This is a genomic window from Trabulsiella odontotermitis (assembly GCF_030053895.1).
Classification (GTDB): domain Bacteria; phylum Pseudomonadota; class Gammaproteobacteria; order Enterobacterales; family Enterobacteriaceae; genus Trabulsiella; species Trabulsiella odontotermitis_C.
The window spans coordinates 4,589,033-4,646,703 of sequence record NZ_CP125781.1; the positions used below are offsets into that span (position 1 = coordinate 4,589,033).

Annotated in this window: 51 protein-coding genes, 1 tRNA gene and 3 rRNA genes (2 of these 55 running past the window's edge); 32 read left to right on the forward strand and 23 right to left on the reverse strand. The window is 53.2% G+C overall.

What is annotated here, in order from left to right; translation table 11 throughout:
* The 3 genes from glnL to QMG90_RS21795 form a co-directional block, all read left to right on the forward strand.
* A protein-coding gene (glnL, locus tag QMG90_RS21785) for a nitrogen regulation protein NR(II) (RefSeq protein ID WP_283281894.1) crosses the window boundary here: on the forward strand, window positions 1-869 show its 3' portion. It extends 181 nt beyond the left edge of the window; the window shows 869 of its 1,050 coding nt (coding positions 182-1,050); the start codon falls outside the window, past its left edge; its stop codon occupies window positions 867-869.
* A 12-nt stretch (window positions 870-881) separates the two neighbouring features.
* Window positions 882-2,291 carry a nitrogen regulation protein NR(I) gene (gene glnG / locus QMG90_RS21790; RefSeq protein WP_283281897.1) on the forward strand — a complete coding sequence of 470 codons (1,410 nt, stop codon included), beginning with the start codon at window positions 882-884 and terminating at the stop codon, window positions 2,289-2,291.
* 109 nt (window positions 2,292-2,400) lie between these two features.
* Window positions 2,401-2,511 carry a YshB family small membrane protein gene (locus QMG90_RS21795; RefSeq protein WP_152958647.1) on the forward strand — a complete coding sequence of 37 codons (111 nt, stop codon included), beginning with the start codon at window positions 2,401-2,403 and terminating at the stop codon, window positions 2,509-2,511.
* Between the two features lie 28 nt (window positions 2,512-2,539).
* On the opposite strand, the gene hemN is transcribed toward QMG90_RS21795, so the two are convergent.
* Window positions 2,540-3,913 (reverse strand): oxygen-independent coproporphyrinogen III oxidase, encoded by a 1,374-nt coding sequence (hemN, locus tag QMG90_RS21800; protein WP_283281899.1) that lies wholly within the window; start codon window positions 3,911-3,913, stop codon window positions 2,540-2,542.
* 188 nt (window positions 3,914-4,101) lie between these two features.
* Complete coding sequence (gene yihI / locus QMG90_RS21805) at window positions 4,102-4,620, reverse strand: Der GTPase-activating protein YihI (RefSeq protein ID WP_283281901.1); 519 nt, start codon at window positions 4,618-4,620, stop codon at window positions 4,102-4,104.
* 581 nt (window positions 4,621-5,201) lie between these two features.
* On the opposite strand from yihI, the gene yihA reads away from it, so the two are divergent.
* On the forward strand, window positions 5,202-5,828 hold the full coding sequence (gene yihA / locus QMG90_RS21810) for a ribosome biogenesis GTP-binding protein YihA/YsxC (protein WP_283281903.1): 627 nt from the start codon (window positions 5,202-5,204) through the stop codon (window positions 5,826-5,828).
* An 82-nt stretch (window positions 5,829-5,910) separates the two neighbouring features.
* Here the strand turns inward: yihA and spfP are convergent, their stop codons facing one another.
* Window positions 5,911-5,958 carry a small protein SpfP gene (gene spfP, locus QMG90_RS22610; protein WP_071892919.1) on the reverse strand — a complete coding sequence of 16 codons (48 nt, stop codon included), beginning with the start codon at window positions 5,956-5,958 and terminating at the stop codon, window positions 5,911-5,913.
* Between the two features lie 165 nt (window positions 5,959-6,123).
* A complete protein-coding gene (polA, locus tag QMG90_RS21815; protein ID WP_283281905.1) occupies window positions 6,124-8,910 on the reverse strand; it encodes a DNA polymerase I in 2,787 nt (928 codons plus the stop codon).
* A gap of 395 nt (window positions 8,911-9,305) precedes the next feature.
* Between polA and yihG the strand changes: the two genes are divergently transcribed.
* Window positions 9,306-10,214 (forward strand): 1-acylglycerol-3-phosphate O-acyltransferase, YihG family, encoded by a 909-nt coding sequence (yihG, locus tag QMG90_RS21820; protein ID WP_283281907.1) that lies wholly within the window; start codon window positions 9,306-9,308, stop codon window positions 10,212-10,214.
* Between the two features lie 12 nt (window positions 10,215-10,226).
* Here yihG and dsbA read toward each other — a convergent pair whose 3' ends face one another.
* The 3 genes from dsbA to QMG90_RS21835 all read right to left on the reverse strand — a co-directional run bounded on the left by dsbA (window position 10,227) and on the right by QMG90_RS21835 (window position 12,208).
* Window positions 10,227-10,850 carry a thiol:disulfide interchange protein DsbA gene (dsbA, locus tag QMG90_RS21825; protein ID WP_283281909.1) on the reverse strand — a complete coding sequence of 208 codons (624 nt, stop codon included), beginning with the start codon at window positions 10,848-10,850 and terminating at the stop codon, window positions 10,227-10,229.
* 27 nt (window positions 10,851-10,877) lie between these two features.
* Window positions 10,878-11,864, reverse strand: a complete 987-nt coding sequence (locus QMG90_RS21830) for a serine/threonine protein kinase (RefSeq protein ID WP_283281911.1) — start codon at window positions 11,862-11,864, stop codon at window positions 10,878-10,880.
* A 74-nt stretch (window positions 11,865-11,938) separates the two neighbouring features.
* A complete protein-coding gene (locus QMG90_RS21835) occupies window positions 11,939-12,208 on the reverse strand; it encodes a YihD family protein (RefSeq protein WP_038161419.1) in 270 nt (89 codons plus the stop codon).
* A gap of 78 nt (window positions 12,209-12,286) precedes the next feature.
* Here QMG90_RS21835 and mobA point away from each other — a divergent pair, with 78 nt between their 5' ends.
* The gene (gene mobA, locus QMG90_RS21840) at window positions 12,287-12,865 is read left to right on the forward strand and encodes a molybdenum cofactor guanylyltransferase MobA (protein WP_283284023.1); all 579 of its coding nucleotides are present in this window, start codon (window positions 12,287-12,289) and stop codon (window positions 12,863-12,865) included.
* Window positions 12,862-13,371 (forward strand): molybdopterin-guanine dinucleotide biosynthesis protein MobB, encoded by a 510-nt coding sequence (gene mobB / locus QMG90_RS21845; RefSeq protein ID WP_283281934.1) that lies wholly within the window; start codon window positions 12,862-12,864, stop codon window positions 13,369-13,371. Before mobA ends, mobB begins: the two co-directional genes overlap by 4 nt.
* A 65-nt stretch (window positions 13,372-13,436) precedes the next feature.
* Here mobB and rrf read toward each other — a convergent pair.
* The 4 genes from rrf to QMG90_RS21865 all read right to left on the reverse strand — a co-directional run bounded on the left by rrf (window position 13,437) and on the right by QMG90_RS21865 (window position 18,677).
* A 5S ribosomal RNA gene (gene rrf / locus QMG90_RS21850) occupies window positions 13,437-13,552 on the reverse strand.
* 189 nt (window positions 13,553-13,741) lie between these two features.
* Window positions 13,742-16,654, reverse strand: a 23S ribosomal RNA gene (locus QMG90_RS21855).
* Window positions 16,655-16,975: 321 nt separating this feature from the next.
* A tRNA-Glu gene (locus tag QMG90_RS21860) sits at window positions 16,976-17,051 on the reverse strand.
* 84 nt (window positions 17,052-17,135) lie between these two features.
* A 16S ribosomal RNA gene (locus QMG90_RS21865) occupies window positions 17,136-18,677 on the reverse strand.
* The 16S, 23S and 5S rRNA genes sit together here with 1 tRNA gene alongside, the layout of an rRNA operon.
* A gap of 459 nt (window positions 18,678-19,136) precedes the next feature.
* Between QMG90_RS21865 and QMG90_RS21870 the strand changes: the two genes are divergently transcribed.
* The gene (locus QMG90_RS21870; protein WP_283281936.1) at window positions 19,137-19,841 is read left to right on the forward strand and encodes a FadR/GntR family transcriptional regulator; all 705 of its coding nucleotides are present in this window, start codon (window positions 19,137-19,139) and stop codon (window positions 19,839-19,841) included.
* A 10-nt stretch (window positions 19,842-19,851) separates the two neighbouring features.
* Complete coding sequence (gene mdtD / locus QMG90_RS21875; RefSeq protein WP_283281937.1) at window positions 19,852-21,249, forward strand: multidrug transporter subunit MdtD; 1,398 nt, start codon at window positions 19,852-19,854, stop codon at window positions 21,247-21,249.
* Here mdtD and rbsR read toward each other — a convergent pair.
* The 7 genes from rbsR to kup form a co-directional block, all read right to left on the reverse strand.
* Window positions 21,246-22,238, reverse strand: a complete 993-nt coding sequence (gene rbsR, locus QMG90_RS21880) for a ribose operon transcriptional repressor RbsR (protein ID WP_283281939.1) — start codon at window positions 22,236-22,238, stop codon at window positions 21,246-21,248. The two genes, mdtD and rbsR, sit on opposite strands and share 4 nt — an antisense overlap.
* A 3-nt stretch (window positions 22,239-22,241) precedes the next feature.
* Window positions 22,242-23,171: a ribokinase gene (rbsK, locus tag QMG90_RS21885; protein ID WP_283281940.1), complete on the reverse strand. Its 930-nt coding sequence runs from the start codon at window positions 23,169-23,171 to the stop codon at window positions 22,242-22,244.
* 106 nt (window positions 23,172-23,277) lie between these two features.
* Complete coding sequence (gene rbsB / locus QMG90_RS21890; RefSeq protein ID WP_283281941.1) at window positions 23,278-24,168, reverse strand: ribose ABC transporter substrate-binding protein RbsB; 891 nt, start codon at window positions 24,166-24,168, stop codon at window positions 23,278-23,280.
* A gap of 25 nt (window positions 24,169-24,193) precedes the next feature.
* Window positions 24,194-25,159, reverse strand: coding sequence for a ribose ABC transporter permease (rbsC, locus tag QMG90_RS21895; protein WP_283281942.1), 966 nt, complete (start codon window positions 25,157-25,159; stop codon window positions 24,194-24,196).
* A gap of 5 nt (window positions 25,160-25,164) precedes the next feature.
* The gene (rbsA, locus tag QMG90_RS21900) at window positions 25,165-26,670 is read right to left on the reverse strand and encodes a ribose ABC transporter ATP-binding protein RbsA (protein WP_283284024.1); all 1,506 of its coding nucleotides are present in this window, start codon (window positions 26,668-26,670) and stop codon (window positions 25,165-25,167) included.
* Window positions 26,671-26,677: 7 nt separating this feature from the next.
* A complete protein-coding gene (gene rbsD, locus QMG90_RS21905; protein ID WP_283281943.1) occupies window positions 26,678-27,097 on the reverse strand; it encodes a D-ribose pyranase in 420 nt (139 codons plus the stop codon).
* Between the two features lie 186 nt (window positions 27,098-27,283).
* The gene (gene kup, locus QMG90_RS21910; protein WP_283281944.1) at window positions 27,284-29,155 is read right to left on the reverse strand and encodes a low affinity potassium transporter Kup; all 1,872 of its coding nucleotides are present in this window, start codon (window positions 29,153-29,155) and stop codon (window positions 27,284-27,286) included.
* A 222-nt stretch (window positions 29,156-29,377) separates the two neighbouring features.
* On the opposite strand from kup, the gene ravA reads away from it, so the two are divergent.
* Window positions 29,378-30,877 (forward strand): ATPase RavA, encoded by a 1,500-nt coding sequence (gene ravA, locus QMG90_RS21915; protein ID WP_283281945.1) that lies wholly within the window; start codon window positions 29,378-29,380, stop codon window positions 30,875-30,877.
* Complete coding sequence (viaA, locus tag QMG90_RS21920) at window positions 30,871-32,322, forward strand: ATPase RavA stimulator ViaA (protein ID WP_283281946.1); 1,452 nt, start codon at window positions 30,871-30,873, stop codon at window positions 32,320-32,322. The genes ravA and viaA overlap by 7 nt, the downstream gene beginning before the upstream one ends.
* 9 nt (window positions 32,323-32,331) lie before the next feature.
* Here viaA and asnA read toward each other — a convergent pair whose 3' ends face one another.
* Complete coding sequence (asnA, locus tag QMG90_RS21925; RefSeq protein WP_283281948.1) at window positions 32,332-33,324, reverse strand: aspartate--ammonia ligase; 993 nt, start codon at window positions 33,322-33,324, stop codon at window positions 32,332-32,334.
* A 151-nt stretch (window positions 33,325-33,475) separates the two neighbouring features.
* On the opposite strand from asnA, the gene asnC reads away from it, so the two are divergent.
* The 20 genes from asnC to phoU all read left to right on the forward strand — a co-directional run bounded on the left by asnC (window position 33,476) and on the right by phoU (window position 53,440).
* On the forward strand, window positions 33,476-33,934 hold the full coding sequence (gene asnC, locus QMG90_RS21930) for a transcriptional regulator AsnC (RefSeq protein ID WP_283281949.1): 459 nt from the start codon (window positions 33,476-33,478) through the stop codon (window positions 33,932-33,934).
* Window positions 33,935-34,024: 90 nt separating this feature from the next.
* Window positions 34,025-34,468 (forward strand): FMN-binding protein MioC, encoded by a 444-nt coding sequence (mioC, locus tag QMG90_RS21935; RefSeq protein WP_283281950.1) that lies wholly within the window; start codon window positions 34,025-34,027, stop codon window positions 34,466-34,468.
* Between the two features lie 380 nt (window positions 34,469-34,848).
* Window positions 34,849-36,738, forward strand: coding sequence for a tRNA uridine-5-carboxymethylaminomethyl(34) synthesis enzyme MnmG (mnmG, locus tag QMG90_RS21940; protein WP_283281951.1), 1,890 nt, complete (start codon window positions 34,849-34,851; stop codon window positions 36,736-36,738).
* Window positions 36,739-36,806: 68 nt separating this feature from the next.
* Complete coding sequence (rsmG, locus tag QMG90_RS21945; RefSeq protein ID WP_283281952.1) at window positions 36,807-37,430, forward strand: 16S rRNA (guanine(527)-N(7))-methyltransferase RsmG; 624 nt, start codon at window positions 36,807-36,809, stop codon at window positions 37,428-37,430.
* A 614-nt stretch (window positions 37,431-38,044) separates the two neighbouring features.
* Entirely contained in the window at window positions 38,045-38,425 is a 381-nt protein-coding gene (atpI, locus tag QMG90_RS21950) for a F0F1 ATP synthase subunit I (protein ID WP_283281953.1), read from the forward strand.
* A gap of 8 nt (window positions 38,426-38,433) precedes the next feature.
* The gene (gene atpB, locus QMG90_RS21955) at window positions 38,434-39,249 is read left to right on the forward strand and encodes a F0F1 ATP synthase subunit A (RefSeq protein WP_038161329.1); all 816 of its coding nucleotides are present in this window, start codon (window positions 38,434-38,436) and stop codon (window positions 39,247-39,249) included.
* A 48-nt stretch (window positions 39,250-39,297) separates the two neighbouring features.
* Window positions 39,298-39,537, forward strand: a complete 240-nt coding sequence (gene atpE / locus QMG90_RS21960) for a F0F1 ATP synthase subunit C (RefSeq protein ID WP_000429386.1) — start codon at window positions 39,298-39,300, stop codon at window positions 39,535-39,537.
* A 57-nt stretch (window positions 39,538-39,594) separates the two neighbouring features.
* A complete protein-coding gene (gene atpF, locus QMG90_RS21965; RefSeq protein ID WP_038161321.1) occupies window positions 39,595-40,065 on the forward strand; it encodes a F0F1 ATP synthase subunit B in 471 nt (156 codons plus the stop codon).
* A 14-nt stretch (window positions 40,066-40,079) separates the two neighbouring features.
* On the forward strand, window positions 40,080-40,613 hold the full coding sequence (gene atpH, locus QMG90_RS21970; RefSeq protein WP_283281954.1) for a F0F1 ATP synthase subunit delta: 534 nt from the start codon (window positions 40,080-40,082) through the stop codon (window positions 40,611-40,613).
* Window positions 40,614-40,625: 12 nt separating this feature from the next.
* Complete coding sequence (atpA, locus tag QMG90_RS21975; protein WP_038161316.1) at window positions 40,626-42,167, forward strand: F0F1 ATP synthase subunit alpha; 1,542 nt, start codon at window positions 40,626-40,628, stop codon at window positions 42,165-42,167.
* Between the two features lie 50 nt (window positions 42,168-42,217).
* A complete protein-coding gene (atpG, locus tag QMG90_RS21980; RefSeq protein ID WP_283281955.1) occupies window positions 42,218-43,081 on the forward strand; it encodes a F0F1 ATP synthase subunit gamma in 864 nt (287 codons plus the stop codon).
* Between the two features lie 26 nt (window positions 43,082-43,107).
* Complete coding sequence (gene atpD / locus QMG90_RS21985; protein ID WP_283281957.1) at window positions 43,108-44,490, forward strand: F0F1 ATP synthase subunit beta; 1,383 nt, start codon at window positions 43,108-43,110, stop codon at window positions 44,488-44,490.
* A 20-nt stretch (window positions 44,491-44,510) separates the two neighbouring features.
* Window positions 44,511-44,930 carry a F0F1 ATP synthase subunit epsilon gene (locus QMG90_RS21990; protein ID WP_038161310.1) on the forward strand — a complete coding sequence of 140 codons (420 nt, stop codon included), beginning with the start codon at window positions 44,511-44,513 and terminating at the stop codon, window positions 44,928-44,930.
* Window positions 44,931-45,222: 292 nt separating this feature from the next.
* Entirely contained in the window at window positions 45,223-46,593 is a 1,371-nt protein-coding gene (gene glmU / locus QMG90_RS21995) for a bifunctional UDP-N-acetylglucosamine diphosphorylase/glucosamine-1-phosphate N-acetyltransferase GlmU (protein ID WP_283281959.1), read from the forward strand.
* A gap of 193 nt (window positions 46,594-46,786) precedes the next feature.
* A complete protein-coding gene (gene glmS, locus QMG90_RS22000) occupies window positions 46,787-48,616 on the forward strand; it encodes a glutamine--fructose-6-phosphate transaminase (isomerizing) (RefSeq protein ID WP_283281961.1) in 1,830 nt (609 codons plus the stop codon).
* Window positions 48,617-48,908: 292 nt separating this feature from the next.
* On the forward strand, window positions 48,909-49,949 hold the full coding sequence (pstS, locus tag QMG90_RS22005) for a phosphate ABC transporter substrate-binding protein PstS (protein WP_283281963.1): 1,041 nt from the start codon (window positions 48,909-48,911) through the stop codon (window positions 49,947-49,949).
* Window positions 49,950-50,030: 81 nt separating this feature from the next.
* Window positions 50,031-50,990: a phosphate ABC transporter permease PstC gene (gene pstC, locus QMG90_RS22010; protein WP_283281965.1), complete on the forward strand. Its 960-nt coding sequence runs from the start codon at window positions 50,031-50,033 to the stop codon at window positions 50,988-50,990.
* Entirely contained in the window at window positions 50,990-51,880 is an 891-nt protein-coding gene (pstA, locus tag QMG90_RS22015) for a phosphate ABC transporter permease PstA (RefSeq protein WP_283281967.1), read from the forward strand. The genes pstC and pstA overlap by 1 nt, the downstream gene beginning before the upstream one ends.
* A 47-nt stretch (window positions 51,881-51,927) precedes the next feature.
* Complete coding sequence (gene pstB / locus QMG90_RS22020) at window positions 51,928-52,701, forward strand: phosphate ABC transporter ATP-binding protein PstB (RefSeq protein ID WP_038161299.1); 774 nt, start codon at window positions 51,928-51,930, stop codon at window positions 52,699-52,701.
* Between the two features lie 13 nt (window positions 52,702-52,714).
* Window positions 52,715-53,440 carry a phosphate signaling complex protein PhoU gene (gene phoU / locus QMG90_RS22025; RefSeq protein WP_283281970.1) on the forward strand — a complete coding sequence of 242 codons (726 nt, stop codon included), beginning with the start codon at window positions 52,715-52,717 and terminating at the stop codon, window positions 53,438-53,440.
* Between the two features lie 90 nt (window positions 53,441-53,530).
* Here the strand turns inward: phoU and yieH are convergent, their stop codons facing one another.
* Complete coding sequence (gene yieH / locus QMG90_RS22030) at window positions 53,531-54,196, reverse strand: 6-phosphogluconate phosphatase (RefSeq protein WP_283281972.1); 666 nt, start codon at window positions 54,194-54,196, stop codon at window positions 53,531-53,533.
* 167 nt (window positions 54,197-54,363) lie between these two features.
* Between yieH and QMG90_RS22035 the strand changes: the two genes are divergently transcribed.
* Complete coding sequence (locus tag QMG90_RS22035) at window positions 54,364-55,701, forward strand: NCS2 family permease (RefSeq protein ID WP_283281974.1); 1,338 nt, start codon at window positions 54,364-54,366, stop codon at window positions 55,699-55,701.
* 50 nt (window positions 55,702-55,751) lie between these two features.
* Here QMG90_RS22035 and QMG90_RS22040 read toward each other — a convergent pair whose 3' ends face one another.
* From QMG90_RS22040 to mnmE, 3 genes are all read right to left on the reverse strand, one after another.
* A complete protein-coding gene (locus QMG90_RS22040; RefSeq protein ID WP_283281976.1) occupies window positions 55,752-56,318 on the reverse strand; it encodes an NADPH-dependent FMN reductase in 567 nt (188 codons plus the stop codon).
* Window positions 56,319-56,348: 30 nt separating this feature from the next.
* Window positions 56,349-57,077: a 4'-phosphopantetheinyl transferase family protein gene (locus QMG90_RS22045; RefSeq protein ID WP_283281978.1), complete on the reverse strand. Its 729-nt coding sequence runs from the start codon at window positions 57,075-57,077 to the stop codon at window positions 56,349-56,351.
* A gap of 151 nt (window positions 57,078-57,228) precedes the next feature.
* Window positions 57,229-57,671, reverse strand: partial view of a tRNA uridine-5-carboxymethylaminomethyl(34) synthesis GTPase MnmE gene (mnmE, locus tag QMG90_RS22050; protein WP_283281980.1) — the 3' end only. 922 nt of this gene lie beyond the right edge of the window; the window shows 443 of its 1,365 coding nt (coding positions 923-1,365); its start codon lies beyond the right edge, outside the window; its stop codon occupies window positions 57,229-57,231.

Here is a 57,671-nt window from a genome sequence, read left to right on the forward strand (position 1 = left end):
TGAATATCAACCTGATGCAGGAAAGCCTGCGCGCTGGCCAGGGGTTTACAGATAACGAAGTCACGCTGGTGATCGATGGTCGCTCGCATGTCCTCTCCTTAACCGCTCAGCGCCTGCCTGATGGCTATATCCTGCTGGAAATGTCGCCGATGGATAATCAACGTCGACTGAGCCAGGAACAGTTACAACACGCTCAGCAGGTAGCTGCGCGCGATCTGGTTCGCGGTCTGGCGCATGAAATCAAAAATCCGTTGGGCGGATTACGCGGCGCGGCGCAACTGCTCAGTAAAGCCCTGCCCGATCCCTCACTGGGCGAATATACGCAGGTGATTATCGAGCAGGCAGACCGGCTGCGTAATCTGGTGGATCGCCTGCTGGGACCGCAACAGCCCGGCATGCATGTGACGGACAGCATTCATAAAGTGGCTGAGCGGGTAGTGAATCTGGTCTCCATGGAGCTGCCAGCTAACGTGCAACTGGTGCGCGATTACGATCCAAGCCTGCCGGAATTCCCGCACGACCCCGACCAGATTGAGCAGGTATTGCTGAATATTGTCCGCAATGCGTTGCAGGCGCTGGGACCGACCGGGGGCGAAATTATTCTCCGCACCCGCACGGCGTTTCAGTTCACCCTTCACGGCGAGCGCCATCGTCTGGCGGCGCGTATTGATGTGGAAGATAACGGCCCCGGCATTCCGGCGTATCTGCAGGATACGCTGTTTTACCCGATGGTCAGCGGTCGCGAAGGCGGAACGGGGTTGGGATTATCCATCGCCCGTAACCTGATTGATCAACACTCCGGCAAAATTGAATTCACCAGTTGGCCGGGCCATACCGAGTTTTCGGTTTACCTGCCAATTCGGAAATAGAGGGGTTAGTTTATGCAACGAGGGATTGCCTGGATTGTTGACGACGATAGCTCTATCCGCTGGGTGCTTGAACGCGCGCTCACGGGCGCAGGTCTGACATGTGCCACATTTGAAAGCGGTAATGAGGTGCTTAACGCGCTGGCGACGAAAACCCCGGATGTGCTGCTCTCGGATATCCGGATGCCGGGCATGGACGGGCTGGCGCTGCTCAAGCAGATTAAACAGCGCCACCCGATGCTCCCGGTCATCATAATGACCGCCCATTCCGATCTGGATGCCGCGGTAAGCGCCTACCAGCAGGGGGCGTTCGATTACTTACCCAAGCCGTTTGATATCGATGAAGCCGTCGCGCTGGTTGAACGCGCCATCAGCCATTATCAGGAACAACAGCAGCCGCGTAATGTGCAGGTGAACGGCCCGACCACCGATATTATTGGTGAAGCGCCCGCCATGCAGGATGTGTTCCGCATTATTGGCCGCCTGTCGCGTTCGTCGATCAGCGTGCTGATTAATGGTGAATCCGGCACCGGTAAAGAGCTGGTCGCCCACGCGCTGCACCGCCATAGCCCGCGCGCCAAATCGCCTTTTATCGCGCTGAACATGGCGGCTATCCCAAAAGATCTCATCGAGTCTGAGTTATTTGGTCATGAGAAAGGCGCGTTCACCGGCGCCAACACTGTGCGCCAGGGCCGTTTCGAGCAGGCCGACGGCGGCACGCTGTTTCTTGATGAAATCGGCGATATGCCGCTGGATGTACAGACGCGTTTGCTGCGTGTGCTGGCTGACGGGCAGTTTTACCGCGTCGGCGGTTATGCGCCAGTGAAAGTGGATGTCCGTATTATTGCCGCCACGCACCAGAATCTGGAACTGCGCGTGCAGGAAGGCAAATTCCGCGAAGATTTGTTCCATCGTCTGAACGTCATTCGGGTGCATTTGCCACCGTTGCGTGAACGTCGGGAAGATATTCCCCGCCTGGCGCGCCATTTCCTGCAAATCGCCGCACGTGAACTGGGCGTTGAAGCCAAACAGTTGCATGCAGAAACCGAAGCGGCGCTGACGCGTCTCGCCTGGCCGGGCAATGTGCGCCAGTTAGAAAACACCTGTCGCTGGTTGACGGTGATGGCTGCCGGTCAGGAAGTGCTGATTCAGGATCTGCCTGGCGAACTGTTCGAAACCACCGTACCGGAAAGTCCGACACATGCGTTAACGGACAGCTGGGCGACACTGCTGGCACAGTGGGCAGACCGGGCGTTGCGTTCCGGTCATCAAAATTTGCTGTCGGAAGCGCAACCGGAGATGGAACGCACGCTGTTAACCACTGCGTTGCGCCATACGCAAGGGCATAAACAGGAAGCCGCCCGCCTGTTAGGCTGGGGGCGCAACACGCTGACGCGCAAATTAAAAGAGCTGGGGATGGAGTAATCTCCGACGGAATGTAAAGAATAGCGGCATGGCGCAAAGTGCAGTTATTTTGCGCTTTACTGTTCCGATGAGTTGGGTATGATCTTGCGCGGCAACGCAGGGGGTTATCATGCTTGAATCATTGATCAATCTGGTGTCGAGCGGCGCAGTCGACAGCCATACGCCACAAACGGCGGTGGCCGCGTTGCTCTGTGCGGCACTGGTCGGATTGTTTAGCTAGTTGAGGCCCGGGAACGGGCCTCAAACGCTTAAATAACCCGCGAGAACTGCTGCAGACGTGCTTTCTGACGCAGATACGCGTCAAAGCACATGCAGATATTGCGGATCAGCAGGCGCCCTTTTGGCGTCACCTGAATGCCCTGCGCATCGACATCCACCAGCCCGTCTTTCGCCAGCGGCGCGAGCAGTTTTAAATCTTCCGCAAAGTAATCCTGGAAATCCACATCCCACTGTTTTTCGACAGCGGCAAAATCAAGCCGGAAGTTACAGATCAGCGCCTTGATCACGTCACGACGTATACAATCATCTTCTGTTAACGCAATGCCACGCCACAGGGCATTGCCAACGTCATCCACCTGCTGGTAATAGTGCTTCAGCTCTTTCTGGTTCTGCGCGTAACAGTCGCCGATCATGCTGATAGCGGAAACGCCCATACCCAGCAGATCGGTATCGCCCTGGGTGGTGTAACCCTGGAAATTGCGGTGCAGAACGCCGTTGCGTTGCGCCACCGCCAGCTCATCGTCAGGACGCGCGAAGTGATCCATGCCGATAAACTGATAACCCGTGCGGGTCAGTGAGGCGATGGTTTCCTGCAGAATATCCAGTTTTTGCTGTGCGGAGGGGAGATCAGCATCTTTAATTTTGCGCTGCGCCGCAAACAGCGTCGGTAGGTGTGCGTAGTTAAAGACGCTCAGACGATCAGGATTCAGCTCCGCCACACGGTTCAGCGTGAAGGCAAAACTTTCCGGCGTCTGCTTCGGCAAACCATAAATCAGGTCAATATTCGTGGAAGTAAAACCAATCTCACGCGCGTGATTCAGCAGCGCAAAAATAAAAGTTTCATCCTGCTCGCGATTCACCAGACGCTGAACTTCTTTATTAAAATCCTGCACGCCCATGCTCAGGCGGTTAAAACCTTCCGTACGGAGGTGATCGAGCACGTCGAGTTCAATCTCGCGCGGATCCACTTCGATAGAAATTTCAGCGTCGGCATTAAACTGGAAATGGCTGCGCAACAGCGCCATCAGACGGCTGATTTGCGCCTTGTTGAGGTAGGTTGGCGTGCCGCCGCCCCAGTGCAGCTGGCTGACATGACGCCCGGCAAACAGCGGCGCGCGGTGGCGGATTTCCTGCTCCAGCGCGTCGAGGTATTGATCGGCCTTATGCTGCTGACGGGTCACTATCTTGTTGCAGCCGCAGAAATAGCAGAGCTTGTGGCAGAACGGAATGTGAACATACAACGACAGCGGGCGGTTCGGGTATTTCGCCACCGCCTGCATAAAGTCGGACTCGCCGAAGTTTTCATTAAACTCCAGCGCGGTCGGATACGACGTATAACGCGGCCCTGAATAGTTGTATTTCTGGATCAGGGCCAGATCCCAGTCGATTAATTGCTCAGACATGCTCACTCCTTCCGATGGTATCGCTGGCGGGTACGACGCACCGCTCTGCCCGAATGACGGTTCAGAAGCCGGTTGCGCAGCCACTTCTGCTGCTGCGACAACCTTCGTAGTTTAACGAATAACCACGCCAGATAACATATAACCGGAAGGGTTATAAGCAGGACAATAAAACCGACGGGATGCAAATGTTAGTTTCCGCCTTTCAACAAGCGCATCATATCTTCTTTGCCGTCGTCTTCGTCCTCTTCCTCGTCGTCATCGTAGGACAGACCCAGTTGCTGCATCAGCTCATCAATACGATCCAGTTTGGCATCCACCCAGGACTGCTCTTCAGCATTCAGGGTTTCACCCTCTTCCAGACGTTCCAGCAGCGCATCCAGGCGCTCATCAGTTTCCAGCATATCCAGCTCAGCCTGCGGTGAAAGCATAGGTTTCTCGCTCTGTGGTTTGTGCTGCTTTTTGGTCACTGGCGCGTCGGTAACGCCCAGCGCGATAGGTTTTTTGCTGCCAATTCGTGGATCTTTTTGCTGCTGTTGTTTTTTCGACGATGAAGCATCTGCTCCGCCACTCGCACGGCTGCCCGGCGTGTGACCACGATGTTTTTTCTCGCGTTTACGGTCGCGGGCTTCCTGATTCAGATCTTCGCGCGTTTTACGGCGGTTTTTTGCCGGTGCTTTACCGCGCGGTGCGGATGTCGGTTTTTTCATGATTGTGGGTCTTTACGCTGTTTTTTTCAGTATAGAATTGAGGCGGAATCTAGCAGAATCCGCACAAAGAAAAAAGGCGACAGAGTAATCTGCCGCCTTTTTCTTGACTCACAACCCATACGGGTTTTACATTCCATGTCCGCTAACGACGAACCCTGTCTTTCCCTTAGCGTGAACGTTCCGTGTTTTTGTTCCTTTTCCTTACACTAACGTCTCCGGACGTTTTGTCTTCCTGACAATCCTTTCGTCTTCGCCTCCTGGCGCTCCTGACCCTCGTCCTGAGTCTGTTATCCAACGGCGTCCTCTCCGTTGAAAGCTACTTTACCGTGTTCAGGGAAACTAACAAGTCAAAAAATAGCCAAATCCGTTTTTTCGGATTTTATCTCATAATTAAGCCATTGATTTTTATCATTAATGAGATTTACTCCCCTAAGGGTTTTCTTAGATTTCCTATAGGTACACGGGCAATAATCTTACAGTGACGCGGGCACTTTCCGACACCCTCATCAAGGGAAAAACAGCGTTTTCCCCCGGTTCAGGTATAATCCCCGCCATAACATGAATTAACGGAGACGACCGTTTTGGCAAATTACAATTATCAACTGACGCGTTTTGTCACCAGCGCGCCAGATATTCGCCACTTACCCGAAGATACCGGGATCGAAGTGGCGTTTGCAGGCCGCTCCAACGCGGGTAAATCCAGCGCCCTGAATACGCTGACCAATCAGAAAAACCTGGCGCGCACCTCAAAAACGCCAGGCCGTACGCAGTTGATCAACCTGTTCGAAACGGCAGAAGGTAAGCGTCTGGTTGACCTGCCGGGCTATGGTTATGCCCAGGTCCCGGAAGAGATGAAGCGGAAATGGCAACGCGCGCTGGGTGAATATCTGGAAAAACGCCTGTGCCTGAAAGGTCTGGTGGTGTTGATGGACATCCGTCATCCACTGAAAGATCTCGATCAGCAGATGATTGAGTGGGCGGTAGACAGCAACATTCCGGTACTGGTTCTGCTGACGAAAGCCGACAAGCTGGCCAGCGGTGCGCGTAAGTCACAACTCAATATGGTTCGCGAAGCGGTGATCGCCTTTAACGGTGACGTGCAGGTGGAAGCGTTCTCCTCCCTGAAAAAACAGGGCGTGGATAAGCTTCGCCAGAAACTGGATAGCTGGTTTAGCGACATTCCACCGGAAGAGGTGGCTGAAGAATAATACTAAGCGCGGCACTGTCCGCGCTTTTTCTTTGGCACAATAAAAAACGCCCCAGTCACAAGTGACTGGGGCGGCTAAATATTCAGCCAAATCCGATTACGTGAAGTAAAAGGTCTGAAAGATAGAACATCTTACCTCTGTACCCTACGCGAATAACTCTACTCTTTTTTGTGCGCGTAACAAAGCACTTTTTGTAGTTTTTTTTCATTGTTTACATAGCAAATTCTAATAACCATCACAAAAAGCGATAAGTTATGTTGCTAAGTTACAAAAAATCGCGCTCAGGATAGTCTTTTTAGTGAGCCTGATCCCAGTTCGCTCCACTGCCCACTTCCACCAGCAGCGGAACATCCAACGTCGTACTGTTTTCCATCAGCTCGTGAATTTTCTTCGATACCGCCTCAAGCTCATCTTTATGCACTTCGAACACCAGTTCATCGTGTACCTGCATGATCATACGCACGCGCGGCTGCTCTTTTTGCAGCCAGGCGTCCACGGCAATCATCGCACGCTTAATGATGTCTGCGGCGGTTCCCTGCATTGGCGCGTTAATCGCAGCGCGTTCCGCACCGGCGCGACGCGCCGCGTTGCTGGATTTGATGTCCGGCAGATAGAGGCGACGCCCTTCCAGGGTTTCAACGTAGCCCATCTCTTTCGCCTGTGCACGAGTGCGCTCCATATATTCCAGTACGCCAGGGTAACGCTCGAAGTAGAGATCCATATACTTCTGCGACTCTTTGCGCGGGATATTGAGCTGACGGGACAAGCCAAACGCGCTCATGCCGTAGATCAGCCCAAAGTTGATCGCCTTCGCACTGCGACGCTGTTCGCTGCTGACACTCTCCAGCGGCAAACCAAACACTTCCGCCGCCGTGGCGCGGTGAATGTCTTTACCCTCGGCAAATGCTTTCAGCAAACCCTTGTCGCGAGAGAGGTGCGCCATGATGCGCAACTCAATCTGCGAGTAGTCGGCGGAAACAATCAGGTAGTCGTCCGGGGCAATAAATGCCTGACGGATGCGGCGCCCTTCATCATTACGCACAGGGATGTTTTGCAGGTTCGGATCGGTGGAAGATAAACGCCCGGTCGCTGTCACCGCCTGATGATAGGAGGTATGCACACGGCTGGTTTTCGGACTGATCATTAACGGCAGCTTATCGGTATAGGTCGATTTCAGCTTCGCCAGGCCGCGATATTCCAGAATCACTTTCGGCAGCGGGTAATCCAGCGCCAGCTCTTCCAGCACCTCTTCCGACGTCGACGGCGCGCCACCAGGCGTTTTCTTCAGCGGCTTGATGCCCTGTTTTTCAAACAGGATAGTCTGCAACTGCTTGGTAGAAGAGAGGTTAAACGGCTCTCCGGCGATGTCGTGTGCCTTTTGCTCCAGTTCGACCAGCCGTTTGGCTATCTCTTCGGAATGCTTGTGCAGCACCACAGGGTCGATTTTTACCCCGTTACGCTCAACGCGCGAAAGCACCGGCACCAGAGGCATTTCAATGTTCCGGAAGACATTCAGCGGCCCTTTGTCCAGCTGTAGTTTCGGCCACATTTTCAGGTGCAGTTGCAGGGTGACGTCTGCGTCTTCCGCTGCATAGCGACCCGCCTCTTCAAGCGCAATCTGATTAAAAGTGAGCTGATTTTTGCCCTTACCGGCAATCTCTTCAAAGGTGATGGTTTTATGTTTCAGCCAGCGATCGGAGAGGCTGTCCATGTCATGACGCCCCGCAACGCTGTCCAGCGTGTACGATTCCAGCATTGTGTCAAACGCAATACCGCGCAGTTCAATGCCGTAATTCTGCAGGATCCCCCGGTCGTATTTCAGGTTCTGCCCCACTTTCAGGCTCTTTTCGTCTTCCAGAAGCGGTTTTAATAATTCCAGTACCCGATCGCGTGGGATCTGCGCTGGCGCGTCGAGATAATCATGGGCGACCGGCACATACGCGGCAACACCAGGTTCCGTCGCAAACGAGAGCCCGACCATATTGGCGCTGACGTTATCCAGACTGTCTGTTTCGGTATCGAAAGCAAAGAGCGGCGCTTCCTTCAGTTTTTCGATCCAGCTTTTGAGCGTCTCTTCATCAAGGATAGTGACATAATGTTCGGCTGACAGCGTGGAGGCAGGCGCTTCAGGCTCAGCCTCGATCACCAGCGTTTCCTGTGGTTTTGTCGCAGGTCTGGCGCCTTTGGCCTGCAACCACTTACCCGCTTCGACGTCTGCCGTCCAGCGTTTGAATTCATATTTCCTGAACAGGCTCAGCAACTCATCGGCGATCGGCTGCTGGACTTCCAGCTGTTCACAGGTCAGCTCCAGTTCAACATCTGTCTTGATGGTGGCCAACTGGTAAGAGAGTCGGGCCATCTCTTCATTCTGTTGCAACTTCGCCGCCATAGTTTTCGCGCCACGGAAGGTCAGCCCGGCGATTTTTTCCGGCTCAGCAAACAGCGTATCCAGACCGCCTAAGCCCTGCAGCAACGCCTGTGCTGTTTTTTCGCCAACGCCCGGCACGCCAGGGATGTTATCTGAGGAATCCCCCATCAGCGCGAGGAAATCAATAATCAGCTCCGGCGGCACGCCATACTTCGTTACCACCTCTTCAGGGCCAAGGATAGTGTTGGTCATGGTATTGATAAGCGTGATACCAGGCGTGACCAGCTGGGCCATGTCTTTATCGCCGGTGCTGATCAGCACCGGGCGGCCAATTTTTTCGGCTTCGCGCGCCAGAGTGCCGATAACGTCATCCGCTTCTACACCGGAGACCGCCATCAGCGGTAATCCCATCGCTTTTACCATTGCATGCAGCGGTTCGATCTGCGCACGCAGATCGTCCGGCATTGGCGGGCGATGTGATTTGTAATGTTCAAACAGTTCGTCACGGAAGGTTTTTCCCTTCGCATCAAAGACCACTGCCGCATGGGTTGGTTGATATTGCATGATCAGGCTGCGCAACATGTTCAGCACACCATACATCGCTCCGGTGGGTTCGCCTGCACTGTTCGTCAGCGGAGGAAACGCATGATACGCCCGGTAGAGGTAGGAAGAGCCATCAACAAGAATGAGTGGGTTTTGAGGGATCTGAACCATAATTTCCATGCCTGTTTTTCAGAATAGGGGTAAAGGATGCCACAGACAGACTGAAAACATGAATTTTTCGCCGTAATTGTTGAGAAGTTTTGCAGATCCAGAAGATCGCTCGCAAAACTCGCCTGTGGATAAGTTTGTGTATAGATTTGTGATGACTAATAAAACCATAGTCACAACGTCACGAGGGATTAAATTAAGTCAAATATTTCAATAAATTACAATATGATCAACCCGCTATAAAACAAAACGATGACAATTTGTTCCATGTGGATATAAGTAATATTTATTTTTCTCGCCCGCGAAGCCCCATCATAGTGTGCATTTTCTGATAAAATCAGCCCCTTGTGCCGGTACTCTGTGCACGTTATGTGGCTAACTATCTGAAATAATGAACTATGTCGAGATTACTCGCTTCTGTAACGCTCCTGTTTAGCGTTATTCTTACTATTCTGGTCACAGTGCTGTGTTCCGTGCCAATCATCCTTGCCGGGATGATTAAACTTCTTTTGCCCATTCCCGCCGTCTGGCGTTCGATCTCCGCTTTTTGCAACTTCATGATGTACTGCTGGTGTGAAGGTCTGGCGATGCTATTGCACCTCAATCCGTGGCTAAAATGGGATATCGAAGGGCTTGAAGGGCTGAATAAAAAAAACTGGTATCTACTGATTTGTAACCATCACAGCTGGGCTGATATCGTGGTCCTGTGCGTGTTGTTTCGCAAGCATATTCCGATGAATAAATACTTCCTGAAACAGCAGCTGGCGTGGGTGCCTTTTATCGGTCTCGCGTGTTGGGCGCTGGATATGCCTTTTATGCGTCGGTATTCCAGAAGCTATCTGATTCGTCATCCGGAACGTCGTGGGAAAGATGTTGAAACCACGCGCCGTTCGTGTGAGAAATTTCGCGCGCATCCCACAACGATTGTGAATTTTGTGGAAGGCTCCCGCTTTACGGAAGAGAAAAAACACCAGACGCGCTCGCCATATAATAACCTGTTACCACCCAAAGCGGCGGGCATTGCCATGGCGTTAAATGTACTGGGCTCGCAATTCGATAAGCTGTTAAACGTCACGCTGTGCTACCCGGAAAATGATAAAACGCCATTCTTCGATATGATTTCCGGTCGGTTAACGCGGATCGTTGTGCGCATCAATATGGAGCCCGTGGCCGGAGATTTGCACGGTGACTACGTTAACGATAAGAACTTTAAGCGCCGTTTCCAGCTGTGGCTGAATACCTTGTGGAACGAAAAAGATATTCAGATAGAAGCAATTAAATCTACCTGTAAAAACGCCGGTCAATGACCGGCGTTTTTTTTATTTCTTCTCAACCAGCTGTTTCGCTGTGTCGGCATACTGCTGAACGAAAATATCCATGCTGCTGGTATCCATGCCCTGCGGATTCAGCTGATATTTACCGTTGACGAACATCGCCGGAACGCCCTGCAGCTGGAAATCCGCCGCTGCTTTTTCCTGCTGAGCAACCAGAGATTTCACCACAAAGCTGTTCCACGCTGCGTCATATTCTTCGCCTTTCACGCCAGCATCAATGAAGACTTTACGGATATCTGCGGCACTTTGCACAATCTGAGTTTTCTGCACAGCTTCAAACATCGGTGCGGTGATTTTATCTTCTACGCCCAGCGCCATCGCGACAGCCCATGCCTGGGTCATCTCTTTACCCAACGGTCCGAGGAATTCGACGTGATATTTGGTCATTTTGGTGCCTTCCGGCAGCTTTTTCTTCACGGTATCGGAAACGTGGAGCACTTCCTCAAACTGGTAGCAGTGCGGGCAATAAAAGGAGAAGAACTCGAGTACCTGAGGCTCTCCTGCAACCGGTTTATCGAGGGTAGTGTATTGTTTACCGTCGGTGATCTGCGCTGCGGATGCGCTAAATGCCAGAATCATACCGGCCAGCGCCAGCCAAATTTTATTCATGATGTCATTCTCTCCTGAAATATCAAATTAATACATTGGCGTTAATTGAAGAGGGGGTTCTTGCAGAACCTTCACCTGCTCGATAAAAGTTGCAGTCTGCTTACGCCAGTAATCTTCCCCGGTTAACCACGGAAAATTTCTGGAAAATGCAGGATCGTCCCAGCGTCTGATCAACCATGCCAGATAGTAAACCATACGCATGGCACGTAAAGGTTCGATGAGGGCGATCTCATCGGTATTGAACGCGTTAAATTCTTCATACGCTTCAATAATCATTTCCAGTTGCATGCGCTGTTCGGCTCTGTCACCGTTTAGCAGCATCCATAAATCCTGTACAGCCGGACCGTTGCGGGCATCGTCGAGATCCACAAATAATGGGCCATCGTGCCAGAGAATATTTCCCGCATGGCAATCGCCATGTAAACGCAGGGTAGTAAACCGACCATGCCACTGCGCCATGACGGCATCAATGAGCGAATCGGTTGCAGCAAGAAAGGCGGCTTTTAAGCCGCGAGGAATAAGGAGCGCAGTTTCGAAAATCTGGCGTGGCTCAATCAGATACTCCTTAACACCAATATCCGGCCGGGCCGCGAAGCGTTTTTTACGCCCCGTTTGATGTATCCGGCCAAGATAACGTCCTACCCATTCCATTTGGTCGAGATTATCCGATTCAAACTGGCGTCCACCGAGGCTGGGAAATATGGCGTAATAAAAGCCCTCATGCGTCAGCAGGCTTTGATGGTTAAAGATGAGCGGTGCGGCAACAGGAACATCATCCTGCTGCAACTCCAGCGCAAACTGATGCTCTTCAAGGATTTGCTCTGCGGACCAGCGTTCAGGACGATAAAACTTCACCACGTAGCGGTGGCGATCTTCATCCTGGAATTGATAGACACGGTTCTCATAACTGTTCAAAGGTGTGAGACCGGAATCCACCCGAATCCCCTGTTCAAACAGCGCATCCATGATGGTATCCGGGTGAAGTGTCTGGAATGTAAAAGCCTTGTCGTTCATCCTGATTCCGAAAACAATACGAATAATTCAGGATATCATTTCACAGCAATTTCGGTGGCTCTGCTTACAAGGTTTTACTCTTTAATAACGCCGCGGGCGCGTAACAGCGCCGTTTTGAAATCTTCTTCGTAATCTTTTTGAATACCGGGAATGACGGCATCTTTGCTGGAGTCGCGCATTTTCAGGTGATAGATCAGAATATCATCGGATAAATCAGCCAGTTCACCGTCATAACCTGACTCCTTTGCCAGTTTCTGCAAAAATTGCATAAGATTCAGTTCCGGCTCTTTTTGCCAGGCTGGCTGGAGGAGTTCAATAACTTCGTTCAGACGTTTACATTTCATGGTCGTGCTCCTTACTCTTGAGAGAGACACGGTAACAGGGTCAATCCCACAATAAAAGAGGCGATACTGGTGAATGCATTGGGACCGGTGACCGGGGTGGTACTGGCAGGCGGAAAAGCGTCGCGCATGGGTGGTCAGGATAAAGGATTGTTGATGCTGAACGGCAAACCACTTTGGAAGCATGTCGCGGATACGCTGGCACCGCAGGTCTCGTCCGTGGTCATTAGCGCTAACCGTAATCTGGAAACCTATCAGGAAAGCGGTCTTCCGGTTATTCAGGACAGTCTGGTGGATTACCCCGGACCGCTAGCGGGTATGCTTTCGGTAATGCAACAATGCAGCGGTACTGAATGGTTCCTTTTTTGCCCTTGCGATACTCCTTATATTCCTCAGACATTGTTTGTAAGTCTGCAGGATAAACGACATGATGCGCCTGTTGTATGGGTTCACGATGGTGAACGCGATCATCCTGCCATCGCATTAATGCATCGCCGTGTTATTCCGAATCTGGAAGCTTATCTGGCGCGAGGTGAGCGCAGAGTAATGGTTTTCATGCGTGAAACCGGTGGGCATAGCGTGGATTTCAGTCACGTCAAAGCAGCGTTTGTGAACGTGAATACCCCGGAAGATCTGGTCCGCTGGCAGGAGCAGACATGATCCCCTTACTAGCGGTTGCAGCCTGGAGCGGAACAGGGAAAACCACACTACTCAAAAAACTTATTCCTGTATTGTGTGCAGCCGGTGTGCGTCCCGGGCTGATAAAACATACGCATCACGATATGGATGTCGATAAGCCTGGTAAAGACAGTTATGAATTACGCAAGGCAGGCGCCGCACAAACGATTGTGGCCAGCGCACAGCGCTGGGCGCTTATGACCGAAACACCGGAAGAACCAGAGCTGGATCTTACCTGGCTCGTCAGCAGAATGGATGCCTCAACGCTGGATCTGGTACTCGTTGAAGGATTTAAGCACGAAGCAGTGGCTAAAATAGTGCTTTTCAGAGAAGGTGGCGGACACGATGCGAAAGAATTAGTACTGGATGAGCATGTGATTGCCGTCGCCAGCGATATTCCTCTGGCGCTTCAGGTACCGGTTCTGGATTTAAACAGCATTGATGAGATTGCTGCGTTCATTCTGGAATGGTTAGAGCAACAACGCTGAAGGATTTTTAACGGACAAAAACGCAAAAAGGCCATCCTTCCGGATGGCCTCTTCACGTAATTAATGCCTGGCAGTGTCCTACTCTCACATGGGGAAGCCCCACACTACCATCGGCGCTACGGCGTTTCACTTCTGAGTTCGGCATGGGGTCAGGTGGGACCACCGCGCTAAAGCCGCCAGGCAAATTCTTGTGCTCAGTACGCAATAATTTATCGCATCCGCTGCGTTGGCTGCGCTCGTAAACTCAGTCACATACTTCTGTATGCTCCTTCCTTTCCTTCGCTTGCCGCCTTGCCGCTGCGCAAACTATTGCCTACTCTGAATCAATGCTGAAAATCTGTCTCTCACGCCAAAACATCTTCGGCGTTGTAAGGTTAAGCCTCACGGTTCATTAGTACCGGTTAGCTCAACGCATCGCTGCGCTTACACACCCGGCCTATCAACGTCGTCGTCTTCAACGTTCCTTCAGGAGACTTAATGTCTCAGGGAGAACTCATCTCGGGGCAAGTTTCGTGCTTAGATGCTTTCAGCACTTATCTCTTCCGCATTTAGCTACCGGGCAGTGCCATTGGCATGACAACCCGAACACCAGTGATGCGTCCACTCCGGTCCTCTCGTACTAGGAGCAGCCCCCCTCAATTCTCCAGCGCCCACGGCAGATAGGGACCGAACTGTCTCACGACGTTCTAAACCCAGCTCGCGTACCACTTTAAATGGCGAACAGCCATACCCTTGGGACCTACTTCAGCCCCAGGATGTGATGAGCCGACATCGAGGTGCCAAACACCGCCGTCGATATGAACTCTTGGGCGGTATCAGCCTGTTATCCCCGGAGTACCTTTTATCCGTTGAGCGATGGCCCTTCCATTCAGAACCACCGGATCACTATGACCTGCTTTCGCACCTGCTCGCGCCGTCACGCTCGCAGTCAAGCTGGCTTATGCCATTGCACTAACCTCCTGATGTCCGACCAGGATTAGCCAACCTTCGTGCTCCTCCGTTACTCTCTTAGGAGGAGACCGCCCCAGTCAAACTACCCACCAGACACTGTCCGCAACCCGGTTTACGGGCCCACGTTAGAACACCAGCCATTAAAGGGTGGTATTTCAAGGGCGGCTCCATGCAGACTGGCGTCCACACTTCAAAGCCTCCCACCTATCCTACACATCAAGGACCAGTGTTCAGTGTCAAGCTATAGTAAAGGTTCACGGGGTCTTTCCGTCTTGCCGCGGGTACACTGCATCTTCACAGCGAGTTCAATTTCACTGAGTCTCGGGTGGAGACAGCCTGGCCATCATTACGCCATTCGTGCAGGTCGGAACTTACCCGACAAGGAATTTCGCTACCTTAGGACCGTTATAGTTACGGCCGCCGTTTACCGGGGCTTCGATCAGGAGCTTCGCCTTACGGCTGACCCCATCAATTAACCTTCCGGCACCGGGCAGGCGTCACACCGTATACGTCCACTTTCGTGTTTGCACAGTGCTGTGTTTTTAATAAACAGTTGCAGCCAGCTGGTATCTTCGACTGGTCTCAGCTCCATCCGCAAGGGACTTCACCTACGCACCAGCGTGCCTTCTCCCGAAGTTACGGCACCATTTTGCCTAGTTCCTTCACCCGAGTTCTCTCAAGCGCCTTGGTATTCTCTACCTGACCACCTGTGTCGGTTTGGGGTACGATTTCGTGTTACCTGGAGCTTAGAGGCTTTTCCTGGAAGCAGGGCATCTGTCACTTCAGCACCGTAGTGCCTCGTCATCACGCCTCAGTGTTAAAGCACTCCGGATTTGCCTGGAGCACACACCTGCACGCTTAAACCGGGACAACCGTCGCCCGGATGACACAGCCTTCTCCGTCCCCCCTTCGCAGTAACACCAAGTACAGGAATATTAACCTGTTTCCCATCGACTACGCCTTTCGGCCTCGCCTTAGGGGTCGACTCACCCTGCCCCGATTAACGTTGGACAGGAACCCTTGGTCTTCCGGCGAGCGGGCTTTTCACCCGCTTTATCGTTACTTATGTCAGCATTCGCACTTCTGATACCTCCAGCAGCCCTCACAGACCACCTTCAACGGCTTACAGAACGCTCCCCTACCCAACAACACTTAGTGTCGCTGCCGCAGCTTCGGTGCATGGTTTAGCCCCGTTACATCTTCCGCGCAGGCCGACTCGACCAGTGAGCTATTACGCTTTCTTTAAATGATGGCTGCTTCTAAGCCAACATCCTGGCTGTCTGGGCCTTCCCACATCGTTTCCCACTTAACCATGACTTTGGGACCTTAGCTGGCGGTCTGGGTTGTTTCCCTCTTCACGACGGACGTTAGCACCCGCCGTGTGTCTCCCGTGATAACATTCTCCGGTATTCGCAGTTTGCATCGGGTTGGTAAGTCGGGATGACCCCCTGGCCGAAACAGTGCTCTACCCCCGGAGATGAATTCACGAGGCGCTACCTAAATAGCTTTCGGGGAGAACCAGCTATCTCCCGGTTTGATTGGCCTTTCACCCCCAGCCACAGGTCAGGTCATCCGCTAATTTTTCAACATTAGTCGGTTCGGTCCTCCAGTTAGTGTTACCCAACCTTCAACCTGCCCATGGCTAGATCACCGGGTTTCGGGTCTATACCCTGCAACTTAACGCCCAATTAAGACTCGGTTTCCCTTCGGCTCCCCTATTCGGTTAACCTTGCTACAGAATATAAGTCGCTGACCCATTATACAAAAGGTACGCAGTCACACCCCAAAGGGTGCTCCCACTGCTTGTACGTACACGGTTTCAGGTTCTGTTTCACTCCCCTCGCCGGGGTTCTTTTCGCCTTTCCCTCACGGTACTGGTTCACTATCGGTCAGTCAGGAGTATTTAGCCTTGGAGGATGGTCCCCCCATATTCAGACAGGATACCACGTGTCCCGCCCTACTCATCGAGTTCACAGCCTGTGTGTTTTTGTGTACGGGGCTTTCACCCTGTATCGCGCGACTTTCCAGACGCTTCCACTGACACACATGCTGATTCAGACTCTGGGCTCCTCCCCGTTCGCTCGCCGCTACTGGGGGAATCTCGGTTGATTTCTTTTCCTCGGGGTACTTAGATGTTTCAGTTCCCCCGGTTCGCCTCGCAACACTATGTATTCATGTTACGATGATGCACCGAAGTGCACCGGGTTTCCCCATTCGGACATCGCCGGTTATAACGGTTCATATCACCTTACCGGCGCTTTTCGCAGATTAGCACGTCCTTCATCGCCTCTGACTGCCAGGGCATCCACCGTGTACGCTTAGTCGCTTAACCTCACAACCCGAAGATGTCTTGTTCTGTCCGGCTTGTTGCGCGTCGTGAATACTGTGTTGTTCCGTACTCGCGATGCTCATGGACATTAAGTCCACTGCGCTCGCTACGTGCGGTACGCCTTGTCTTCACTTCGCTCACATCACCTCTGACAGTGTTGTCTTCTGATTGCGAAAATTTGAGAGACTCGAACACACATAAACTGTGTGTCGTTTCAATTTTCAGCTTGATCCAGATTTTTAAAGAGCAAATATCTCAAACGTGACTCACTGAGTCAGTTTTGAGATATCAGTGGGCAACGCCTTTCACACATTACCGCGCAAGTGGCGTCCCCTAGGGGATTCGAACCCCTGTTACCGCCGTGAAAGGGCGGTGTCCTGGGCCTCTAGACGAAGGGGACACAAAGTCTGCTTCGCAAGACGCCTTGCTATTCACTTTTCATCAGACAATCTGTGTGAGCACTTCGAAGGCAGGTTCTTTCAGGTAAGGAGGTGATCCAACCGCAGGTTCCCCTACGGTTACCTTGTTACGACTTCACCCCAGTCATGAATCACAAAGTGGTAAGCGCCCTCCCGAAGGTTAAGCTACCTACTTCTTTTGCAACCCACTCCCATGGTGTGACGGGCGGTGTGTACAAGGCCCGGGAACGTATTCACCGTGGCATTCTGATCCACGATTACTAGCGATTCCGACTTCGTGGAGTCGAGTTGCAGACTCCAGTCCGGACTACGACATACTTTATGAGGTCCGCTTGCTCTCGCGAGGTCGCTTCTCTTTGTATATGCCATTGTAGCACGTGTGTAGCCCTGGTCGTAAGGGCCATGATGACTTGACGTCATCCCCACCTTCCTCCAGTTTATCACTGGCAGTCTCCTTTGAGTTCCCGACCTAATCGCTGGCAACAAAGGATAAGGGTTGCGCTCGTTGCGGGACTTAACCCAACATTTCACAACACGAGCTGACGACAGCCATGCAGCACCTGTCTCACGGTTCCCGAAGGCACATTCTCATCTCTGAAAACTTCCGTGGATGTCAAGACCAGGTAAGGTTCTTCGCGTTGCATCGAATTAAACCACATGCTCCACCGCTTGTGCGGGCCCCCGTCAATTCATTTGAGTTTTAACCTTGCGGCCGTACTCCCCAGGCGGTCGACTTAACGCGTTAGCTCCGGAAGCCACGCCTCAAGGGCACAACCTCCAAGTCGACATCGTTTACGGCGTGGACTACCAGGGTATCTAATCCTGTTTGCTCCCCACGCTTTCGCACCTGAGCGTCAGTCTTTGTCCAGGGGGCCGCCTTCGCCACCGGTATTCCTCCAGATCTCTACGCATTTCACCGCTACACCTGGAATTCTACCCCCCTCTACAAGACTCAAGCCTGCCAGTTTCGGATGCAGTTCCCAGGTTGAGCCCGGGGATTTCACATCCGACTTGACAGACCGCCTGCGTGCGCTTTACGCCCAGTAATTCCGATTAACGCTTGCACCCTCCGTATTACCGCGGCTGCTGGCACGGAGTTAGCCGGTGCTTCTTCTGCGGGTAACGTCAATTGCTGCGGTTATTAACCACAGCACCTTCCTCCCCGCTGAAAGTACTTTACAACCCGAAGGCCTTCTTCATACACGCGGCATGGCTGCATCAGGCTTGCGCCCATTGTGCAATATTCCCCACTGCTGCCTCCCGTAGGAGTCTGGACCGTGTCTCAGTTCCAGTGTGGCTGGTCATCCTCTCAGACCAGCTAGGGATCGTTGCCTTGGTGAGCCGTTACCCCACCAACAAGCTAATCCCATCTGGGCACATCTGATGGCATGAGGCCCGAAGGTCCCCCACTTTGGTCCGAAGACGTTATGCGGTATTAGCTACCGTTTCCAGTAGTTATCCCCCTCCATCAGGCAGTTTCCCAGACATTACTCACCCGTCCGCCGCTCGTCAGCAAAGAAGCAAGCTTCTTCCTGTTACCGCTCGACTTGCATGTGTTAGGCCTGCCGCCAGCGTTCAATCTGAGCCATGATCAAACTCTTCAATTTAAGTTTGATGCTCTAAGAATTAAACTTCGTAATGAATTACGTGTTCACTCTTTGAGACTTGGTATTCATTTTTCGTCCGAGGACGTCAAGAATCCATGTCACTCCGAGTGCCCACACAGATTGTCTGATAAATTGTTAAAGAGCAGTTGCCGCTTCGCTTTTTGTCAGCGGCGCGGGGTGTGCATAATACGCTTTCCCGCTATGAAGTCAACATGTTATTTCGGTTAACTTCACCTGACAGGCCGGTGTGTTTGCCGTTGTGCCGTGTCAGTGGAGGCGCATTATAGGGAGTAATTCTGAGGTGACAAGAGGAAATTTAAAAAAAATTACTGTTCGCGCTTTTTTTCACCAACACCCGGCGTGAATTGCCATAAAATGCACTATCTGCTGTTTTAACAGCCGGATTTTCTCATCGAATGGCATACTAAACAGTGAAAAAACAAAAAAGGAACGGCATGTATGTCTTTAAGTGCTCAGCAGTTGGCAGCCCAAAAGAATATCTCCTGGGTATTAGCAGAAAAACTGGCGCAGAAAATTTTAACCGGTGAGTATGCCCCGGGCAGCATTCTCCCTGGCGAAATGGAGCTGGGGGAACGCTTCGGCGTCAGCCGGACCGCCGTTCGTGAAGCCGTTAAAACGTTGACCGCGAAAGGCATGGTTCTCCCCCGCCCACGTATTGGCACGCGCGTAATGCCGCAAAGCCACTGGAACTTTCTTGATAAAGAGCTGCTTGCCTGGTGGCTGACCGAAGACAATTTTGAAGCCGTGGTGACGCATTTCCTGGTGATGCGCAGCAGTCTGGAGCCGCAGGCTTGCTTCCTGGCCGCGACGCAGGGTACTGCGGAACAGAAAGCGGAACTCAACACATTGATGGACGAAATGGTTCAACTGAAGAAACAGTTCAACCGCGATCGCTGGATCGACGTCGACATGGCCTGGCACGAACATATCTATAAAATGAGTGCGAATCCTTTTCTTACCTCATTCGCCTCGCTGTTCCATTCGGTCTATCACACCTATTTTACGTCGATTACGCAAAACGAAGTGGTGAAGCTCGATCTCCACCAGGCTATCGTTGACGCCATTCAGGACGGTGACGGTCAGCGCGCGTTGCTGGCGTGTCAGACGCTATTGAATACCCCACATACCGGAACCGCACAGTGAAGGAAACCGCATGACCAGGAAGAAAGCGCACAGCATGGCCGGCCTGCCGTGGATTGCGGCAATGGCGTTTTTTATGCAGGCACTGGACGCGACTATTCTTAACACTGCACTCCCCGCTATCGCGCAAAGCCTGCATCGTTCCCCGCTGGCGATGCAGTCCGCCATCATCAGCTACACCCTCACGGTGGCGATGCTGATCCCGGTGAGCGGCTGGCTGGCTGATCGCTTCGGTACCCGCCGCATTTTTATGCTCGCCGTCAGTCTGTTTACGCTGGGTTCGCTGGCTTGTGCGCTCTCCAGTTCGCTGCTGGAACTGGTTATCTTTCGCGTCATTCAGGGCATTGGCGGCGCGATGATGATGCCGGTCGCCCGCCTCGCATTACTGCGTGCCTATCCGCGTAGCGAGTTGTTGCCGGTGCTGAACTTTGTGACGATGCCGGGTCTGGTAGGCCCCATTCTCGGGCCAGTGCTCGGCGGCGTTCTGGTGACCTGGGCGACATGGCACTGGATTTTCCTGATTAATATCCCGATTGGCATCGCCGGGCTGATATATGCCCGCAAATACATGCCTAACTTCACCACGCCACGTCGTGGCTTTGATATGTCGGGCTTCCTGCTGTTTGGCCTGAGCCTGGTGCTGTTTTCCAGCGGTATGGAGTTGTTGGGCGAGAAGATCGTCACAACATGGATAGCATTAGCCATTGTGCTTACCAGCGTGCTGTTACTGCTGGTTTATATCCGCCACGCACGCCATCACCCGACGCCACTCATCGCGCTGCCGATTTTTAAAACGCGGACGTTTTCCGTTGGTATCGCGGGCAACCTCGCCACCCGTCTCGGCACCGGGTGCATCCCCTTTCTGATGCCGCTGATGCTGCAGGTCGGGTTTGGTTATCCGGCATTGATTGCAGGCTGTATGATGGCGCCGACCGCTGTTGGTTCGATCATTGCCAAATCGACCGTTACGCGGGTACTGCGCACGCTGGGGTATCGTAGAACACTGATAGGGATTACGGTGTTTATCGGCCTGATGATTGCCCAGTTCTCGCTGCAATCTCCGGCAATGCCCATCTGGATGCTGCTCCTGCCGCTGTTTGTTTTAGGGATGGCGATGTCGACGCAGTTCACGTCAATGAACACCATCACCCTCGCTGATCTGACGGATGAAAACGCCAGCAGCGGCAACAGCCTGTTAGCCGTCACACAGCAGTTATCGATTAGTCTGGGGGTGGCAATCAGCGCTGCGGTGCTGCGCTTCTATGAAGGGTTTGATAACGCCAACACCGTTGAGCAGTTCCACTACACCTTTATAACGATGGGGGCGATTACGGTGGTGTCAGCGCTGACGTTTATGCTGTTAAAAGCGAAAGATGGCCGCAATCTGATTAAAGAACGGCACAAACATTAAACCGAGCCACGCACCACCAGTTCAGGGGTGAGTTGCACGCGCTGCTGCTTTTGACCAGGCTGCGCCATACGATGGATCAGCACGTCGATAGCCAGCTCGCCCAGCTCATCTTTCGGTTGATGAACCGTCGTCAGCGGCGGCGTCATGTAACGCGCCAGTTCGATATCATCGTAACCAATTACCGCCATATCCTGCGGAATGCGCAAACCAGCCTGATACAGCGCCTGATAAGCACCAACCGCCATCGCATCGTTACCGGCAAACACGGCGTCCGGTGGAACAGGCAGCGCCAGCAGCGCATTCATCGCCTCAAAGCCGCCACCAAATTCAAAGTCGCTGGTGATTTCATACCCTTCGGTGATATCAAACCCTGCGCGATGCATCGCCGTCCGGTAGCCTTCCAGGCGCAGGCGGGCAGGGGTTTTGTCCAGCGGGCCTGAAATACAGGCGATGCGGGTGTGGCCGGTGTCGATCAGATACTGCGTCGCCATATCGCCGCCAAACAGGGAGTTGTCCTGAATCAGATCACAATCCCCATCGAATGGCGCCCAGTCCATCATTACCATCGGCACTGACGGGTAGCGATGCATGATCTCTTGCGAAGGTTGATGTGTTTCGGTGCATAGCAACAGCAGCCCATCGACACGCTTTTGCATCAGCGTCTCAAGGTTGCGGTTCATACGCTGTTCGTCGCCTTCGGTATTGCACAGCACCAGGCTATAGCCGCGTTCGAAGCAGCTACGTTCAACGCCGCGAACCAGCTCGGAATAGAACGGGTTGGTACTGGCGGTAATGAGCATACCAATGGTGCGGGTCTGGTTGAGCTTAAGGCTACGCGCCAGCGCAGAGGGCGCGTAGTTGAGGTTTTTGATGGCGGCTTCCACTTTCGCGGTGATGGCTTCACTCACGAAACGATCTTTATTGATAACGTGTGAAACCGTCGAGGTGGAAACGCCCGCCACGCGGGCAACATCCTTCATGGTAGCCACACGTTACCCCTGTTGACGTAAGAAGTCGTCGATCTCTTTGCGCCAGGGAACCGAAGGTTGCGCACCTTTGCGCGTGACGGCAATCGCCGCCGCGGCATGGGCAAAGCGAATCGCCTCGTCCAGCGGATTCTCTTCCAGCAGCGCAGTCACCAGCGCACCGTTGAAGGTGTCTCCCGCAGCGATAGTATCAATGGCTTTCACTTTAAACCCCGGAACGCGCTGACCTTTCCCTTCTACGCTTGCCCAGACGCCACGACTACCGAGAGTGATAATGACCGTTTTAATGCCTTTGTCATGCAGTGCCCGAGCGGCTTTCGCGGCATCGTCGTCATTTTCCACGCGAATACCGGTCAGTTTTTCCGCTTCAGTTTCGTTCGGAGTAATGATATCCACCAGCGACAGCAGCTCGTCAGATAACTCACGGGCCGGCGCCGGGTTAAGTACGACTGAAGTCTGGTGCTGATGCGCAATATTCGCCGCCGCCAGAACGCTCTCCAGTGGAGATTCCAGTTGCATCAGCAACGCATCCGCCTCAGCGATACGCGTTTTTTCTGCCTCTACCAGCGCGGTAGAGAGCGCAGCGTTAGCACCTGCATGAATACCGATAACATTCTCACCTTCCGCATTGACAAAAATCAGCGCGACGCCGGTTGATTCACCGCGAATCGCGCTGACGGGCGTGACGTCAATATTGTCGCTTTCCAGTTGCTTGCGTACGCGAACACCGGTGTCATCATCGCCGGTACAGGCGATGAAGGCGATCTTCGCGCCGCTACGCCCGGCAGCCACCGCCTGGTTTGCGCCTTTACCGCCGAACGCCACCTGATAGTGGTTGCCGGTAACGGTTTCGCCAGGTGTCGGGAACGTTTCAAGGTTAAGAATGTGATCGGCATTAATACTGCCAAGGACGACGAGGTTGCCTGCGGTTTTCATTTTGAGTGTGTCCGGTAAAGTGCGCCACCGTTGAGAATACCGGTGGCGCATGCCCTGCTTTTCTTTATACGTTGTCCCTCAGGCTGCGAACAACCTGAATCGCTTATTACTGCTTGATGACCAGTTTCAGGTCAACCGGATATTTGGCCTGAACCTTCTCGCCTTTCAGTACCTTATCCGCAGTGTCAACGCCTTTAGCGCCGATCTGCTCAGGAAGCTGAGCGATAGTCGCAGCCAGTTTGCCATCATTTACTGCTTTTTCGCCATCAGGAGTACCGTCAAATCCAACCACCATCACATCGGATTTACCTGCGGTCTGTAATGCACGCAGAGCACCCAGCGCCATTTCGTCATTCTGAGCAAACACAGCCTGTACGTCCGGGTGTGCGGTCAGCAGGTTCTGCATTACGTTCAGACCTTTAGTACGGTCAAAGTCAGCCGGCTGGCTGGCCAGTACGTTAAATTTGTGTGCCGCAACAGCCTGCTGGAAGCCTTCACCACGTTCACGCGCTGCGGATGTCCCGGCAATCCCCTGCAGTTCGATCACTTTCGCGCCTTCACCGGCTTTTTTGGCGATGTAGTCACCGGCAATTTTGCCGCCTAACACGTTGTCAGAGGCGATATGGCTCACGACGTCGCCTTTTGACGCCACACGGTCAAGGGTAATCACCGGGATTTTCGCCTGGTTTGCCATTTTTACGGCGTTACCAACAGCGTCAGAATCGGTCGGGTTGATCAGCAGCAGTTTGGTGCCGCGAACGGTCAGGTCCTGCACGTTAGCCAGCTCTTTCGCCGGGTTGTTCTGGGAATCCAGAACCACCAGCTCATAGCCCAGTTTGTCAGCTTCTTTCTGCGCCCCGTCTTTCAGCGATACGAAGAACGGGTTATTCAGCGTGGAGATCACCAGTGCGATGGTATCTTTTGCCATTACGTTGGCGCTTACGGTGGCGCTCAGTGCCACAGCTGAAACCAGAGTAGCCAGTTTTTTCATGTTCATATCTGAGATGTCCTGTAGTCGATTATTACTGCTTTTTGTTGTCTACCAGCACCGCCAGCAAAATCACCACCGCTTTGACGATCATCTGGTAATAGGAGGAAACACCTAACAAATTCAAACCATTGTTCAGGAAACCGAGGATTAACGCACCAATCAGGGTCCCGACAATACGACCTTTACCGCCAGCCAGACTGGTACCGCCGAGCACAACGGCCGCGATGGCGTCCAGTTCATAGCCTGTCCCTGCAGTCGGTTGCGCGGAAGAGAGACGCGCCACTTCGATAATGCCTGCCAGTGAAGCCAACAAACCACACAAAGAATAGACGATAATCTTGATTTTATTGACGTTAATCCCCGACAGACGCGTTGCTGCTTCGTTACCGCCGAGCGCATAGATGTAACGCCCCAGACGTGTGTGATGCAGCATGTACCAGGCGGCGATAAAGACAATCGCCATGATCCAGACCGGTGCCGGGACGCCCAGCAGGCGACCGATACCGAACCAGCCAAACAGATCAGCGTTATCGGTAAACCCGGTATTGATCGGACTACCGTTGGTATAAACCAGCGTCACGCCGCGCAGCAGCAACATCATGACCAGCGTGGCGATAAACGCCTGCACGCGACCTTTGGCGACAATCACCCCGGTTACGGCGCCAATCGCCGCACCCAGCGCCAGCGCTGTCGCGACCGCCACCAGCGCGTTAACTTCGATACCGACAATCGATGCCGCCACGGCGCCGGTCAGCGCCAGCAACGAACCGACGGATAAATCGATCCCAGAGGTGAGGATCACCAGCGTCATGCCAACCGCCATAATGGCGTTAACAGAAGTTTGCTGCAGAATGTTGAACAGGTTGTTGATGGTAAAAAAGTTGGGGCTCATGGCCGACACAATCGCGATCAGCACCAGCAGGGCGATCAGCGATTTTTGCTCCATCAGCCACGCCTTAGTGAAATAACGGCGCCCAGAAACAGCCGAGGTAGTCATCTTTTTTACTCCTGATTCACACGGTTAAGCTTGCCCACAGCGGCAGCCATCAACACTTCCTGAGTGGCCTGCTCGCGTGTGAATTCACCGCCGAGATGCCCTTCATGCATCACCATGATGCGATCGCTCATGCCTAACACTTCCGGCATCTCGGAGGAGACCAGAATGATGCTCAGGCCATCGGCTTTGAACTGGTTTATTAACTGGTAGATCTCTTTCTTGGCCCCCACGTCAACGCCGCGGGTCGGCTCATCGAGGATCAGTACTTTCGGGCGGGTCATCAACCCGCGGGCAATCGCCACTTTTTGCTGGTTACCGCCGGACAGCAGGCCGATAGCCTGTTCCATCGACGGGGTTTTGACGTTAAACAGGCGAATAAAATCGCTCACCGCCTGCTGCTCATCTTTATGTTTGATGCTACCGCCGTTACGACTGAAATAGCGCAGCGCCGTCAGCGACATGTTTTCTTTCACCGACATACCCAGCACGAGGCCATCGCGCTTACGGTCTTCCGAGATATACACGATACCGTTGGCGAGGCCATCCTGCGGTGAACGGGTCACCACTTCGTGTCCGTCGAGCGTGACATAACCACTGGTTCGCGGCAGCGCGCCGTACAGCACTTTCATCAGTTCGGTACGCCCGGCGCCCATCAGCCCGGCGACGCCAAGAATTTCGCCTTTGCGCAGAGTAAATGACACATCATTCACGCCTGGCCCGCAGAGGTTATCGACCTTCATACGGATTTCACCCGGCGCTTTCGCAAGATGAGGATACTGTTCTTCCAGCTTACGACCCACCATCATCTCGATCAGTTGATCTTCAGTGAGCGAGGCAACTTCGCGTTCGGCGATAAACTGCCCGTCGCGAAAGACGGTGACATCATCGCAAATCTCGAAGATTTCTTTCAGACGATGGGAAATGTAGACAATTCCGCGCCCCTGCGATTTCAACTCGCGGATGACGCGGAACAGGGATTCGGTTTCGGTATCGGTCAGCGCATCGGTCGGTTCATCCATAATGATGACTTTCGATTCGAAGCTCAGCACCTTGGCGATTTCCACCATTTGCTGATCGCCAATCGATAAATCGCCCACCATAAGGTCACTCTTAAAGCGTAAATTCAGCTTCGCCAGCAGTTTGTCTGCTTCGGCGAACATCATTTTCCAGTCGATTTTACCGAAGCGGTTTACAAACTCGCGGCCGAGGAAAATGTTTTCTGCAATGGTGAGCTGCGGGATCAGGTTCAGTTCCTGATGGATAATGCCAATCCCCGCTTCCTGAGAAGATTTTGGCCCGGTAAAGGTGGTTTCTTTACCGAGCCATAACAACGAACCGGCATCGCGGGTGTAGATCCCCGTCAGCACTTTCATCATCGTGGATTTGCCCGCGCCGTTTTCACCCACCAGCGCCATCACGCGACCGGGGTAGACGTTCAGTGACGCGCCGGACAGGGCTTTAACCCCCGGGAATGCTTTGTCGATGCCTTTGAGTTGCAGTAATGCGTCCATGGTGGCCTCAGAACGTGACGCCAGCACAAAGAATAATATTCGCATACGGGGAGCATTCCCCGCTGCGAATGACCGCCTGACTTAGCGCGGTTTGTTGTTTGAACTGTTCATGGGTGGTGTAACGAATTTCAATGGTGTTTCCCTGGTGTTGCTGCAGTCGCTCGATGTGTTTGAGCAACGTTTCGTGGAGTTGCGGATTATGCTGTTTAATCTCTTCCGCCAGAATGGCTTTCTCTACCTGCATCTCCGTAGTGACCACGTCCAGAACCTGCATAAATGAAGGTACGCCGTGGGTAAGTGCCATATCGATGCGTTCGGCGCTGTGTGGGATTGGCAAGCCTGCATCACACACCACTAACGTATCAGTATGCCCAAGACGGGAAATGACCGAGGAGATCTCAGCGTTAAGAACGATACCTTTCTTCATTTTTTTACTCCACTAGCGAAACGTTTCGCTGGTGATAGTTTTAGCGTACTGACGCTCAGAAAACCATCATTACGTTATAGAAATGTGATCGGCATCGAAACGTTTCGCAAAGTGAAATTCGAGGGGGTTCAATCGCGGTTTCAGGCTGCCGGGCAGGCGAAGCGCCGCCCGGCAGAAAGACGCGCGTTAAATCTCGACTTGTGTGCCGAGTTCGATAACGCGGTTAGGTGGAATTTCAAACTGATCCGGTGCGCGCAGGGCGTTGCGTTGCAACAGAAGATAGAGCTTACCGCGCAGCCGCAGATACCACGGCCGGTCATCGCCGAGGATCAACGACTCATGCGACATAAAGAACGACGTTTCCATCATCCGGCAACTGAGCCCTTCCAGACCACAGCGGTGGAAAACCTCTTCCACGTTCGGCGTTTCACGCCAGCCGTAACTGGCCACCACCCGCCAGAATGACGGCGACAATTGTTCTATCTGCACACGACGCACGTTGTGGACATACGGCGCATCTTCGGTCCGCAACGTCAGCAGGATCACACGTTCATGCAGCACCTTGTTGTGTTTCAGGTTATGCAACATCGCAAAAGGGATCACGTTCAGCGCGCGGGACATATAGACCGCGGTACCTGGCACACGCACTGGCGGTGATTTCTCCAGCGAGGCGATCATCGCTTCCAGAGAATTACCGTGCTCATGCATGCGACGCAGCAAACGGAAGCGCTCGCTTTTCCAGGTGGTCATCACCAGGAACATCACGATACCCAGGCTTAACGGCAGCCAGCCGCCGGAGAGCAGTTTATCCAGGTTCGCGGAGAACAGTGGCACATCGACAAACAGGAACGACAACAGGATCAGCCCCACCAGGTATTTATTCCAGTTCCAGTTTTTCCGCGCCACAGTAGCAGAAAGAATGGAGGTCAGAACCATCGTACCGGTCACCGCAATGCCGTAAGCCGCTGCCAGATTGCTCGAATGTTCAAAGCTGACGATGACCAGCACCACAGCAAAATAGAGCAGCCAGTTGATGAACGGAATGTAGATCTGGCCGGATTCCATTTCCGAGGTGTGAATAATACGCATCGGCGACAGATAGCCGAGACGTACCGCCTGACGGGTCAACGAAAAGACGCCGGAAATCACTGCCTGTGACGCAATCACTGTTGCCAGGGTGGCAATGATCAGCATTGGCACCAGCGCCCATTCAGGGGCCAGCAGGAAGAACGGGTTTTTAATCGCTTCAGGATGCTCCAGCAACAGCGCGCCCTGACCAAAATAGTTCAGCACCAGCGATGGCAACACCACCGTAAACCAGGCCACGCGAATTGGCAGTTTGCCGAAATGGCCCATATCCGCATACAGCGCCTCGACACCCGTGATGGCCAGCACCACCGCGCCCAGCGCTACGAAAGAAACCGCTTTAAATTCAAGGAAAAAATGCACCGCCCAGTAAGGGTTCAGCGCATGCAGCACATCCGGGTTAGCAATAATGCTTCGCAACCCCAGCACCGCCAGCAGCAGGAACCAGATCAGCATAATCGGAGCAAACAGTTTGCCGACCATACCGGTGCCATGCTTTTGGATCACAAAGAGTAAGGTGAGGACGATGATAGAAATGGGGACTATCCAGGAATCCAGTTGCGGCGCAATGATCTCCAGCCCCTCGATAGCGGACATCACCGAAATCGCCGGGGTGATCACCACCTCGCCATAAAAAAAGCTGCCGCCTATCAGGCCAAGGATCACCAGCACTGACGTGGTTCTTGCCGACGTGTTGCGCCCGGCCAGCGACATCAGCGTCAGGATACCACCTTCACCGGCGTTATCCGCGCGCATCACAAAGGTGATGTACTTGATGGAGACCGTAAAAATCAGCAGCCAGAAAATCAGTGACAGAAACCCAAATACCGCATCACGTTCTACGCCAAAACCGAACTGCCCGGACAGACATTCACGAAGCGTATACAGCGGGCTGGTACCAATGTCACCGTACACCACGCCAATGGCTGCGAGCGTAATCGCAGGCAACGATTGCTTATTATCAGTACTCATAGACTCTTCTTTCGTTTATAAAACAAATGAGTGCCTGGTCCCTTGGCCCACAAAAAGGCGCACAGTATGCACGATTAATCGCAAAATCGTACCCCTAACTGAATTCATGTTAACCTGGCTCAAATAAAAAAAGCGCAGCGTCGGCACCGGGTACCACCGATAATCCTGAGCGGCTATACTCGCTCAATTAGCCGGTTTTCGGCGAAAGGACGCAAATCAATTATGGCTCAATCACATCTGTTGGCGGAAAGAATTTCCCGGCTAAGCGGAGCGCTGGAAAAAGGGCTCTATGAACGCAGCCACGCAATCCGCCTGTGCCTGCTGGCAGCGCTCAGCGGCGAGAGCGTTTTTCTGCTCGGTCCCCCTGGCATTGCCAAAAGCCTTATTGCCCGCCGCCTGAAGTTCGCTTTTCAGCATGCGCGCGCGTTTGAATATCTGATGACCCGTTTTTCCACGCCGGAAGAGGTGTTTGGCCCACTGTCCATTCAGGCGCTGAAGGACGAAGGCCGCTATGAACGCCTTACCGCCGGGTATCTGCCGGAAGCGGAAATCGTTTTTCTGGATGAGATCTGGAAAGCCGGCCCGGCCATTCTGAACACCCTGTTGACTGCCATCAACGAACGCAGTTTTCGTAACGGCGCCCACGAAGAAAAAATACCCATGCGTCTGCTGGTGGCGGCATCCAACGAATTGCCGGAAGCGGACAGCAGCCTGGAAGCGCTTTATGACCGTATGCTGATTCGCCTGTGGCTCGATAAAGTCCAGGAAAAGGGCAACTTCCGTTCGATGCTGGTCAGCCAGCAGGATGAAAGCGAAAACCCTGTTCCCGCCGGTTTACAGGTCACCGATGTAGAATTTGTGCAGTGGCAGAAAGCCATTGGTGACATTACGTTGACCGACAGCGTCTTCGAACTGATTTACCAGCTGCGCCAGCAGCTGGATGCGCTACCCGCCGCGCCATATGTTTCCGATCGGCGCTGGAAAAAAGCAATCCGTCTGCTGCAGGCCAGCGCCTTCTTCAGTGGACGCGACGCTATCGCGCCCATCGATCTTATCCTGTTGAAAGACTGCCTGTGGTATGACGCGGAAAGCATGAATCTGATGCAACAGCAGCTGGAAATATTGATGACCGGGCACGCCTGGCAACAGCAACTGATGCTGACGCGTCTCGGTGCAATTGTGCAGCAACGCATCCAGCTCCAGCAACAACAGAGTGATAAAACGGCGCTCAAAGTCACCCGCGTCGGCGGGATGTTCAGCCGTAAACCGCATTATGAACTGCCTGCCGATATCAAAGACAGCACGCTGATACTGCTGCTTCAGCAGCCGCTGAAACTGCATGACATCAACGTGGTTCATATTACCTTTGAGCGTGCGGTGCTGGAGTTGTGGCTTGAGAAAGGCGGCGAGATCCGCGGCAAGCTGAACGGGATTGGTTTTGCGCAGGTGATTAACCTTGAAGTCGACACCAGCCTGCATCTGGTGGTGCGCGACGTCAGCCTTCAGGGCTCACGCCTTGCGTTACCCGGCGCCGAATCGCAAGAAAACATGCCAGCGGAGATCAAACAGCAACTGGATGCGCTTGATGAAGCCTGGCACCAGCAACATAACCGCTTTAGCGAACAGCAGAAATGCCTGTTCATCCATCGCGACTGGTTAGGTCGCATTGAAGCCAGCCTGCAGGACGTCGGAGCGCAGATTAAACAGGCTCGTCAATGCTGACGCTGGATACGCTCAATGTGATGCTGGCAGTCAGTGAAGAGGGGTTAATCGATGAGATGATCCTCGCGCTGCTGGCATCACCGCAGTTGGCGCTCTTTTTTGAAAAATTCCCCCGACTGAAAAACGCGATCGCAAACGATCTCCCGCGCTGGCGCGACGCGCTAAAAAGCCGGTTAAAAGAGACCGATGTGCCGCCGGATCTGGCGGAAGAGGTGCTTTGTTATCAGCAGAGCCAGTTACTGTCGACGTCGCAATTTATCGTCGCGCTACCACAAACGCTGGCGCTACTGCAGAAACTCCAGTCACCGTTTGCCGCCCAGGCGCAACATCTGGTGGACAGCAACGCCACCTTCACGCCCGCACTGCATACCCTGTTTTTACAGCGCTGGCGGTTAAGTCTGGTCGTTCAGACCACCTCCCTGAATCAGCAACTGCTGGAAGAGGAGCGTGAGCAATTGCTGAGCGAAGTGCAGGAACGGATGACCTTAAGCGGTCAGCTTGAACCAGTGCTGGTGGAAAATGAAAACGCCGCCGGGCGTCTGTGGGACATGAGCGCCGGGCAGCTCAAACGCGGTGACTATCAGTTAATCGTGAAATACGGCGAGTTTCTGAGTCAGCAGCCCGAACTGATGCAGCTTGCCGAGCAACTCGGACGTTCGCGGGAGGCGAAATCCGTTCCCAAAAAAGACGCGCCGATGGAGACCTTTCGCACGCTGGTGCGCGAACCGGCTACCGTACCGGAGCAGGTCGACGGTCTGCAACGAAGCGACGATATTTTGCGGCTTTTACCGCCGGAGCTGGCCACGCTCGGTATTACCGAACTGGAGTATGAATTTTATCGCCGGCTGGTGGAAAAACAGCTGCTAACCTATCGCCTTCATGGCGATGCCTGGCGGGAAAAGATCAGCGAACGGCCGGTGGTTCATCAGGATGTGGAACAACAACCGCGCGGGCCGTTTATCGTCTGTGTGGACACATCAGGTTCGATGGGCGGCTTCAACGAACAATGTGCCAAGGCATTCTGTCTGGCGTTGATGCGCGTGGCGCTGGCGGATAACCGTCGCTGCTTTATTATGCTGTTCTCCAGCGAAGTGGTGCGTTACGAACTCTCCAGCCGTCAGGGACTCGAGCAGGCGATCCGCTTTTTAAGCCAGCGTTTTCGCGGCGGTACCGATATCGCCAGCTGTTTTCGCGCCATTATCGAAAGAATGCAGGAAGCAGCGTGGGCGGATGCCGATGCGGTGGTGATCTCCGATTTTATCGCCCAGCGACTGCCGGATAATGTGGTGAGTAAAGTGAAGGATCTGCAGCGTGTTCATCAGCACCGTTTTCACGCCGTGGCGATGTCCACACATGGAAAACCCGGCATCATGCGCATCTTCGATCATATCTGGCGCTTTGATACCGGGTTACGTAGCCGTCTGCTGCGTCGCTGGCGGCGTTAATCGTTACGCTTAAAGCAGCGCGCCGACGCTCTCACGAACCTGCTGCGGCCATACACCGCACTGCACCTGACCGATGTGCGGCAACTGGAGCAGCAGCATGGTGAGGCGAGACTGACCAATACCACCGCCGATCGTCTGCGGCATTTCGCCACGCAGCAGCGCCTGGTGCCATTCGAGTTTCAGGCGATCTTCATCTCCCGTCAGCGCCAGCTGGCGTTTCAGGGTTTCGGCATCCACACGGATCCCCATGGAAGAGAGCTCGAACGCATCTTCCAGCATCGGGTTCCATACCAGAATGTCACCATTCAGACCGGCAAACCCTTCGGATACCGGCGTGCTCCAGTCGTCATAATCCGGCGCGCGAACGTCGTGACGCTGACCATCGCTCAGCTTACCGCCGATGCCAATCAGGAAAACGGCGCCCAACTCTCTGGTAATCGCGCGCTCACGGCCTTTCGCGTCCAGACCCGGAAAACGGGAGAGCAGCTCCTGGCTGTGAACGAAGTGGATCTGTTCCGGCAGGAAAGGTTTCAGACCAAACTCTTTACTGACCGCGGCTTCAGTTTCTTTAATCCCCTGCCAGATGGCTTCCACGGTCGCTTTCAGCGTACCGGTGTGGCGTTCGCCATCGTTCATTACGCGTTCCCAGTCCCACTGATCCACATAAACAGAGTGGATCGGGGTCAGGCGGTCTTCGTCAGGACGAAGGGCTTTCATATGCGTGTACAGCCCTTCGCCCGCGCTGAAGTCATGTTGCCCCAGAGTTTGACGTTTCCATTTCGCCAGTGAATGAACCACTTCGAACTGGGCGTCTGGCAGTGTTTTCACTTTCACCTGCACCGCTTTTTCGCAACCAGACAAGTTATCCTGTGTCCCGTCGCCCACGCGGCTTAAGATCGGTGCCTGAACTTCGATCAGGCCAAGCTTTTCTTCCAGCTGACGGGAAAAATGGGATTTTACGAAACTGATCTGACGTTGTTTTGCGATATAAGCGGTTTTCATTTTTTTGACTCCTGCGTCCTGTTGCTATTGATTAAGCAACAAAAGTGGAGTGGAATTCAATAATCAACAAACAAAATTGGCTTATCACTTTTGATTCAATAAAATCGTGGGCTAAAATTGTCACAATCCTCAATCTTCATAAGAAAAACCTATGGAAAATTATCAGATCGACAATCTGGACCGCGGCATCCTTGAGGCGCTGATGGCCAATGCACGCACCGCTTACGCCGAACTGGCGAAACAGTTTGGGGTCAGCCCGGGGACCATCCACGTCCGGGTAGAAAAAATGAAGCAGGCCGGGATCATCATCGGCGCGCGTATCGATGTCAGTCCAAAACAGCTGGGATATGATGTCTGCTGCTTTATCGGCATCATTCTTAAAAGCGCGAAGGATTATCCGTCGGCGCTGGCGAAACTGGAAAGCCTGGATGAAGTCACCGAGGCGTATTACACCACCGGCCACTACAGTATCTTTATTAAGGTGATGTGCCGCTCGATCGACGCGCTCCAGCAGGTACTTATCAACAAGATCCAAACAATCGATGAAATTCAGTCCACGGAGACTCTGATCTCCCTGCAGAACCCGATAATGCGGACGATCCGCCCGTAACCACGCAAAATTAATCCCACATTTTCCACAGGTAGATCCCAGCTCGCACACAGCGTACAATACGCCACTCTGTATTAAGGAGTGGCGATCATGGCGGACATTACGCTTATCAGCGGCAGCACGCTGGGTGGTGCGGAATATGTAGCGGAACATCTGGCGGAAAAGCTGGAGGACGCGGGTTTTTCAACCGAAACGCTGCATGGCCCTCTGCTGGAGGATCTGACCCCCAACGGTCTCTGGCTGTTGATCAGCTCCACGCACGGCGCCGGAGATATTCCGGACAACCTGCAACCGTTCTATGACGATATCCAGGAGAAGAAGCCTGATTTGTCTGGCGTGCGTTTTGGCGCGATCGGCATCGGTAGCCGTGAATATGACACCTTCTGCGGTGCCATCGACAAACTTGATGCTCTGCTTCTGTCTTGCGGTGCGAAACAGGTTGGCGAAACGCTGAAGATCAACATCCTTGAACACGACATTCCTGAAGATCCGGCTGAAGAATGGACAGGATCCTGGATAAATTTGATCAAATAGATGAACAGATCGTGCGATCTTATGTGGATAACTCTGGTTAAAAGCTTGGATCAACCGGTAGTTATCCAAAGTATAAGGTTTGGTTAGTTTTCACCCTGTGTATAACCCTTCATTTTGATCCCAGCTTATACGGGTCAGGATCACCGATCATTCACAGCGAATGATCCTTTGTAATGTATTGATCCTGAACGTCGGATCCGACTTATCCACAAAGGACGTCGATCCTAATAAGAGATCACAATAGAACAGATCTCTAAATAAAAAGATCTTCTTTTTAATACCCAGGATCCCAGTGCTTTCTCCATCGACTAAAGTTGAGTAGAATCCACGGCCCGGGCACCAATCCATTTTCAAACCGCGACACCGCGAGGCAGGAAACCATGTTTTATCAGGATCCTTTTGACGTCATTATCATTGGCGGGGGTCATGCAGGCACTGAGGCCGCGATGGCCGCAGCGCGTATGGGTCAACAGACTCTGCTTTTGACACACAATATCGATACGCTGGGGCAAATGAGCTGTAACCCGGCGATCGGCGGTATTGGAAAAGGACATCTGGTAAAAGAAGTGGACGCCCTCGGTGGCCTGATGGCAAAAGCCATCGATCAGGCAGGTATTCAGTTCAGGATACTAAACGCCAGCAAAGGCCCGGCAGTTCGCGCGACTCGCGCCCAGGCTGACCGCGTGCTGTACCGTCAGGCGGTGCGTACGGCACTGGAAAACCAACCGAATCTGATGATCTTCCAGCAGGCGGTTGAAGATCTGATCGTCGAAAATGATCGTGTCGTCGGCGCTGTCACCCAGATGGGGCTGAAGTTCCGCGCCAGAGCGGTGGTTTTGACCGTCGGCACCTTCCTTGATGGCAAAATTCATATCGGTCTGGATAACTACAGCGGTGGTCGCGCGGGAGATCCGCCGTCAATTTCACTTTCACGCCGTCTGCGTGAACTGCCGTTGCGGGTAAACCGCCTGAAAACCGGGACCCCGCCGCGTATCGATGCCCGCACCATCGATTTCAGCGTTCTTGCTCAGCAGCATGGCGACAATCCGATGCCAGTCTTCTCGTTCATGGGGTCGGCGGATCAACACCCGCGCCAGGTGCCGTGCTACATCACGCACACCAATGAGAAAACGCACGACGTGATCCGCAATAACCTCGATCGCAGCCCAATGTATGCTGGAGTGATCGAAGGGATCGGTCCGCGTTACTGTCCGTCGATCGAAGATAAAGTGATGCGCTTTGCCGATCGCAACCAGCATCAGATCTTCCTCGAGCCGGAAGGGTTGACCTCAAACGAAATTTACCCAAACGGGATCTCCACCAGCCTGCCGTTTGATGTGCAGATGCAGATTGTCCGTTCGATGCAGGGAATGGAAAACGCGCGCATTGTGCGCCCGGGTTACGCCATCGAGTACGATTTCTTCGATCCGCGCGACCTGAAACCAACGCTGGAAAGCAAATTTATCGAGGGTCTGTTCTTTGCCGGGCAGATCAACGGCACCACTGGTTACGAAGAAGCCGCTGCGCAGGGTCTGCTTGCCGGTCTCAACGCTGCCCGCTTCTCTGCCGAAAAAGAGGGCTGGGCGCCGGGCCGTTCGCAGGCTTACCTGGGGGTGCTGGTGGACGATCTTTGCACGCTGGGCACCAAAGAACCGTACCGCATGTTTACCTCACGCGCGGAATACCGCCTGATGTTGCGCGAAGACAACGCCGATCTGCGTCTGACCGAAATGGGTCGCGAACTGGGTCTGGTGGATGATGACCGTTGGGGGCGTTTCAATGAGAAACTGGAACGTATCGAACGCGAACGTCAGCGCCTGAAAACCACCTGGGTCAATCCGTCTGCGGAATCTGCCGCCGAAGTGAATGCTCACATTACAGCGCCGCTCTCCCGTGAAGCCAGCGGGGAAGATCTGCTGCGTCGCCCGGAAATGACCTACGATCAACTGGTGCAGTTGTCGCCGTTTGCCCCGGGGCTGGATGACGTTCAGGCCGCAGAGCAGGTTGAGATTCAGGTGAAATACGAAGGCTACATCGCTCGCCAGCAGGATGAGATCGAAAAACAGCAGCGCAACGAAAACACGCTGCTGCCGGTCACGCTTGATTATCGCCAGGTGAGCGGGCTGTCTAACGAAGTGATCGCCAAACTCAACGACCACAAACCTGCTTCGATCGGACAGGCGTCACGAATTTCAGGTATAACCCCCGCAGCCATCTCGATCCTGCTGGTATGGCTGAAAAAACAAGGTATGCTGCGCCGTAGCGCCTGATCATTCTATTTTTCCCGGCAGCGTTACGTCTGCCGGGTTTCTGAATTCTGTTTTAACAGGTAATCACCGTGCTAAAAAAACTCTCTCGTCTGCTCGATGAAGCAGGCATTTCGTTGTCCGATCACCAGCAACAGCAGCTGGTGGCCTACGTCGAACTGCTCAACAAATGGAACAAAGCGTACAACCTGACTTCCGTACGCGATCCGAACGAGATGCTGGTGCGTCATATCCTCGACAGTGTTGTCGTGGCACCGCACCTGCAGGGTTCGCGTTTTATCGATGTCGGTACCGGGCCTGGTTTACCGGGCATTCCGCTGGCTATCGTGTTGCCAGACGCTCATTTCACGTTGCTGGACAGCCTTGGCAAACGCGTGCGTTTTCTGCGCCAGGTGCAGCACGAACTGAAGCTGGACAATGTGGCGCCAGTGCAAAGCCGTGTGGAAGCATTTCCGGCAGAGCCGCCATTCGACGGTGTCATTAGCCGTGCTTTTGCATCACTGAACGATATGGTGAGCTGGTGCCAGCATTTACCGGCGCCGTCAGGGCGTTTTTATGCGTTGAAAGGTCACGTTCCGGACGATGAAATCTCCCAGTTACCAGCAGGTTTTGCTGTTGAAAATATCATCAAGTTGCAGGTGCCTGCGCTGGATGGCGAGCGTCATCTTGTGCTGTTAAAACATAACAAAATTTAATTTTTATCAAAAAAATTAGAAAAATTGCGTCCACCGTGATGTTAACAAATGAGGGGCAAAGCGGTGGAACATCCGGTTACATTTAACCACTCATTTACTATGTGTTTTCTTGCTCATAACGACATGTTATTTGGTACCAAAGAAAATAGTTACAGATGAAAATATCAGGCTGCTAAAAATGCGTGCTATGAACGACCTGTGACTGTTAATTAGTTATTAAAAATGTCAATTGTTGGTTTTTAATCTGTATATGGCTTTTTTGAAAACAGTTGTTCAATTTTAGCTTAGATTTCAAACGGATGAATAAAGCTACTTTTCGTACAGTTTTATTTCGATGAAAACAGTAATTTTTATTATGTGATCTGTGCCACGCTTTATTACCAGTGATTTCGCGTTATTTGCAGATTTGTCTGATCGTTCACAGTTTGGTGAAATCATGGAAAATAGCCCGGCAGAAAAATGTTTAAACATTTATTCACCTTTTAGCTACTTATTGTTTGAAATCACCGGTACGCACCGTATAATTTGTCCGCTTTTTGATGCTTGACTCGAAGTCTCAAAGGACGTTTTATACGACACGCGGCATACCTCGTAAGGAGCAGGAGTAGAACGTGATGTCTGTGTCGCTCGTAAATCGAAACGTCGCTCGTAGGCTTCTGTTCATTCAGCTTATGGCAGTAATGGCAAGTGGATTGCTGTTTTGCCTCAAAGACCCCTTCTGGGGCATTTCCGCCCTGTGTGGCGGTATGGCAGTATTACTGCCTAACGTGTTGTTCATGATTTTTGCCTGGCGTCACCAGGCGCATACACCTGCTAAGGGACGCGTGTCCTGGACATTTGCCTTTGGTGAGGCGTTCAAGGTGTTAGCGATGCTGGCTTTGCTGGTGGTGGCGTTGGCGGTTTTTAAGGCGGTTTTTTTGCCGCTCATCGTTACGTGGGTTTTGGTGCTGGTGGTTCAGATACTGGCACCCGCTGTAATTAACAACAAAGGGTAAAAGGCATCATGGCTTCTGAAAATATGACGCCGCAGGATTACATAGGTCACCATCTGAACAACCTTCAGATTGACTTGCGTACATTCTCGCTGGTGGATCCGCATAACCCCCCAGCCACCTTCTGGACGCTCAATATTGACTCCATGTTTTTCTCGGTGGTTCTGGGTCTGTTGTTCCTGGCGATGTTCCGCAGCGTGGCCAAAAAGGCGACCAGTGGCGTCCCGGGTAAATTCCAGACCGCAATTGAGATGGTCATCGGCTTTGTGCATGGCAGCGTCAAAGACATGTACCATGGCAAGAGCAAACTCATTGCACCACTGGCCCTGACGGTTTTCGTCTGGGTATTCCTGATGAACCTGATGGATCTGCTGCCTATCGATATGATTCCATACATCGGTGAGCATGTGCTGGGTCTGCCTGCGCTGCGCGTCGTTCCGTCGGCTGACGTGAACATCACTCTGTCTATGGCGCTGGGCGTATTTATCCTGATTCTGTTCTACAGCATCAAAATGAAAGGCGTGGGCGGGTTCGTAAAAGAACTGACGCTCCAGCCGTTCAATCACTGGGCATTCATCCCTGTCAACTTAATCCTTGAAGGTGTTAGCTTGCTGTCCAAACCGGTTTCACTCGGTCTGCGACTGTTCGGTAACATGTATGCGGGTGAGCTGATTTTCATTCTGATAGCGGGTCTGTTGCCGTGGTGGTCACAGTGGATCCTTAATGTGCCGTGGGCCATTTTCCACATCCTGATCATCACACTGCAAGCCTTTATCTTCATGGTTCTGACGATCGTCTATCTGTCGATGGCGTCTGAAGAGCATTGATTTTTAACAACACTACTACGTTTTAATTGAAACAAACTGGAGACTGTCATGGAAAACCTGAATATGGATCTGCTGTACATGGCTGCCGCTGTGATGATGGGTCTGGCGGCAATCGGTGCTGCGATCGGTATCGGCATCCTCGGGGGCAAATTCCTGGAAGGCGCAGCGCGTCAGCCGGATCTGATTCCTCTGCTGCGTACTCAGTTCTTTATCGTTATGGGTCTGGTGGACGCAATCCCGATGATCGCTGTAGGTCTGGGTCTGTACGTGATGTTTGCTGTCGCGTAGTAAGTTGTACGGGATAACCCTAATCCACAGTCGTAAAATTTTAAGAGGTATTGTGCTGTGAACATGAACGCAACAATCCTCGGCCAGGCCATCGCGTTTGTTCTCTTTGTCTGGTTCTGCATGAAGTATGTATGGCCGCCGTTAATGGCTGCCATCGAAAAACGTCAAAAAGAAATTGCTGACGGCCTTGCTTCTGCAGAACGCGCTAAGAAAGATTTGGACCTTGCACAGGCCAACGCGACCGACCAGCTGAAAAAAGCGAAAGCGGAGTCCCAGGTGATCATCGAGCAAGCTAACAAGCGTCGTGCTCAGATCCTGGACGAAGCGAAAGCTGAAGCAGAACAGGAACGCACTAAAATCGTCGCACAGGCGCAGGCTGAAATTGAAGCCGAACGTAAACGTGCTCGCGAAGAACTGCGTAAGCAGGTCGCTATCCTGGCTGTTGCTGGCGCCGAGAAGATCATCGAACGTTCCGTGGATGAAGCTGCTAACAGCGACATCGTGGATAAACTTGTCGCTGAACTGTAAGGAGGGAGGGGCTGATGTCTGAATTTGTAACGGTAGCTCGCCCCTACGCCAAAGCAGCTTTTGACTTTGCCGTCGAACACCAGAACGTTGAACGCTGGCAGGACATGCTGGCGTTTGCCGCTGAAGTGACTAAGAACGAACAGATGGCGGAGCTTCTCTCTGGTGCCCTGGCGCCAGAAACGCTCGCTGAGTCGTTCATTGCCGTGTGTGGTGAGCAACTGGACGAAAACGGCCAGAACCTGATTCGGGTGATGGCGGAAAACGGTCGTCTCATCACGCTCCCGGATGTTCTTGAACAGTTTATTCACCTGCGCGCCGCCAGTGAGGCGATCGCTGAGGTTGAAGTCACTTCTGCCTCTGAGCTAAGTGAAGAGCAGCTTTCAAAGATCACCGGTGCGATGGAAAAACGTCTGTCACGCAAAGTTAAGCTGAATTGCAAAATCGATAAGTCTGTAATGGCAGGCGTTATCATCCGTTCGGGTGATATGGTCATTGATGGCAGCGTACGCGGCCGTCTTGAGCGCCTTGCAGACGTCTTGCAGTCTTAAGGGGACTGGAGCATGCAACTGAATTCCACCGAAATCAGCGAACTGATCAAGCAGCGCATTGCTCAGTTCAATGTTGTGAGTGAAGCTCACAACGAAGGTACTATTGTTTCTGTAAGTGACGGTGTTATCCGCATTCACGGCCTGGCCGATTGTATGCAGGGTGAAATGATTTCCCTGCCGGGAAACCGTTACGCTATCGCACTGAACCTCGAGCGTGACTCTGTAGGTGCGGTTGTGATGGGTCCGTACGCTGACCTCGCCGAAGGCATGAAGGTCAAATGTACTGGTCGTATTCTGGAAGTTCCGGTTGGCCGTGGCCTGCTGGGCCGTGTGGTTAACACCCTGGGTGCGCCAATCGATGGTAAAGGTCCGGTTGAGCACGATGGCTTCTCGCCAATCGAAGTTATCGCTCCGGGCGTTATCGACCGTCAGTCCGTCGATCAGCCGGTACAGACCGGTTATAAATCCGTTGACGCCATGATCCCAATCGGTCGTGGTCAGCGTGAACTGATCATCGGTGACCGTCAGACCGGTAAAACCGCGATGGCGATTGACGCCATCATCAACCAGCGTGACTCCGGCATCAAATGTGTGTACGTGGCTATCGGCCAGAAAGCGTCCACCATTTCTAACGTGGTTCGTAAACTGGAAGAGCACGGCGCGCTGTCCAACACCATCGTTGTGGTCGCGACCGCGTCTGAATCTGCTGCACTGCAATACCTGGCGCCATACGCCGGTTGTGCCATGGGCGAATACTTCCGTGACCGCGGTGAAGATGCGCTGATCGTTTACGATGACCTGTCTAAACAGGCTGTTGCTTACCGTCAGGTTTCCCTGCTGCTCCGTCGTCCGCCAGGACGTGAAGCCTTCCCGGGCGACGTATTTTACCTCCACTCCCGTCTGCTGGAACGCGCATCCCGCGTGAACGCGGAATACGTTGAGAACTTCACCAAAGGTGAAGTGAAAGGTAAAACCGGCTCCCTGACCGCACTGCCGATTATCGAAACTCAGGCGGGTGACGTTTCTGCGTTCGTTCCGACCAACGTAATTTCCATTACCGACGGTCAGATCTTCCTGGAAACCAACCTGTTTAACTCCGGTATTCGTCCTGCGGTTAACCCGGGTATCTCCGTATCCCGTGTGGGTGGTGCAGCGCAGACCAAGATCATCAAGAAACTGTCCGGTGGTATTCGTACCGCGCTGGCGCAGTATCGTGAACTGGCAGCGTTCTCTCAGTTTGCATCTGATCTGGATGAAGCAACCCGTAAACAGCTGAGCCACGGTCAGAAAGTGACCGAGCTGCTGAAACAGAAACAGTATGCCCCTATGTCTGTTGCACAACAGGGTGTGGTGCTGTTCGCAGCTGAACGCGGTTACCTCGAAGATGTGGAACTGGCGAAAATCGGTAGCTTCGAAGCCGCTCTGCTGGCTTACGTCGACCGTGATCACGCTCCGCTGATGCAAGAGATCAACCAGTCCGGTGGCTATAACGACGAAATCGAAGGCAAGCTGAAAGGCATCCTCGATTCCTTCAAAGCAACCCAGACCTGGTAACGTCCGGCGGCTTGTCTTAGGACAGGCCGCAAGGCATTGAGGAGAAGCTCATGGCCGGCGCAAAAGAGATACGTAGTAAGATCGCAAGCGTCCAGAACACGCAGAAGATCACTAAAGCGATGGAAATGGTCGCCGCTTCCAAAATGCGTAAATCGCAGGATCGCATGGCGGCCAGCCGTCCTTATGCAGATACCATGCGCAAAGTGATTGGTCACCTTGCGAACGGTAATCTGGAATATAAGCACCCTTACCTGGAAGAACGCGACGTTAAACGCGTGGGCTACCTGGTGGTGTCTACCGACCGTGGTCTGTGCGGCGGCTTGAACATTAACCTGTTCAAAAAGCTGTTGGCGGATATGAAAGCCTGGTCCGACAAAGGCGTTCAGAGCGATATCGCGATGATCGGCTCCAAGGGCGTGTCTTTCTTTAACTCCGTTGGTGGCAATATTGTCGCCCAGGTGACAGGCATGGGGGATAACCCGTCCCTGTCCGAACTGATCGGCCCGGTAAAAGTGATGTTGCAGGCCTATGATGAAGGCCGTCTGGACAGACTGTACATTGTCAGCAACAAATTTATTAACACCATGTCTCAGGCCCCGACCCTGACTCAGATGCTGCCGTTACCGGCATCAGAAGACGAAGAGTTGAAGCACAAAGCCTGGGATTACCTGTATGAACCTGATCCGAAACTGCTGCTGGATACCCTGCTGCGCCGTTACGTTGAATCTCAGGTTTATCAGGGCGTGGTAGAAAACCTGGCCAGCGAGCAGGCCGCACGTATGGTGGCGATGAAAGCCGCAACCGACAATGGCGGCAGCCTGATTAAAGAGCTGCAGTTGGTATACAACAAAGCTCGTCAGGCCAGCATTACTCAGGAACTCACCGAGATCGTCTCGGGGGCCGCCGCGGTATAACCAGGTTAATTCGTAGAGGATTCAAGATGGCTACTGGAAAAATTGTCCAGGTAATCGGCGCCGTAGTGGACGTCGAATTCCCTCAGGATGCCGTACCGCGCGTGTACGATGCTCTTGAGGTTATGAATGGTAGTGAGAGTCTGGTGCTGGAAGTTCAGCAGCAGCTCGGTGGTGGTATCGTACGTACTATCGCCATGGGTTCTTCCGACGGTCTGCGTCGTGGTCTGGAAGTTAAAGACCTTGAGCACCCGATCGAAGTCCCGGTAGGTAAAGCAACGCTGGGTCGTATCATGAACGTGCTGGGTCAGCCGATCGATATGAAAGGCGACATCGGCGAAGAAGAGCGTTGGGCTATCCACCGCGCAGCACCGTCCTATGAAGAGCTGTCCAGCTCTCAGGAACTGCTGGAAACTGGTATCAAAGTAATGGACCTGATCTGCCCGTTCGCGAAGGGGGGTAAAGTTGGTCTGTTCGGTGGTGCGGGTGTAGGTAAAACCGTAAACATGATGGAGCTGATTCGTAACATCGCGATCGAGCACTCCGGTTACTCTGTGTTTGCGGGCGTGGGTGAGCGTACTCGTGAGGGTAACGACTTCTACCACGAAATGACCGACTCCAACGTTCTGGATAAAGTATCCCTGGTTTATGGCCAGATGAACGAGCCGCCGGGAAACCGTCTGCGCGTTGCGCTGACCGGCCTGACCATGGCTGAGAAGTTCCGTGACGAAGGTCGTGACGTTCTGCTGTTCGTCGATAACATCTACCGTTATACCCTGGCCGGTACAGAAGTTTCCGCGCTGCTTGGTCGTATGCCTTCTGCGGTAGGTTATCAGCCGACGCTGGCGGAAGAGATGGGTGTTCTTCAGGAACGTATCACCTCCACCAAAACCGGTTCTATCACTTCCGTTCAGGCGGTATACGTACCTGCGGATGACCTGACTGACCCGTCACCAGCCACCACCTTTGCGCACCTTGACGCCACCGTGGTACTGAGCCGTCAGATCGCGTCTCTGGGTATCTACCCGGCCGTTGACCCGCTGGATTCCACCAGCCGTCAATTGGATCCGCTGGTGGTTGGTCAGGAGCACTACGACACAGCGCGTGGCGTACAGTCTATCCTGCAGCGTTACCAGGAACTGAAAGACATCATCGCCATCCTGGGTATGGATGAACTGTCTGAAGAAGATAAACTGGTCGTGGCACGTGCGCGTAAAATTCAGCGCTTCCTGTCGCAGCCGTTCTTCGTAGCAGAAGTCTTTACCGGTTCTCCGGGCAAATTCGTATCGCTGAAAGACACCATCCGTGGCTTTAAAGGCATCATGGAAGGCGAATACGATCACCTGCCGGAGCAGGCGTTCTATATGGTTGGCACCATCGAAGAAGCCGTCGAGAAAGCCAAAAAACTTTAACGCCTTAATCGGAGGGTGATATGGCAATGACTTACCACCTGGATGTCGTCAGCGCAGAGCAACAAATGTTCTCTGGTCTGGTCGAGAAAATCCAGGTAACGGGTAGCGAAGGTGAACTGGGTATTTACCCGGGTCACGCGCCGCTGCTCACCGCCATTAAGCCTGGTATGATCCGCATCGTTAAACAGCACGGTCATGAAGAGTTTATCTACCTGTCCGGCGGCATTCTTGAAGTGCAGCCTGGCACCGTGACCGTTCTGGCTGATACTGCAATTCGTGGCCAGGATCTCGATGAAGCGAGAGCCATGGAATCGAAGCGTAAGGCTGAAGAGCACATTAAGAGCTCGCACGGCGACGTGGATTACGCTCAGGCGTCTGCGGAACTGGCCAAAGCGATCGCCAAACTGCGCGTTATCGAGTTGACCAAAAAAGCGATGTAACACCGGCTTGAATGTCTCAAAAGCCAGTCTGGTCTCCAGACTGGCTTTTTTTATGTCTGCTTTATTCAGGTATCAAAAAAACAGTGAAAGCAGCAGCATAGACGCTAATCTTCAGATTACGGGGATTTTTTTCGAGACAAAACCGCGTACGATCGCTGAAAATGGCTCCATAAACTGGTTTTCCACCCGGGCGTTGCGCGTTTTCTCTGCATCCCATTTCATGATGCAAAATATGTAGAAATTTCAACGCCAAAGGGTTTTACTTCCCACTCAAATTACTGTCAGGATGCGTATGTCAAACAGTGCGATGAGCGTGGTGATCCTTGCTGCCGGCAAAGGAACCCGCATGTATTCCGAGCTTCCGAAAGTGCTGCACACGTTGGCCGGGAAGCCAATGGTTCAGCATGTCATTGATGCTGCTAATGAATTAGGCGCCAGCCAGGTGCATCTGGTCTATGGACACGGCGGCGATCTCCTTAAGCAAGCGCTGAAAGAAGATAACCTGAACTGGGTGCTGCAGGCGGAACAGCTGGGCACCGGGCACGCGATGCAGCAGGCCGCGCCGTTCTTTGCCGACGATGAAGACATCCTGATGCTGTATGGCGATGTACCGCTGATCACCGTTGACACCCTTCAGCGCCTGCGTGAAGCGAAACCACAGGGCGGCATTGGTCTGTTGACGGTTAAATTAGATGATCCCAGCGGCTACGGCCGTATCACGCGTGAAAACGGTAAAGTGACGGGCATTGTTGAGCATAAAGACGCCAGCGACGCGCAGCGTCAGATTCAGGAGATCAATACCGGTATCCTGATTGCCAGTGGTGCGGATCTGAAGCGCTGGCTCAGCAAACTGACCAACAACAATGCGCAAGGTGAATACTACATCACCGATATCATCGCCATGGCCCATGCTGAAGGGCATGACATCGTTGCCGTCCACCCGCAGCGTTTAAGTGAAGTGGAAGGCGTAAACAACCGTTTGCAGCTATCTCGTCTTGAGCGCGTCTACCAGAGCGAGCAGGCGGAAAAACTGTTGCTGGCGGGCGTTATGCTGCGCGATCCTGCTCGTTTCGATTTACGCGGTGAGCTGAATCACGGGCGCGATGTGGAAATTGATACTAACGTTATCCTGGAAGGCCAGGTTTCGCTGGGCCACCGCGTCAAAATCGGTGCCGGCTGCGTCATTAAAAACAGCGTGATTGGTGACGACTGCGAAATCAGTCCCTACAGTGTGGTTGAAAATGCGCATCTCGAAGCTGCCTGCACCATTGGCCCGTTCGCACGTCTGCGCCCTGGTGCTGAGCTGCTGGAAGGCGCACACGTCGGTAACTTTGTTGAGATGAAAAAAGCGCGGCTGGGTAAAGGCTCTAAAGCCGGCCATTTGAGTTATCTCGGCGATGCGGAAATTGGCGACAACGTAAATATTGGCGCGGGCACTATCACCTGTAACTACGATGGCGCGAACAAATCCAAAACCATCATTGGTGATGATGTGTTTGTCGGCTCCGATACGCAGCTGGTGGCGCCAGTGACCATCGGAAAAGGCGTCACCATTGCGGCGGGAACCACCGTCACGCGCGATGTGGCCGATAATGAGCTGGTATTAAGTCGTGTACCGCAGGTCCATAAGCAGGGCTGGAAACGCCCGGTGAAGAAAAAGTAATACGCTTTTGTAGGCCGGATAAGCGTCAGCGCCATCCGGCAGACAGGGGTGAGGAAATAATATAATTTCCCACCCCAATGGCAGTACCTATAAATATAACCCCACTCTCTACAAGGCTCGGGGTGCCCGGAAAACGGGCAAAGACAGGTCAGCGACAACGCATGGCATAACGCCATAATCAGGAATTTTTACTATGTGTGGAATTGTTGGCGCAGTTGCGCAGCGTGATATTGCTGAAATCCTTCTCGAAGGATTACGTCGTCTGGAATACCGTGGTTATGACTCTGCCGGTCTGGCAGTCGTTGACGCAGAAGGAAATATGACCCGTCTGCGTCGCCTCGGTAAAGTCCAGATGCTGAGCCAGGCGGCGGAAGAACATCCGTTGCATGGCGGCACAGGTATTGCTCACACTCGCTGGGCGACGCACGGCGAACCGTCGGAAGGAAACGCGCATCCGCATGTTTCTGAACACATCGTTGTGGTGCATAACGGCATCATCGAAAACCACGAACCATTGCGCGAACTGCTGCAGTCCCGTGGTTACGTCTTTGCTTCAGAGACTGACACCGAAGTGATTGCTCACCTCGTTCACTGGGAGCTTGAGCAGGGCGGTACGTTGCGCGAAGCCGTACTGCGCGCTATCCCGCAACTCCGTGGCGCCTACGGCACGGTCATTATGGATACCCGCGATCCGGGCACGCTACTGGCAGCGCGTTCAGGAAGCCCGCTGGTGATTGGTCTGGGCATGGGGGAAAACTTCATTGCGTCTGACCAGCTGGCGCTGCTGCCGGTGACCCGTCGCTTTATCTTCCTTGAAGAGGGCGATATTGCTGAAGTCACGCGTCGCGCTATCACTATCTTCGATAAATCTGGTGCTCAGGTTAAACGCCCGGACATCGAATCCAACCTGCAGTATGACGCCGGTGACAAAGGCATCTACCGTCACTACATGCAGAAGGAGATCTACGAACAGCCGAACGCGATCAAAAACACCCTGACCGGCCGCATCAGTCATGGTGAGGTTGATTTAAGTGAGCTGGGTGCGAATGCCAACGAGATGCTGTCTCAGGTAGAGCATATCCAGATTGTCGCCTGCGGTACGTCGTACAACTCCGGGATGGTCTCTCGTTACTGGTTTGAATCGCTGGCGGGCGTGCCGTGCGATGTGGAAATCGCCTCTGAATTCCGCTACCGCAAATCCGCAGTGCGCCGCAACAGTCTGATGATCACCCTGTCGCAGTCCGGCGAAACGGCGGATACGCTGGCAGCGCTGCGTCTGTCGAAAGAGCTGGGTTATCTGGGCTCGCTGGCCATCTGTAACGTACCGGGCTCCTCACTGGTGCGTGAGTCCGATCTGGCACTGATGACCAAAGCCGGGACTGAAATTGGCGTGGCGTCGACCAAAGCGTTTACCACGCAACTGACGGTTCTGCTAATGCTGGTGGCGAAACTGGCGCGTCTGAAAGGTCTGGATGCCGCCGTTGAGCATGACATTGTTCATGGTCTGCAGGCGCTGCCGAGCCGCATCGAACAGATGCTGTCGCAGGATAAGCGCATTGAAGCGCTGGCGGAAGATTTCTCTGACAAGCACCACGCCCTGTTCCTCGGTCGTGGCGATCAGTATCCAATCGCGCTGGAAGGCGCGCTGAAGCTGAAAGAGATCTCCTATATCCACGCGGAAGCGTATGCCGCAGGCGAGCTCAAGCATGGTCCGCTGGCGCTGATTGACGCCGACATGCCGGTTATTGTCGTGGCGCCTAACAACGAATTGCTGGAAAAACTGAAATCCAACATCGAAGAAGTGCGTGCGCGCGGTGGTCATCTGTACGTCTTCGCCGACCGCGATGCCGGTTTCACCAGCAGCGACAACATGCACATCATCGAGATGCCGCATGTGGAAGAGGTGATTGCGCCGATCTTCTACACCGTGCCGCTGCAGTTGCTGGCTTATCACGTCGCGCTGATTAAGGGTACCGACGTTGACCAGCCGCGTAACCTGGCGAAATCAGTAACGGTTGAGTAATAAAACAACGCCCCATATCAATAAATGGGGCGTTTTTCCGCCTTTCCTTTATGACAATCTGTCATCTTCAGCTACCTTTTTCAGTGTCACAGAAATAAAATCTTTCTGACATATTGTGGTCATAATTGTGGCTATCGGTATGAAAAATAGATACTTTTAAACGCTTATTAAACAAAATTTTGCGCTGTCATCAAACTGTCATAAACCGTACATATAACTGTCACCTCTTTGTCCTATTTTGCTCATCGTAGCCACTTAAACAACGATTTACACAAATCTTGCAGGAGACATTATGAAAGTTATGCGTACCACTGTCGCAACTGTTGTCGCCGCGACCTTATCGATGAGCGCTTTCGCGGCTGGAGCAGCAGCAAGCCTGACTGGCGCTGGCGCAACATTCCCTGCGCCGGTGTATGCCAAGTGGGCTGATACCTACCAGAAAGAAACGGGTAACAAAATCAACTATCAGGGTATCGGCTCCTCCGGTGGCGTTAAGCAAATCACAGCAAACACCGTAGACTTCGGCGCATCTGACGCTCCGCTGAAGGATGACAAATTACAGCAGGAAGGGCTGTTCCAGTTCCCGACCGTGATTGGCGGCGTGGTACTGGCGGTAAATCTGCCAGGCTTCAAATCTGGCGAGCTGGTGCTTGATGGTAAAACCCTGGGGGATATCTACCTCGGCAAAATCAAAAAATGGGATGACGAAGCAATCGCTAAGCTGAACCCGGGCAAAAAACTGCCTTCTCAGAATATCGCGGTGGTTCGTCGTGCTGACGGTTCCGGTACCTCTTTCGTTTTCACCAGCTACCTGGCGAAAGTAAACGAAGAGTGGAATTCTAAAGTCGGTGCAGGCTCAACGGTTAACTGGCCGACAGGTCTGGGTGGTAAAGGTAACGACGGTATCGCCGCCTTCGTACAGCGTCTGCCGGGCTCTATCGGTTACGTTGAATATGCTTACGCTAAGCAGAACAACCTGACCTATACCAAACTGAAATCTGCTGATGGCGCTGATGTCAGCCCGACTGAAGAGAGCTTCTCTAATGCCGCTAAAGGCATTGACTGGAGCAAATCTTTCGCTCAGGACCTGACCAACCAGAAAGGTGCGGATGTGTGGCCAATCACCTCCACCACGTTCATCCTGGTGCACAAAGAGCAGAAAAATGCTGAACAGGGCGCTGAAGTGCTGAAATTCTTCGACTGGGCGTACAAGAACGGTGGAAAAGAAGCCAACGCACTGGATTACGCAACCCTGCCGGACAGCGTGGTTGAGCAGGTTCGTGCTGCATGGAAGACCAACGTGAAAGACAGCAGCGGTAAAGCGCTGTACTAACAGGATCATTTTGACGAAGATGGCGGTGAGCATGAATGCTCATCGCCTTTTCGTAAGACGTAAATAACTGAAGAGTAACTTATGGCTGCAACCAAGCCTGCTTTTAACCCACCGGGTAAACAGGGTGACATGATATTCAGTGCGCTGGTTAAACTGGCAGCGCTGATTGTGCTATTGATGCTGGGTGGCATCATCGTTTCCCTGATCATCTCCTCCTGGCCAAGCATTCAGAAATTTGGCTTCTCGTTTCTGTGGACCAAAGAGTGGGATGCGCCAAATGACATCTTCGGTGCGCTGGTACCCATCTACGGTACGCTGGTCACCTCCTTTATCGCGTTGCTGATCGCCGTTCCGGTGAGCTTCGGCATCGCACTGTTCCTGACGGAACTTGCCCCGGCCTGGCTGAAACGCCCGCTGGGTATTGCTATTGAGCTGTTAGCGGCAATTCCAAGTATCGTTTATGGCATGTGGGGGCTGTTTATTTTCGCACCACTGTTCGCCACGTACTTCCAGGAACCCGTCGGCAATGTGCTTTCCACGATTCCATTTGTAGGCGCGCTTTTCTCCGGCCCGGCATTCGGTATTGGTATTCTGGCCGCTGGCGTGATCCTCGCTATCATGATCATCCCCTACATTGCGGCGGTGATGCGCGATGTGTTTGAACAGACGCCGGTGATGATGAAAGAGTCCGCGTACGGCATCGGCTGTACGACCTGGGAAGTGATCTGGCGCATCGTACTGCCGTTCACCAAAAATGGGGTCATCGGCGGCATCATGCTCGGCCTTGGCCGTGCGCTGGGTGAAACCATGGCAGTGACCTTTATCATCGGTAACACCTACCAGCTCAGCAGCGCCTCGCTGTATATGCCGGGTAACAGTATTACCTCGGCGCTGGCTAACGAATTTGCTGAAGCGGAATCCGGCCTGCACGTTGCCGCGTTGATGGAACTGGGTCTGATTCTGTTTGTTATTACCTTCATCGTTCTGGCTGCCTCGAAATTCATGATCCTGCGTCTGGCGAAAAACGAGGGGGCGCGTTAATGGCGACTCTTGAAATGCAAACGACGGCTGAACTGGCGGAATCCCGCCGCAAAATGCAGGCTCGCCGCCGCATGAAAAACCGTATCGCTCTGACGTTGTCAATGGCGACCATGGCATTCGGCCTGTTCTGGCTTATCTGGATCCTTATCTCTACGGTGTCTCGCGGTTTTGACGGCATGTCGCTGGCGCTGTTCACCGAAATGACGCCACCGCCAAATACAGCGGGTGGCGGTCTGGCGAACGCCCTGGCAGGTAGTGGGTTGTTAATTCTCTGGGCGACGGTATTCGGTACGCCGCTGGGCATCATGGCGGGGATCTATCTGGCGGAATATGGTCGTAAATCCTTGCTGGCTGAGTTTATTCGTTTCATTAACGATATCCTGCTTTCTGCGCCGTCCATTGTGGTTGGTCTGTTCGTCTACACCATCGTCGTGGCCAAAATGGAGCACTTCTCCGGTTGGGCCGGGGTGATTGCGCTGGCGTTGTTGCAGGTGCCGATTGTCATTCGAACCACCGAGAACATGCTAAAACTGGTACCGGACAGCCTGCGTGAAGCTGCTTATGCGCTGGGAACGCCGAAATGGAAGATGATTTCCGCCATCACAGTGAAGGCGTCGGTTTCCGGCATCCTGACGGGTGTGCTGCTGGCGGTGGCGCGTATCGCCGGGGAAACGGCGCCGTTGCTGTTCACTGCGCTGTCCAACCAGTTCTGGAGCACCGACATGATGCAGCCGATTGCCAACCTGCCGGTGACCATTTTCAAATTTGCGATGAGCCCGTTTGCTGAATGGCAGCAGCTGGCCTGGGCCGGGGTATTGATCATCACCCTTTGCGTCCTGTTGCTGAACATTCTGGCGCGCATCATTTTTGCCAAGAGTAAACACGGTTAATTTTTACGGCGCGGTGATGAACGGCGCCGGATAAGGAAGAGAGTGAGATGAGTATGGCTAATACTGCCCCGGGTAAGATTTCGGTTCGTGATTTGAACTTCTACTACGGCAAATTCCATGCCCTTAAGAACATCAATCTGGATATCGCAAAGAATCAGGTGACGGCCTTTATCGGGCCTTCTGGCTGCGGTAAATCTACGCTGCTGCGTACCTTCAACAAAATGTATGAACTCTATCCTGAGCAGCGTGCAGAAGGCGAAATTCTGCTGGATGGCGACAATATTCTCACCAATACTCAGGATATCGCGCTGCTGCGCGCCAAAGTCGGTATGGTTTTCCAGAAGCCGACACCGTTCCCGATGTCTATCTACGACAACATCGCCTTTGGCGTGCGTCTGTTTGAGAAAATGTCCCGCGCGGATATGGACGAGCGTGTGCAGTGGGCTCTGACTAAAGCCGCATTATGGAATGAAACCAAAGATAAGTTGCACCAGAGCGGATATTCTCTCTCTGGCGGTCAGCAACAGCGCCTGTGCATCGCCCGCGGTATTGCGATTCGCCCGGAAGTGCTGCTGCTGGATGAGCCGTGTTCAGCGCTGGATCCGATCTCCACCGGACGCATCGAAGAGCTGATCACCGAGCTTAAGCAGGATTACACCGTCGTGATCGTGACGCACAACATGCAACAGGCGGCACGTTGCTCTGACCACACTGCGTTTATGTATCTTGGCGAGCTGATCGAATTCAGTAATACGGACGATCTCTTTACTAAACCTGCTAAGAAACAAACTGAAGATTATATTACTGGCCGCTACGGTTGATTTGGAGTTAGCGATGGACAACCTTAATCTCAACAAACATATTTCCGGCCAGTTCAACGCAGAACTGGAACATATCCGCACCCAGGTGATGACCATGGGTGGGCTGGTGGAACAGCAGCTCTCTGACGCGATTACGGCGATGCATAATCAGGATCAGGAGCTGGCGAAGCGTGTTATCGACGGCGACAAACAGGTCAATATGATGGAAGTCGCCATTGATGAAGCCTGTGTACGTATTATCGCCAAGCGCCAGCCAACCGCCAGCGACCTGCGTCTGGTAATGGCGATCATCAAAACCATCGCTGAGCTGGAACGCATTGGCGACGTGGCGGATAAGATCTGCCGTACGGCGCTGGAAAAGTTCACGCAACAGCACCAGCCGCTGCTGGTGAGCCTGGAATCGCTGGGGCGCCACACGGTGCAGATGCTGCATGACGTGCTGGATGCCTTTGCGCGGATGGATATCGACGAAGCTGTTCGTATCTATCGCGAAGACAAGAAAGTGGATCAGGAATACGAAGGCATTGTGCGTCAGCTGATGACCTACATGATGGAAGATTCCCGCACTATTCCAAGCGTCCTGACAGCGCTGTTTTGCGCGCGCTCCATCGAACGTATCGGCGACCGTTGCCAGAACATTTGCGAATACATTTTCTATTTCGTGAAAGGGCAGGATTTCCGTCACGTGGGCGGCGATGAGCTGGATAAGCTGCTGGCGGGTAAAGATCCGAAAGAGTAATACACCGAAATGCCCGGTGGCGCTGCGCTTACCGGGCCTGTGAAAGCCTTGTAGGCCGGATAAGCGTTAGCGCCATCCGGCTTTGTTTTGTCAGCGTGTAATATCCCAGCCGCGCGCTTTCCACAGCGCTGGCAGTTCCGATAACGCGTTAAACGTCGTCACTTTCGGGTGATCAATCGGCGGGTTGTGCGGGTCGGCACAGAAGTAAAACACCTCCATCCCTGCCGCGACGCCGGATTGCGCTCCTGCGCTGGAATCATCCACCAGAATGCAGTTTTCCGGGTTTACGTTCATCGCCTTTGCCGCATGGAACATCAGCGCCGGATCAGGCTTCCAGCGCTGAATATCGTAGCCGCTGAACAGTTTTTCCGGGAAATGGTGCAGCATGCCGGTTTTTCCCAACGAATGCTGCATTTTACTGACCGGGCCATTAGACACGACGCACATCGGAACGGTAACCGCATCCAGCAATGCATTTGCCCCCGCAATGACCTCCAGTTCGCTGTCAAACAGGCGTGCGACCTCGGCGCGGTAGAGCGGTTCTAAATCCGCTTTTTGCAGATTCACCCCGTGTTCGGCGTTGATCGTATCGATGATTTCGTAGAGCTTCACGCCCTTAAAGCGTTTAAAAACCTCTTCGAGATCAAGGGTAATGCCCATCTGCTTAAACATATAAACATAGGCGCGGGAACAAATCACTTCACTGTCGACCAGCGTACCATCACAGTCGAAAAATACCGCTTCAATGTTGGTCATGCCGTTTCCTGTTATAACAAGTTTATCGTTTACCTGATGAAAATTGCGCAACGCAATCGTTGCCGTATAAGAAAAACCAATAAAAAAAGTGCGAGTTAATCCTCCCTATTGTCGCATTTTGGGGTAGGATAGCGACGAATTTTCCCTCCTTTGCTCGGAACCAGAAGATGAGTCAACAACACACTACCCAGGCCTCTGGTCAGGGACTGCTTGAGCGCGTGTTCAAACTGCGCGAACACGGGACATCGGCACGCACCGAAGTCATCGCCGGCTTTACCACTTTCCTGACGATGGTTTACATCGTTTTTGTTAACCCGCAAATTCTTGGCGCCGCGGGAATGGATACCAGCGCCGTGTTTGTGACTACGTGTCTTATCGCTGCCTTCGGCAGCATCCTGATGGGCCTGTTTGCCAATCTGCCCGTAGCGCTGGCGCCCGCGATGGGGCTTAACGCTTTCTTCGCGTTTGTCGTTGTCGGTGCGATGGGCCTGCCGTGGCAGGTCGGGATGGGCGCGATTTTCTGGGGGGCGGTGGGTCTGCTGCTGCTGACCATTTTCCGCATCCGCTATTGGATGATCGCCAATATCCCTGTCAGCCTGCGCGTTGGCATCACCAGCGGTATCGGCCTGTTCATCGGCATGATGGGGCTGAAAAACGCCGGGGTCATTGTCGCGAACAGCGAAACGCTGGTGACCATTGGCAACCTGACGTCGCATAACGTTCTGCTTGGCGTGCTGGGTTTCTTCATCATTGCGATTCTGGCTTCCCGTAACATTCACGCGGCGGTGCTGGTATCTATCGTAGTGACCACGCTGCTGGGCTGGATGCTGGGTGATGTGCATTACAACGGTATCGTCTCCGCGCCGCCGAGCGTCACGACTGTGCTGGGTCATGTGGATCTCGCGGGTTCACTGAACATCGGTCTGGCCGGGGTGATCTTCTCCTTCATGCTGGTTAACCTGTTTGACTCCTCAGGAACACTGATTGGCGTGACTGATAAAGCCGGTCTGACCGATGAGAGCGGTAAATTCCCGCGCATGAAGCAGGCGCTGTACGTTGACAGTATCTCGTCCGTTGCCGGGTCGTTCATCGGCACTTCGTCTGTTACCGCGTACATCGAATCCTCTTCCGGCGTCTCGGTAGGCGGTCGTACTGGTCTGACGGCAGTGATTGTCGGTTTGCTGTTCCTGCTGGTGATTTTCCTCTCTCCGCTGGCGGGCATGGTGCCGCCATACGCCGCCGCAGGCGCGCTGATTTACGTCGGCGTGCTGATGACCTCAAGTCTGTCACGCGTGAAGTGGGATGACCTTACAGAGGCGGTACCGGCGTTTATTACCGCGGTGATGATGCCGTTCAGCTTCTCCATCACCGAAGGGATTGCGCTGGGCTTTATCTCTTACTGCGTGATGAAAATTGGTACCGGACGTTTCCGCGATCTCAGCCCGTGCGTCATTGTCGTCGCGCTGCTGTTTGTGCTGAAGATTGTGTTTATCGACGCGCACTAAGGGATTTACGTAGTACAGGCCCGGCAAGCATCGCGCCGCCGGGCTTTTGTTTACGCCTTCACCCGCTGAATATAATCACCAAACGCGGTCAGCTGACCGGTCAGATGATCCAGCGTGCTCTGGTCAATCACTTCACCTGTCTGCGGGTCGACTTTATTCTGAATCACACCGCCCATAAATTCCGGTTTGTTCATCACCATCGCATCGAGAAACACCAGGATCTGACGCAGGTGATACTGGCAGCGAGCGCCGCCGATAGCGCCCATTGAACTGGTCTGAATCAGTACCGGCTTGCCCGACAGCGGCTGGTCAGGCAGACGTGACAGCCAGTCGATGGCATTCTTCAGCCCACCCGGCACCGAATAGTTATATTCCGGCGTAACAATAATCACACCATCGGCCTGGCGGATTTGCGCAGCCAGGGCTTCAACGCTTTGCGGAAACCCCTCTTCCTGCTGCACATCCGCATCATAAAGCGGAATATCACCGATAGACGGCAACGCAGAGATGTCCATTCCTGCCGGCGCAATTTTGGGCAGTGTGCGAGCCACCATACCGTTAAATGAGCCTTTACGCAGGCTTCCCAGTAACGTCACAACGTTCAACGTGTCAGACATGACTACTCCTTTGCATCATGATATGTCAGATCAGTTGATTATAAGGGCTTTTTCGGCAGGCAGGCTGGTAAATCGCATCAGACGTGTGGCGGGCTCATTCGCGCGGGTCTGCGCATCCGGCAGGCTGCCCCAGCCATTTTTACTATGGAATTCCCACAGATTGAGCTTTTCGATGGCCGGGCTGGCGGCAACTGACCACACCAGAATGTCTTCGGCATCGCAAATCGCCTCAATCTGCATGACCTCAGCGGAGCGTAAACGGCCCGAACCGGGAAGCAGTTGTAATAAACGGGGGGAATCCTGCGTGGCGTGACCGGTCATCTTTAACACGCTCTGGCGCAGGACGACCAGTTGGGTTTGCGCCTCATGAGGATCGTTTTGATTGGCGATCCACAGGTTCTCATTACGGGTGAAGGGGTAAGCTTCCGGAATGCTGGTGTGCTGCAGTTCCATGTCGAGGCCACAGTTTCCCTCTGTTGCCAGCGCCACGCCGACAATATTGCCGGTATAAGAAACCGAAAACGCGGGCAGTTCCGCATCAGCAAAAACAGGTTTTCCGTTAGGCTGCGTGATGATTTCCGGCAGTTCACTGGTGCCGTACAGCATGAACATCAGTTCAGCCAGGAGCGCACGCGATCCCATAAAACGCGCACGTCGATGCTCCGGTAGCCGTCGTGCCGCATGGTGAACGGTTGACGGCAGTCGTACCGAAGCGAGGTGCTCGTCGCTGAGGATGCCTCGTGCAAAGTGAGTGGCCATTTTTCGCTCCCTGATTAATGGACAATGGTTAAAGGTCAGTAATGTATTATCACCGATAATGGACAGGTTTTAATGCGGAAAAACCTGTCTGAAAAGGCTTCAGGCATGACTTTTACATATCCTTAGTCACATTCGCCGAATCGCTCACATATTACTTACCAATACAGAAACTGGAGAAAATACGACCCAGCAGATCATCCGAGGTAAATTCACCGGTGATCTCGCTTAAGTTGTGTTGTGCCAGACGCAGCTCTTCGGCCAGCAGTTCGCCTGCCCAGGCGCCGAGCAACTGCGCTTTGCCCTGTTGCAGATGGTTTGCCGCTTCTTCCAGCGCCTGTAAGTGGCGACGACGAGCCAGAAAACCCCCTTCCATGTTGGTTTCAAAGCCCATACTCTGTTTGAGATGATTACGCAGCGTGTCCACACCTTCCCCGGTTCGTGCCGAGAGGCGAATCAGTGAGTGGTTATTCACTTCGCTGAAGCCCAGCGTTTCGCCGGTGACGTCTGCTTTGTTACGCACCACGGTGATCGGCAGCTTCGCGGGCAGACGGGCAATAAAATCAGGCCAGATATCGGCAGGGTCGACGGCATCGG

Coding starts and splice junctions, on each gene's coding strand:
- atpH (WP_283281954.1), top strand. CDS start 40,080: ATGTCTGAATTTGTAACGGTAGCTCGCCCCTACGCCAAAGCAGCTTTT.
- pstC (WP_283281965.1), top strand. CDS start 50,031: ATGGCTGCAACCAAGCCTGCTTTTAACCCACCGGGTAAACAGGGTGAC.
- mdtD (WP_283281937.1), top strand. CDS start 19,852: ATGACCAGGAAGAAAGCGCACAGCATGGCCGGCCTGCCGTGGATTGCG.
- ravA (WP_283281945.1), top strand. CDS start 29,378: ATGGCTCAATCACATCTGTTGGCGGAAAGAATTTCCCGGCTAAGCGGA.
- atpI (WP_283281953.1), top strand. CDS start 38,045: ATGTCTGTGTCGCTCGTAAATCGAAACGTCGCTCGTAGGCTTCTGTTC.
- atpB (WP_038161329.1), top strand. CDS start 38,434: ATGGCTTCTGAAAATATGACGCCGCAGGATTACATAGGTCACCATCTG.
- mnmG (WP_283281951.1), top strand. CDS start 34,849: ATGTTTTATCAGGATCCTTTTGACGTCATTATCATTGGCGGGGGTCAT.
- kup (WP_283281944.1), bottom strand. CDS start 29,155: ATGAGTACTGATAATAAGCAATCGTTGCCTGCGATTACGCTCGCAGCC.
- asnA (WP_283281948.1), bottom strand. CDS start 33,324: ATGAAAACCGCTTATATCGCAAAACAACGTCAGATCAGTTTCGTAAAA.
- atpE (WP_000429386.1), top strand. CDS start 39,298: ATGGAAAACCTGAATATGGATCTGCTGTACATGGCTGCCGCTGTGATG.
- rbsB (WP_283281941.1), bottom strand. CDS start 24,168: ATGAACATGAAAAAACTGGCTACTCTGGTTTCAGCTGTGGCACTGAGC.
- rbsK (WP_283281940.1), bottom strand. CDS start 23,171: ATGAAAACCGCAGGCAACCTCGTCGTCCTTGGCAGTATTAATGCCGAT.
- mioC (WP_283281950.1), top strand. CDS start 34,025: ATGGCGGACATTACGCTTATCAGCGGCAGCACGCTGGGTGGTGCGGAA.
- mobB (WP_283281934.1), top strand. CDS start 12,862: ATGATCCCCTTACTAGCGGTTGCAGCCTGGAGCGGAACAGGGAAAACC.
- QMG90_RS22035 (WP_283281974.1), top strand. CDS start 54,364: ATGAGTCAACAACACACTACCCAGGCCTCTGGTCAGGGACTGCTTGAG.
- rbsA (WP_283284024.1), bottom strand. CDS start 26,670: ATGGACGCATTACTGCAACTCAAAGGCATCGACAAAGCATTCCCGGGG.
- hemN (WP_283281899.1), bottom strand. CDS start 3,913: ATGTCTGAGCAATTAATCGACTGGGATCTGGCCCTGATCCAGAAATAC.
- asnC (WP_283281949.1), top strand. CDS start 33,476: ATGGAAAATTATCAGATCGACAATCTGGACCGCGGCATCCTTGAGGCG.
- QMG90_RS21990 (WP_038161310.1), top strand. CDS start 44,511: ATGGCAATGACTTACCACCTGGATGTCGTCAGCGCAGAGCAACAAATG.
- yieH (WP_283281972.1), bottom strand. CDS start 54,196: ATGACCAACATTGAAGCGGTATTTTTCGACTGTGATGGTACGCTGGTC.
- QMG90_RS22045 (WP_283281978.1), bottom strand. CDS start 57,077: ATGGCCACTCACTTTGCACGAGGCATCCTCAGCGACGAGCACCTCGCT.
- pstS (WP_283281963.1), top strand. CDS start 48,909: ATGAAAGTTATGCGTACCACTGTCGCAACTGTTGTCGCCGCGACCTTA.
- glmU (WP_283281959.1), top strand. CDS start 45,223: ATGTCAAACAGTGCGATGAGCGTGGTGATCCTTGCTGCCGGCAAAGGA.
- polA (WP_283281905.1), bottom strand. CDS start 8,910: ATGGTTCAGATCCCTCAAAACCCACTCATTCTTGTTGATGGCTCTTCC.
- QMG90_RS21795 (WP_152958647.1), top strand. CDS start 2,401: ATGCTTGAATCATTGATCAATCTGGTGTCGAGCGGCGCAGTCGACAGC.
- atpG (WP_283281955.1), top strand. CDS start 42,218: ATGGCCGGCGCAAAAGAGATACGTAGTAAGATCGCAAGCGTCCAGAAC.
- QMG90_RS21830 (WP_283281911.1), bottom strand. CDS start 11,864: ATGAACGACAAGGCTTTTACATTCCAGACACTTCACCCGGATACCATC.
- yihG (WP_283281907.1), top strand. CDS start 9,306: ATGTCGAGATTACTCGCTTCTGTAACGCTCCTGTTTAGCGTTATTCTT.
- phoU (WP_283281970.1), top strand. CDS start 52,715: ATGGACAACCTTAATCTCAACAAACATATTTCCGGCCAGTTCAACGCA.
- QMG90_RS22040 (WP_283281976.1), bottom strand. CDS start 56,318: ATGTCTGACACGTTGAACGTTGTGACGTTACTGGGAAGCCTGCGTAAA.
- viaA (WP_283281946.1), top strand. CDS start 30,871: ATGCTGACGCTGGATACGCTCAATGTGATGCTGGCAGTCAGTGAAGAG.
- glmS (WP_283281961.1), top strand. CDS start 46,787: ATGTGTGGAATTGTTGGCGCAGTTGCGCAGCGTGATATTGCTGAAATC.
- dsbA (WP_283281909.1), bottom strand. CDS start 10,850: ATGAATAAAATTTGGCTGGCGCTGGCCGGTATGATTCTGGCATTTAGC.
- yihI (WP_283281901.1), bottom strand. CDS start 4,620: ATGAAAAAACCGACATCCGCACCGCGCGGTAAAGCACCGGCAAAAAAC.
- QMG90_RS21835 (WP_038161419.1), bottom strand. CDS start 12,208: ATGAAATGTAAACGTCTGAACGAAGTTATTGAACTCCTCCAGCCAGCC.
- QMG90_RS21870 (WP_283281936.1), top strand. CDS start 19,137: ATGTCTTTAAGTGCTCAGCAGTTGGCAGCCCAAAAGAATATCTCCTGG.
- pstB (WP_038161299.1), top strand. CDS start 51,928: ATGAGTATGGCTAATACTGCCCCGGGTAAGATTTCGGTTCGTGATTTG.
- rbsD (WP_283281943.1), bottom strand. CDS start 27,097: ATGAAGAAAGGTATCGTTCTTAACGCTGAGATCTCCTCGGTCATTTCC.
- glnG (WP_283281897.1), top strand. CDS start 882: ATGCAACGAGGGATTGCCTGGATTGTTGACGACGATAGCTCTATCCGC.
- rbsC (WP_283281942.1), bottom strand. CDS start 25,159: ATGACTACCTCGGCTGTTTCTGGGCGCCGTTATTTCACTAAGGCGTGG.
- atpA (WP_038161316.1), top strand. CDS start 40,626: ATGCAACTGAATTCCACCGAAATCAGCGAACTGATCAAGCAGCGCATT.
- atpD (WP_283281957.1), top strand. CDS start 43,108: ATGGCTACTGGAAAAATTGTCCAGGTAATCGGCGCCGTAGTGGACGTC.
- pstA (WP_283281967.1), top strand. CDS start 50,990: ATGGCGACTCTTGAAATGCAAACGACGGCTGAACTGGCGGAATCCCGC.